Source organism: Armatimonadota bacterium (assembly GCA_016223145.1).
Taxonomy (GTDB): domain Bacteria; phylum Armatimonadota; class Fimbriimonadia; order Fimbriimonadales; family Fimbriimonadaceae; genus Nitrosymbiomonas.
Window position 1 is genome coordinate 230,406 of the sequence record JACRPN010000009.1, and the last position, 40,554, is coordinate 270,959.

The following is a 40,554-nucleotide window of genomic DNA, read 5'->3' on the forward strand; positions in this document are numbered from 1 at the left end:
GCTGGCTTGATCATACGGGTTTCTCCTTCAGCGGGCGACTTGGGCCGTCCGGAAGCTCAAGACGATTATGGCCCGGCGGCGAGAAGCTGTTAGGCCCCGAAGTCATCAAAGCCTCCATCCATATTGCGTTCGAATCGTGGCACGATCGGGCGTAAGATACGGAAATGCGCAAGGTTCGGTATTGTGTGGCGGCAAGCCTCGACGGGTTCATCGCCGACGCCCAGGGTGGACATGATTGGATCCTCATGGACCCTTCAATCGACTTCGTGGCGTTCATGCAGCAGTTCGACACGGTGCTGATGGGTCGCGGCACCTACGAGGCGTCCAAAGGGATGTCAGGGGGAGAAATGCCTGGAATGACGGCCATCGTGTGCTCAAGGACACTCGAAGAGGCCGCAGCGCAAGGCGTTCAGGTGGTTCGGGACGGGGTGCAGGCCGTAGCCGAATTGCGCCAGAAAGCGGGCAAGGACATCTGGCTTTTTGGCGGCGGCAACCTCTTTCGGTCGCTACTGGATGCGGGGGCCGTGGACCAGATCGAGTTGAGCTTGATTCCAGTGCTTTTGGGTTCGGGCATTCCGTTGCTACCGCCCGGGAAGCGCTCACCTACATTGAGACTGAACGAGCAAAGCTCGCTGCCGAATGGGACTGTAGTGCTGACCTACTCGACAAGGTAAGAGCACGTTTGCGGCGCATCTCAAAAGTCGCTATTCCGCCCTTACAGGGCTAGATCCCAAACGGCCACCAGCTTCAGGGGCTTCGCCCTTCGCTTGGACTTTTCGGCCCGCTGGGCCTTCGGACGCGACCCTGCGGGTGCCTTCTGTTCCGAACCCTCAGTTCACGGCAGCCTTCGCCGCTTCGTGAGAAGCCGCATCAAGCTCGTAGATGCACCCTTCAAGGTCGTCCGACGGCAACTCGCGAAAGCCCAGCCGCCCCAAGAGCCGACGTGCCCGGAGATTCTCTTTCCGAGTTCCGGTTAGGAAGCCCGGCGTCGCCAAACTGTCGAAAGCGTATCTGAGAAGCGCTTGACAGCTCTCATGAGCGAGCCCCTGGCCCCAGTAGGCCGAATCGAACACGAACCCCAGATTCCGAAAACCGGGCGAGGCATCGGTTCGAACGCCAAAGTGAAGGTGCCCAATGAGCGAGCCCGTTTCCTTTAGGCACACCGCGAGAAAGTCCTCGCTGCCCTCAAAGAACTTGGCCACGGCCTGAATTCCGACGTCATCGAGCGGATAGGGGGAGTCCAGCCGCGTGACCTCCGGTTTGGACAAGTAAGCCTGAAGGGACGGCCAGTCCGTGAACCGAAATGGCCGCAGCAGAGTTCGCTCGGTCAGGAGCTCTATCGGCACATGGCCATTATGGAGCCGGGGTCAGCTGGCCGTTCGCGCCAACACAAACCGCTCCATAAGCTCCAGGGTCGTCTTGCTCACGTGATGCTCGATGCCCTCCGCCTCAACTTCAGCCGCTTCACTGTCTAGCCCCAGCGCCACCAGAAAGCCGACGACCACCCGGTGGCGACGTCTGCACTCACGCGCCAGGGCGAGGCCCGCATCGGTTAGGCGCGTGGGACGGTAGGGACTCAGGACCACAAGGCCCTCCTTTTCGAGCCTTCGCATCGCCTTGGCGACGGTTGGGTGCGCCACGCCCATGCGTGTCGCGATGTCGGTCAGCCGCGCCTCTCCTTGCTCGTCGATCAGGTCCAGAACGGCCTCGACGTAGTCCTCGGCAAGTTCCACCCGATGGTCTTCGCGGGTTTGTTTGAACCTGGCCGCATGAAGATCGTGCGCGTTCATCCGAAAAATTGTAGCATGGGCTTGACTTCCCAAATGAAGCCTGGGCTACAATTGAATATGTAGCCACAGCTACAAAGCTTTGCGTATGGCGACAGTGGTCAAAGACAAGGTCACGAAGGCTGGGCCGGAATCCGCATTCCGGTCGTTGCCCGAGGCGCACCGGACGATCGGCATTCCGGCCGGACGCGCGGGTTGGCGTCGGTGGCTGGCCTTTGCCGGCCCCGGGTTCCTCGTGAGTGTCGGCTACATGGACCCCGGGAACTGGGGCACGGACCTCGCAGGCGGCTCCAAATTCGGCTATGCGCTTCTCTGGGTGATCTTCCTCTCCAATTTGATGGCGCAGTTCCTCCAGGTGCTCTGCGCGAGGATGGGGCTTGTTACCGGCAAAGACCTTGCAATGGCGTGTCGCGACTACTACAAGCGTCCAGCGGCCATCGCCATGTGGATCCTGTGCGAAATCGCGATCATCGCCTGCGATCTTGCCGAGGTGGTGGGCTCGGCGGTCGCGCTGAACCTGCTCTTTGGCATCCGGTTGGAGGTCGGTGTCGTGTTGACGGGCCTGGACGTCCTGCTCCTGCTGGGCTTCATGCGCTTTGGGTTCCGCAAGATCGAGGCGATCGTGTTCACGCTCGTCCTCACCGTATTTGGCTGTTTCGTGTACGAGATCCTCTTGGCGAGCCCCGATTGGAGCCTGATCGCGAAGGGAACCCTGGTTCCCTCGATGCCTAATATGGAAGCTCTCTTGATCTCCGTCGGCATTCTGGGTGCGACGGTGATGCCGCACAACCTCTATTTGCACTCCAGCATTGTGCAGACCCGCAAGGTCGAGGCTCAAGATGAGGGCATGAAGGAGGCTATTCGTTCGAATACCATCGACACGGTGGTCGCTCTCAGCCTGGCGTTCTTCGTCAACGCGGCAATCCTGATCCTGGCGGCCTCGGTGTTCTACGGCAAGGGCCACGCCGTCGAGGAGTTGGCCCAAGGGCACGTACTGCTGCAAACCACGCTTGGCGCGGGCTCGGCGATGGCCTTTGCCTTGGCATTGTTGGCTTCCGGCCAATCCTCGACGATCACAGGCACGCTCGCCGGGCAGATCGTGATGGAAGGCTTCATGAAGTGGCGCCTTGCCCCGTGGAAGCGCCGCCTCCTCACGCGGTCCTTGGCCATCGTGCCGGCGGTGATCATCATCCACTTGAGCGGCGGCAAGGACACGGTCAACCTGCTCATCTTCTCCCAGGTGGTGCTCTCGATGCAGCTTCCGTTCGCGATCTTCCCCCTGATCCACATCACGAGCGATCCCGAGAAGATGGGCAAGTACGTGAACCGGATCGAGGTTCGCGTGCTGGGGTACATGGTGGGCGTTCTCATTGCCGGGCTCAACGTGTTCCTGCTCTACCAGTCGATCGGCCCGCTTTGGTTGGGATTGGCCGTCGCACTGATGATCGCGTTTTCGGTGTATGTCAAGGCTTACAAGGCCCCTGCACCGGTCGAAGCCCAGGCCTGATCCCCCATTCGAACGAGACCGTACTCCCTCTGCCGCGTGTCGACGAGTCACTGCCTCGGAGGGGCCGGATACGTTCAGACTAGGACCACCGGGACCATCCAGAAACAAACCCTAACACGTCGCGTCCAACGACAAAGTTATGGGATTGACGAATCAATTTGCTCATAATGCGCCTAAGATGATCGCCAAGCTCATCGTTCCAGCCGCATTGCTCGTAACGGTTACCTTGTCTGGCTGCGGCCCCAAAAAACAGGGACCGATTGGCCCGGAGGATCCGCCCGCACCCAAAACCCGCGCACAGATCATCGAGCAGGGAACGCTCGCGGTGGCCAAGGTCATCTCGCTGGATGACAACGAGAAGCAGCTCGGGCATGGCTCGGGCACGATCATCGACAAGGCGGGCTATATCCTGACCAACTGGCACGTGGTGGGAATGACCGATGACGAAGTCCTCGATCGCACCGGGCAGGGACACTCCCCCGGCGAGATGCACAACAAGAACGGCCTAGTCCTGATCGCCATCCCGGAGGACACGAAGACGGCTCCGACTGCCAACTACGTGGGATTGGTCGTAGCGGGTGACTCCAAGAAGGACCTCGCCGTGGTCAAGATCGTCAGCCGGTATCCAACGACCGACTCACTGGAGGCCTCCTTGAAGACCGCACCTATCGAACTCGGTGATTCGGACCTGCTCAAGCGTGGCGACCCACTCTATATCCTGGGGTATCCGGGCGTTCGGCAGGACACCCCGAAATTCACTTCCAGCGAGGTCTCGGGTCCAACAGACCTCGATCGGGACGGCAAGGTGGACATCTGGGTGATCGAAGGAACGGTGAGTCCCGGCAATTCCGGTGGTATGGCCCTCGACGCCACAGGGAAGCTGGTGGGGGTTCCCACTTGGACTTATGATCCGGAAGCCGGTAGCTCGCTGGATGGCATGGTGGCCATCAACACCGCAAAGGCCCTCATTGACGAGGCCATTTCATTTGGTGGAACCAGGATTGGTCCGCCCGCGAAAGATTTGGCAAGCCGAAGGCTCCCAACGCCGAATCGAGCCCAGCTCATCGGAATGGGGACCATCGTCGAGGAGGGTACGGGAAACCCAGTGTCCGATGCCACCTTTGAGATTCTGCAGCCAGACCGGACAAGCTGGTCCCCGGTCCACGTTGAGACAGCCGAGGACATTGGGTCTCGTCCATGGGACCAAACCGAGCGGAGCATCATCGGCAGCACTCCTTCGGGGAGCCTTGTGGTCTGCGCAGCAGGTACAAGCGACCAGGCCGGGGGATTCCGTCTGAGAGTTGCGCCCGGAGCCTGGCGAATGGCGCCACTCTATCGGGGCTTGAGCTACGATTGCCGGGTAAGTGCTCGTGGCTATGCGGACTTCGTTGGAACCATTCGCATTCCTGAACAGGGCCCGCTCAACATCAGGGCCCAGCTGAAACGCAAGTAGGCTCGGTAAACGCGATGACGCCGCTTCAGTGGTTGGCCGTGACGCGTCCTGCCTCACAAAGCTGATGCCAGGCAGGATCGAACCTCTCCCGAAGACATCCGGCTCTGACGGGGATGGGGGCAGGTTTGCCCGCAAACCCCAAAGGTCCCAGCTCTCATGAGGGGTTCCCCTATACTGGACTCCATGAAGACGAACTGGTGGCAACTGACGGTCGGACTCACCCTTGGCCTCACGGCCGGCGTGACCCTTAAGGACAGCTTCGCTCAAGGCACTGCCGCACCGCAGGGCCAGAAGCCGCTGACCATTGGGGACTTTCCCGATCTTGGAAAAGGATTGATGGCGACACCCGGCTGTATGGGAATCAAGGTCTTCTCGCCGGATGGCGGCAAGCAGTTCGTGATCATGGCGTGGTTTGAGAACAAGAAGGCGGTCGAGTCCTGGTATTACGGCAAGATGCACACCGAGGCCATGGCGAAGTTCTTCCCGGGCATCTCGCCGAAGCCGCCGCTCTCCGGGTTCAAAGACGAAAAAGCGCCGATCTTGATGATCGCGTCGGTCACGCCGACGGATAAGGCGCTCCCCGGCCAGAAGCTCGCCGTCTCACAGATCGCCATCGAGGCCTACACGCCCGTTCCCGGAGGCGTGGCTTTGGGCAGCACTTTTGCACCGAGCGGGCTCAAAGTCCCAGGGCTGACCCGGATCGGCCCGTGAAGCCCTGCCCGCGAAGGTCTCCGGCCGGCGGCGAGCCAGGGACATCCGCGATAGGCGCCTGGAATGAAACGACCCCTGCTTGTCCTCGTCACGGGCAGACCCGGTTCAGGCAAGACGACGCTCGCCGCCTCCTTGGTTGAGGAGTTGCGCAGTCCGCTGGTCAGCCGCGACCGGCTGATGGAGGGCGCCTTGAGAACCCTGGGCCTCGACCTCGCGGAGGACCCGAAGCTGGCTCAGAGTATTTGTGACGCGTTCTTCGCAGAAATCGAGCTGCTCACTCGAAACCAGATCAGCGCGGTGGCGGAAGCCGCATTCCAGCACAAGGTTTGGGCGCCGAAGCTGGAGCCGATCCTCGGTCTCGCAGACCTGAGGGTGGTGATCTGCGAGCTTTCACCTGAAGCGGCTAGGGTGCGTTGCCAGGAACGCCTGCGGCAAGACCCGCTTTGGGTCCGCTACCATCCGTCCGCCGACGCGTTGGACCGACTGATCGCCACGTACGATCCACCGAAGTTGGACGCGCCGACGCTTCACATCGACACTTCGCGGAGTGTGGGCGCCCTCGTGCAGGATGTCGTGCACTTCCTTACCGGAACGGCCGTGCCTCCTCACCTCCAATAGGACCAAGGCGCGATGGCCCAAGTGCTTTGCTGTATGATGGCGGGATGAAAGTCGAGAACAAGCCGGATTACGCCATCGACGACGCGAGCTGCAAGGCGCAGACGGGCAAGACCCTCGGGCAGTGGTTTGCTGAACTCGACTCCATGGACGGCTTGGCGAAGGGCCGGCGCGAAGCGATCAACCACATGTTTGCCCAGACCAAAGACCCGTGGTGGCCCACCACGATCTACGTGGAGTATGAAAAGCACCATGGCGTGGTCAAAAAGGACGGGCTGCAAGAGGGCTATACGATCTGCTGCACGAAGTCGATCAATGCGCCGGTAGCCAAGGTTTACGGCGTTTGGACGGCCCCGGGCCAGTTTGGGCAGATGTTTGGCGACAACGGCAAGCAAGACTTGAAAGAAGGCGGATCGATCAGGTGTGACGCGGGGTGCAAAGGGACTTTCACCCGAATACGCCCGGAAAAGGACCTGCGCTTTACCTGGGAGCACCCCGGCTGCACCGCGCCCATCACCGTTGACGTTCAGTTCCAGGACAACAAGGGCAAAACGCTGATGAACGTGATGTCGTCGCGGATTCAAACTCGGAGCGAGGCGGATGGCCTCCGAAACGCCTGGGGAGAGGCGCTGATCAGGCTCAAGGCCATGGCCGAATCTTAGGTTGGGTGGCGGCTCATCGGCGTAACCTACTCATCATCGGCTACCGGGCAGCTCAGGCTCTTGTCAAACATCCCCGACCGGTCGAAACAGCATGGTCGGCGGTTGCCCTTCGACATTTTGTCCATGGCGACTGCGATCCGCTTCACGCGCGTCTCGGCCTTCTTGCCGGAGACGATCCAGTGGATCCAGTCCCTTCTGGCAAGAGCGGTGATGGCCTGCCAGGTCTCGCGCGCCTTCGGGATGGCCTCATCGAGCGCGGCCTGAAAGTCATCGGGAACCTCGGGCTCGGGCTCGATTTTTGCGGGGGCTATCTCAAAAGTGAGGGTGTCGCCGACCTTGGCTCCGAGCGCTTCCTGGAGCTTTGGCTTAACCCGCAGCCAATGTCCGCCCAAGCCGTCAGGTTCGAGGGTTGCGGCGAAGGGCCTCCCGTTGGCGGTCCCTTCGACCGAAACCATGCCCCGCGCCGGGAGCGGGTCGCTGGCTTCTTGCGGCAGCTTCAAGAAGGCCCAAGGCGCGCCTTTGTCCGCGCCTCCTGGATTGCGAAGGGTGGCTTGGAACTGGATGGTCTGGGTGGTTTCATCCATTGGTTAGGAGACACATTCTAGGCCGGAATCAGCACACACCAGCGAAATCCGGGATTGACAGCCTCAGCGCCTTCACGAACGCCGGGGCCTAATCCGCCATCGCGACGTTCTTGGCGAGGGTCTTGAATCGCTCGCCGTCCGATTGGACGACGGTGACTGTGACAGCACCCGTCTTGCTCGTGTGCATGTCGCGCACGATGCCGGATTTCCCTTTGTGCGTGCCGGCGATGACTTGGCACTTCGCGCCGTCTTGTATCGGTTTCGAATGGGGTTGCATGATTCGGTGGATTAAGTGTAGTCGAATCCGGCGTCGAGGCGAACGATTGCGTCGCCCTTAGGCGGCGATGATAGAATCTTCCAACGAGGACCCTCTTGGCCCTCGCCGCGATGCTGGCCAAGCAGACGGCCACAATGCTGTCCAGCCATGCCGGGCCGGTGAACTGTTTCGCAGTTTCTCCAGACGGCAAGTCCCTTGCGAGCGGGAGTCTGGATATGACGGTTCGCCTGTGGTCGGCGCCGTAGGATCCCCCGGCGCGTATTCTCAGCGCTGGAGAGGGTCATCCGGGCGAGCTATACTGATTCGCCAATCCGCGAATCGCGGCAGTAGGCGAGCTAGGCGAGGGGACGATGCCACTTTATCTGACCAGATTCAGCTATACGCCGGAGACTTGGGCCAGGCTGATAAGCAGCCCGGAGGACCGACGAAAAGCAGCTCAAGAGTACATAGAGTCTGTCGGCGGCAAGCTCCACGGTTTCTGGTACGCCTTCGGCTCGCACGACGGCTACAACCTCTGGGAGGCGCCCGACAACGTTTCGATGGCCGCGGTCGCCCTGGCGATAGGCAGCGGCGGCGCACTCAGCTCTTGCGAAACGACCGTGCTTCTCACGGTCGAAGAAACGATGGATGCGCTGCGGAAAGCGGAGGGTGTACGATACCGTCCGCCCGGCGTATAGCGGCGATCATTGTGCTTTCCTGGCCCGTCGATCGGTTCTGTGTCCCGCTAAGCTGCCTCAAGAGACCGCCGACCGGTCAGTTCTTCAAGATAAGGTCACGACGCCCTTGGAGCACTCCGTTCGAATCCTGAGAGAGTGCCACGCCGCCGTAGGGTTCGAGGTTGTTTGCGCGGACGCTTCGCCAATACCGGTCCGTCAGCAGCGGATCGCCGGCAAAGACGAAGTCAGCGAAATAGAACCCTGTGCGCGATCCTGGCAGGAGCCCATACACATGGATGTGAGCCGGATCGGTTCTTCCTGGATATGGGGCCGGGCGGGTTGTCTTGAGCACGTAATTGCCGCCAGAATCGGTCTTCAACCAGCCTCGCAGCGCGCCATGCCAATACCGAAAGTCGCTCGAGCGAGCGGCATCCGGGCGCGGATAGATGCCCCGCGCGTCGGTGTGGTGGAAATAGAGGATCACCCCCGCTACAGGCGTCCGCCCCTCTGCCCTCAGGACCTTCCCGCGCAGCTCCAGCTTCTGTCCTGGATGGGCCGGCGCTGGAATCGTCAGCTCGTGTGTAAGTCCCTTCGGAGCATCGAGAACGGGCAGCCAATCGGGCTCCGGGCGACCCTGGAACAAAGCCAACGCGGCGGCCAGCGGGATCATGCAGGGAGTTACGCCCGGCCCTTTTCCTAAGTTCCCAAGCGCTAATCCCATCCTTGGAGATACGAAGAGCCAATCGGCCAATCTGCCCATCTGTGAAGACAGGCGGAGGTAGTCTCAGAATCTCGGTGGCCACCGCCAAACGTTCCGATTGGACAACCAAGCCGATGCCGCGACTTCGGTCAAAGATCGCGTGCGACCGCCTCTATCGCTCTGAAGATATGAGGCGGATCATGCTGGGTGTGATCCCGGAGCGGATGGAGGACAAGTGGTTCATCTTCTGGGAGCGGAACACGCTCCACTTCCATCGGAGCTGGACCGGGTTCTGCTGTTTCCGCGCCAAGTTTCGGCAGCTCAAATCGGGGTGGAAGCTGGTTGAGATCGTGGCCAACCGCAACGAGGAGCAATACAGAGGCATAGATGAGGAAGACCTCATCAAGGTGCCCTTCCTGATTGACCTGCTGCTGCTGCACAAGCAGTTCATCTGGCCCGACGATGCGCCACCCCAAGCGGCGGTAGAGCTTTGGCACGACGTTGGCAGGGCCTTCATCGGGGGGCATCCTGGTGGCCAGCAAGAAGAGGCAATCGAATAGCCCCCTTTGCGGCTGCATCATAATGCACAAGCGCTCCGATCGTCCAAATTGCGGGCTCGACCTGCCGCATGTGGCAAGACACCTGGCTAGCCGATCGAGAGGTACGGGAGACGCGGGTTCGAATCCCACAAGGGGCGCAGACCGTTTCTTGGCGCAGACGCCCGGCCCCACTCCGCGCCGCCATCGGGCTCTGGGCCCGCGAGCGCTCTCGCGGACGGTAATCTGGCTTTCGTGTACCCGATGCCAGAGTTCAAGGAGACGGATCGCCAGGCCATTCTCGCCTTCATCCGCAAGTATCCCCTCGCCTTGGTTGCCGGAGCCGGCGCAGACGGGCGGATCGCCGCCACCCACATTCCCTTGCTGATCCATCAGGCGGAGCCCGAGTTGGTCCTGAGAGGCCACATCATGCGAAAAACCGACCACTGGCACGCCCTGAAGGAGAACCCGGAGGTCATCGCCGTCTTCACCGGGCCGGACGCTCCGGTGATGGAAAGCTGGCAATCCGGTGGGGCCTTTGGCGGCACATGGAACTACATGGCTGTGCATGCCCGTGGCACCGTGGCGTTCTTGCCGGAGTCGGACCTGCTGAAGCTGCTCCAGCAACTCAAGGACCAATTCGAGGAGAGCCCGGACCACAAATTCGAGAACCTCCCCGAGGAGTACATCTCTCGGCTCGTGCCCGCCATCGAGTGCCTGGAGTTTCGGGTTGCTGCACTCGATGCGGTCTTCAAGCTCAGCCAGAACCGTGGCGCAGTGAACTTCGACAGCACCGTCCGGCAACTGAAGGCGATTGGCGGGGAATCAGCCCTGGTCGCCGAGGAGATGCAGAGTCGCAGGGGGGGATATTTCCCAAGAGAAAAGTAGCGGCGAGGGTTGGCGTGATTTGTGGCCAAGCGCCCTCAATGGCAATTAGCAGAAGACTATTCGACCAGTTTGAACCCGAACGTAGACATAACCGCCTTGGTTTTGGGTGAGCTCATCGACATTAATCCACTGCGGAAGATGCTCCGTTTGAGGTCAAAGTTGGATTCCCAATGCAAAGCGATCTGCCCGCCCTGCGCGGACATCAGACCGTCGACGACGATCACGGCGGCCGCCCCATCCTCCGAGAGCTTCTCAAACTTACCGGTTAGCTCGGACGACCCAGCCCCTGGAATGCCTGTGACCTTGAAGGTCCCGCCGACGGCGATCGGCTGCTCCGGTAGCGCCATTGGCACCAGGAACATCGCCCCTTGGCCGCCTGGATCCGGCTGGACCATCCGGCCCTTGTCGGTGAAGATGCATGAGCCTGCCGCGATCGGCTGCATGGTGCCCTTGGCGGCGGCCATCTCGACCTGCGGCCACGAGACGGTGATCTTGGCACCGTCCTTCTTGGCGACGGTGAGCGGCATCCTCCCCTTGGCGTCCAGGCCCATCATAGGGCTCTTAGCTGAGATTTCATAAACCAGCTTGTCGCCGGGCTTGAAATTGAGTGTCATCGTCATCTGCGACGAGAACGGGCTCAAGACAGCGATCATCGCGAGCGAAGTCAGCATGTCATTGTCTACCTGGATCGAACAATTTGCGTTGCAATCTATGACGGCCCGCCTAATTCCCCCTTCAATCCCGGAGGAGATTGTTGAGGCACCCTTTCGGGACCGAGGTCAATCACACAGTCCGCTGTCCACTTTTGGGAGTGCGCGAGCTTGCTCGCGCCTTGCCCGGTGAACCTCGGAAAAGCGCGAGCAAGCTCGCGCACTCCCAAAGGAACGATCGCCGTGGTGCTCTGGTCCACCCAACCATTGGGATTGCGCGCTAAGAAGTCTGCTCACAACTCCAAGGACAGGCCGACTGTGGGAACGTTGTTTCTACCGTGCAGCCGGCCGTCGGCGAGGAACCTGGGTCGAGCGCTTGACAAGCTCAGCAAGCAGGATTGCCCGTTGGCCGGAGGCCGTCGGCACCGTTGGGACGGGTTTCGGCACATAGAGATTTACATTCAGTCCCGGCCCTCTTCCTTCGCCTGTCGTCACCGGCGCGACCCATCGGCCCTTTTCGAGGCTCAGCGCAATCTTCCCGCGTCCGCTGTGCCCGAGGAGGAAGAGCTGAACGCCTTCCTGCTTGCAGGCAGCTTGGGCTGCTCCAAGGTCCTGGCCCTCCATCGTTCGCCCTTTGGGCGGTCTCAGAGAATCCAGATAGAGGAGCACCGGTTCGCCCGGTTTGGCGGAACTGATGTCGCAGGTCCACGTGGGCTCGGCGACGAATGCGATAGGGCCCTCGACGCGACCCTTATGGACCGACCCGACCCGCACGAAGGCAATCTTGACGCCGCTTCTGAGCTCCACTCGCTTGACTTCGCCGACGAGGATGAGGTCGCTGTAGCGGGCGAGCTCTTGGAGGCTGATGGTCGCGACCTTTGCCTGGGCAACGGCGCAAAGAAGCAACATACCGATCGCCCAGCCCGCGCGCCTGGCATTGCCCGTAGCCATGCCGCCATTATGGCCCGAAGCTTTTTGGACCCGGCGCCTTCTCGCCAGCCCCGCCATACTTTGAAACAGCCGTGAAACCCGCAGTCAGAATTGTCTTTGGCTCGACCTTGCTTGCCTGCGCGCTCGGGGTCGCCATGGACCTCGTCACCGCGAACGTGGCGGTGGAGTATTTCACGGTGCACCACCCCAAAGTGGTTGAAAGCCAATCGCCCTGGGTCATGGCGATGGTCTGGGGGATCGGCGCGAGCTGGTGGGCCGGGCTGATCGGCGGTGTCATTCTTGCCGTCGTAAACTCGCGCCTCCGCCACCCGCTCGACTCCAGACGCGTCTTGCGGATGGTGGCGATCTCTTGCGGGGTGCTCTGGGTCCTAATGATGCTGGTCCTGGTTGGGGTTTACGGCATTGGGGGTTTGGTGCCCGAGGCTCAGCGAAGGCCGACTTTTGAGAGCGACCGGCGGCTGATGGCGGTTGCGCTCGCTCACCTGACAGAGTACGTGCTTGCGGCCTGCGCGACGCTTGTTGTGGCCATCCGGATGCTTGTGGTGAGCCGCCGAACCGCAACGCCGTGATCCCCTATTGGGCGCATGTGCCAAAGAAGCACTGAGACCGGCCATACTGCGCCAGAATCAAACCACCGATGAAGAGAGCCAACCGAAACCGGCTCCAGAAGGGTGCTCTGCTCTTTGCCGTGGGCATCCTCGCCTCGCTCGGCTTCATGCGGTTCTTTCGCGGACAGCCCGAACTCGAGGGCGGCGACTTCCTTACTGCCGCTCTCGTTGGCTTGCTCTTGGCGTGCACGCAGTTGGCCATCGAGGGCATGGTCCTGCCCCGTACGCGTCAGATGCGCCTCGTCCCTGCGGTGCTCATCCGGGCGACGGCATACACCGTGGGGGCGGTGGGATCGGTGCTCTTCGGGATCTCCCTGGCGAACTTCCTATATGGTGGCGTGGAAAGGGTGGGCTCGGACGTGTTCTTTCGGTCGGGATGGGAGAGCGTTCAGCAAGAGTGGCAAGAGAACCTGCCTACCGGGCTGTTTCTGAACGCGTCCGTCTATGCCCTCCTCATCGTGCTCGTGCTGGTGTTCCTCGGCAGCGTCGCGCAGAAGCTCGGGCCGGGCGTGCTGTGGAACTGGCTCATCGGCCGCTACCACGAGCCGCGCGAGGAGCGATGCGTGTTCCTGTTCCTCGATCTTCGAGGCTCCACCGCACTCGCCGAGCGGCTCGGCGACCGCCGGTTCAGCGCGCTGATCCGCGATGCCTTTTTCGACATCACCCCCGCGCTGCTCGAACACGGGGCGCGCGTCTCGCACTTCATCGGAGACGAGGTGGTGCTGTATTGGACCCTCCGAAAGGGCGTTCAGCCCGGTCCCGAGTTTGCCCGGTGCTTCTTCGCAATTCAAGACCTCTTGGCAGGGCTTTCACCGAGATATTTGCAGCGCTACGGGGTCGTTCCTGAGTTCAAAGCGGGAGCGCACTGGGGAACGGTGATCGCGACCGACGTGGGGCAAATCAAGAGCGAGATCGTGTTCCACGGGGACGTTTTGAACGTCGCCTCGCGGCTGGAGCGGCTTTGCGGCGAGGAGGGCGCAGCGTTGCTCGTCTCGGGCGAACTTGCCCCTGCCCTGGCCGGGGAGGAAGGCTTGGTTGTGGATGACCTGGGGGAGCGGAAACTCAAGGGCAAGGAGCAGGCGATGAAGGTGGCCTCGATCCGGCGGGCGTTTGAACCCGTCCCATAGCGAAATGGGGCGTCTGTGTCCACCTCGCCCCATGGGGGAGAGGTCGGTGAGCTTCGGCGAACCGGCTGAGGGGTTCTCCGGGCCGAGGTCGATCAGTCAGTCCGCCGTCTTGATCACGTCCAAGCGACCTTTGCGTACGCCGCCATGGCACACCGTGCGGACTTCGACCGTATGGATGGCGACTTCTGGAGCGCGATCCCCTTAGCGCTCGCGGAGCTGAATCGTCGCGGCGGCGGTCCAGCCCTGGCTAGTCTTGAGAGGCGTGACGATAATGGCGGAATGCCTGCCTCGTTCCCGCGCAACTGGGGTCAGCCGGGGGTCATCGGAAAACCAGATCTCATCCCCGCCGGCCGCAACCGGAGCAACGCGAAAATGGACGTGCTGGGGAAGCTCCCCTCGGGGGTATCCCGCGGGCCGAATCGTATGCAGCGTCGCCGAACCGTCAGGACCCGTCTTCACATAGGCAAAGAGCCGAGCATATTTGTCGTCGCCGCTGTTCGCTTGAATGTGGACGCCGTTCTTTCCATAGGCGCCGCGAGCATCCGTGTGATAGGCGTAGATCGTTTGTCCCGCTTTGCCGAGCTTGAAGGTGAGCGACAGCCGCTCTCCCGGTTCTTGAGGCGTTACCATCGTTACTTCGCCGCTCGGAGCGTTCAGGCGGATCAGGTCTCGAAATCGCGGAAAGGGACGGACTTCGTCATAGTAAGAGTCCGAAAGGACGGAGGAGACGCCGGTTCCCGCGGCCATCGCCTTCGCGGCGCGATCGATCAAGGCGCGTTCCTGCGCGCTCTCCTCTCCGGGCGGGGGCTGCCACTTCGGAAGGTCGGACTGGAGAACCAACGCCACTATCAGGCTTGCGGTCAGCATGAAGAGAGGTACGGGCAGGGCATGATTTGGGGTTCCGCGCGTCCTCGAAGTGCAGCCGAGACTCTCGATCGCCGAGGGCCGTGGTGCCCCGGTCCACCAAGCGGCGCAGGGCCGCACCTGCCTCCCTTCGGGGGCAGCCTTCGGAGAGGCCGGCCCTCGCGCACTACTTCTTCGCGACCAGTTTTCCTGCGCCGCCGCAGTGCTTCGTCTTGTCACCGATTCGAGCGGCCGGCTTGCCGTCGATGAGCACCTGGCTGTCGCCCTCTTCGATCCTAAACGTGTTCGGGCCGCAGCACGCGGTATGGGTTCCCACATCGCCCACACGAGCTGCCGGCTGGCCGTTGATGCGAACGGTCGGACTTCCGCTGGTGACCGGGCCGATCACCGTATGAGGGCATGCCGGGCAGCCGTGGGCGCAGGCCGGGGCCATGGACTTTGTCCCGACCCTCGCGTAGCCGGCCGGGTCGACGGCCTCGATCGAGAAAGTCTTGGCGTATGTTTTCCCCTTATGGGTCACGCTGATCGTGATCGAGTTCTTACCCGCGCGCGAGAACGCAGGCATGGACCTCGCCCCGGTTGAGGGAGAGAAAGAGCCGCTGCCCTTCCACGATACTTTGGAACTCAGATCGAGTCCGGCGGGGCCCGTGGCCTTGGCGCCAAACGTCCAGCCGCGCGTAAACACCTTTGGGCTTCTGCCCACCGGATGCGTCAACTCAATCGTCACACCCTTGCCGTCTGCCGCCGGCTTGGAGAGTTCGTAGACATAGGTCAGAACGAACCCCGAGAGGGTCTGGACGACGCCCGTGTGGCCCTCCACCCTGAAACTCCGATAGTCCTTGCCGTTTTCGGTCCACCTGCGCACCATGCCATGCGCTCCGAACGACGTCTCGTAGGAGAGCTCAACCTGCATCGAGTGGCTCCCCGCCTCCAGCCACGGCCCCGGATCGCCCTTGCCTTGGCTTTTGGGAACGCCGGCCACGTTGAGCCCGAGGCTGATGTTCCAGGTCGTGCCCTTCAGGTTCCATGTGCCCTGGATACGCGCGCCCAACGTGAACTTCGCCTTGTCGTCCGCGACGCTGTCGGGAACGGTGATGGTCGCAGTGCCAAGGGAAGTGAACCCTGGCTGGGTGGTGGCGAGCTCGAGGGTCTTCGTGCCGCCTTGGACGACGGACGTCTGCGGCTGCTCGCCGGCAATGTGCTTGGTGACCTCGGTGCGCACAAGACGGTATCCGGATTGCGCGCAGGCATACGTGCCCACGAGTAGCGCGAGCATGGAAAGAACAACGCGACATAACATTTGCAGGGGATCATTACATATTTCTGGCTGGGAAGGCGGTGTTTGGACCCTTAGCCGAGCTCTGTTGGGTCCCGGCAAAAGGGATCGTTCAGGCGGCCCGCCGCGCGGATGGACGATCTCGAAGCGCAGCGGAGATCTCGAAGATCCCGACCATCGGGACCGACAATCGGGAAGCACGTCCAGGTTGTTGCAGCGAAGCGGGAATCCCGGCTTGTCGGGATGCTCGATGACAATCATGGTGTTGCCCTGGTCTCCCGATCATCGGGACAGGACGCCGAGTAGGTTCTTGACGTCCTCGAATTGCAGTCCGTCCGGGGGCATAGGACAACACGGGGTGGCAAACCGTACACCTCACCTTCTCACGTACTTGACCCATGAGAACTCGGGCATTTCGAATGAGGTCTTGTCGTCGGCCATTCGGTAGGTAACTGGTACGCGGCTCGTTTCTGGAGCCGATTGCCCGTTTTCGATGATAGTCGTCATCGTCAATTTGTCGCCCTTTAGCGTGTAGGTCCCGGTGGCTGTGGTTTGTGTGGGTACGCCCTGGGGCGAGGTGGTCTCAGACTTGACAGCAAATGTGCCGTCTTGTTGAAAGACAATCTCCTGTGACAGCATGCCGCCAGCTTCCTGCATTGCTTGAAGCGCGGAAGGGTCATTCACGTAGGTGCCTGAAAACTTCTCCGAGCCGCAGCCCGTTACCGCGATGAGCGTAGCAAGTGCGCAAGAAACCCAAGCTCGAGCTTTCATGATGGTTCTTTCTCAGAAGTCCTACCTATTACACCCAAGCCAGCACCCCTCAAATACCTCCCCGTCCAGCTTCCTTCGACCTCAGCCACCTCTTCCGGAGTTCCCATCGCCACGACCTTGCCGCCGCCGAGCCCCTCCGTTGTTTTTCGCTCCGGCGGAAATTGCTTCCGAGGCCCGGCTTGTCGGGAAGGGAGGGGTTGGGGAGGGAGATCCGGGGCCGAGGTCGATCACCAAGGCGGGCCCGGATGTCGTTTCATGCAAGAGAGCCGACGGGGTCGATCGCAAGTTCCTTGATCTTGCTTCCCTCAAGCTTGAATCGATAAGCGAACTCATACGGACTGCCGGGGAAGTCGCCCGAGATCACCACGCCGACTCTGTATCCGCTAGCGCTCTCTTCACAGGACCGCACTTCTGAGGTCAACTTGTACTCGTCCGCTGTGTGGCCGAGCCAGCTTCGTATTTGGTCGACGCCCGAAAACGTAAGGTCTTCTCCAATGTCGTAGACGACTGCGTCCGAAGTGAAGCAAGCGGCCGCATCGCCGGCATCGCCACCTTTGGCATCGAAGTATGTTCGGATGGTTTCAGGCAAAACAACGCTTGTCGGCATAGGTCCTCCGCTGATCCCCTTATACTACGCCAGCACCCCTCAAATACCTCCCCGTCTAACTGCCTTCGACCGCCGCCACCTCTTCCGGCGTGCCCATCGCCACGACCTTGCCGCCGCCGAGCCCCTCCGTTGTTTTTCGCTCCGGCGGAAATTGCTTCCGAGGCCCGGCTTGTCGGGAAGGGAGGGGTTGGGGAGGGAGATCCGGGGCCGAGGTCGATCACCCAGTCCGCCGTCTTGTCGTAGCGTAGCGGAGATCTCGAAGATCCCGACCATCGGGACCGACCATCGGGAAGCACGTTCAGGTTGTCGAAGCGAAGCAGAGATCCCGGTTTATCGGGATGCTCGATCACGATCATCGTGTTCCCCTGGGCAGCCAGGGGGCGCCTGTCGTTGAGGGGCGGCCGGTCCCTGATTACGGTCGGACTGCGACGCCGGCGGCAGCAATGTGGATCACCTGCCAAGCCTTCAGTTCGCCGGCCAGGACCCCGGATTGGATGCCCGGGTCGTTGTCAAGGACCGCCTGTGCCTCTTCGTCCGATCGCGCCCTAATCACAGCGAGCATGCCCGGCTCGTCTCGCCATGGGCCGTCGAACACCACGATCCGCTGCTTAGCAAGGGCTGACATGTAGCGCTCGTGATCAGACAAGCGCTGATTCCTTTCGGTTCCTTCTTGGCCCCAATTCGGCCCTGGGGAATACAGAATCGCGTGCGTGGGGATGGGCAAGCTCACCCCGGAGGCGGACGCGCCGTTCCTGCCGTTCGCCGAGGATCGAGAAGAGGCGCTCGCCGAAGCCGCGGAAGACCCCTGCTTTGAGGTCGAAGTCGACGAGCTTTGAGTCTGGGACCAGGCGAAGCCGCAAACGAGGAGCGCTGTCAGCGCCGCGACCGAAGAAAACCGACGAGAAAACATGGAACTACCTCCAGCTATTCCTTAGCTAGCGATGAGACGGGATACGCATAGGGAATTGTTCGTCCCGAGTGCCCTGTCTCCGGCTTCGGCGCGAACGCGTGGACCTAAGGGGGCAAGTCCCCCAGGCACCCAAGCCAGGGGTCACCGAAGAGCGGGCGGGAAGGGAGGATGGCCACCCGCCGGGGGGTTGATGCTCACGCGCTTGCCCTTCATGGCTTGCAGGGTTCGTTCGTTTTGGCGCTGAATCCTGTCAGGTGGTGATTCGCCCCAGACCTCGGGGACTCGGTGTGGGGCGCCACCCATCAAGGAGAAGATTCGGGTCGCCCAGAGTGAGGGCCACCCGCCGAGTTCCAGGGAAGACCCACCGAGCCCCTCCCTTGTTTTTCACTCCGGCGGAAAATGCTTCCGAGTCCCGGCTTGTCGGGAAGGGAGGGGTTGGGGAGGGAGATCCGGGGCCGAGATCGATCACCCAATCCGCCGTTTTGTCGAAGCGTAGCGAAGATCTCGAAGATCCCGACCATCGGTACCGGCCCATCGGGAATCACGTCCAGGTTGTCGAAGCGAAGCGGAGATCCCGGCTTGTCGGGATGCTCGATGACGATCATCGTGTTGCCCTGGTCTCCCGATCATCGGGACAGGACCCCGAGTAGGTTCTTTACGTCCTCGAAATGCGGGCCGGTCGTCGGGGGGTAGGGGAGGCAAGAAAACGGGCGCCGTTCAAAACGGCGCCCGTGGGAGGCCAGTCGAGAGTTGGGCTGGCTGGTTTACTTGGTGGCATTGTCGATCTGGGCCAGCTTCTGAGCGTCAGAGGTCATCGTGGAAACCGCCTTGTCGAGGTTGTCCCACGTTTCCCGCATTCGCTTAGCGAGCCGATCGACGTCCGCACCCGCCGAGGTGCGCAGAATGCTCGCGCTCTCTCGCATGCTGCTGGAGAGGGTCGCATTTAGTGCCGCTTGTTCGTACACGTCGGCGTTCGCGTCTGCCAGTTCGGCAAGGCGCTGAAGGTCAGCGTTGTACGACTTCAACTGGTCTTGGGCCGTAGAGTTGGAGCCCGCAAAGGCATCCCACAGGGCCGCCCGGTCGCCGGCAAGTTTAGCTGCCTTCAGCTTTCCTTCCTTTGCCTCGGGGCTTGTTTGGGCGCGCGCATCCTGTTCGAGTTTGGTTTGGACCTTCCTCGCATCGTCTGCGTCTCGCTCGATCTTGCCAGTCACCGACTCGATGGAGCTGATCCCTCCGCCCACGATGGCGCGGAGAGAGTCTTTGTCGTTGGCGAAGGCCCTGAACTCAGTGGCCAGTTGGTTGAGCTCGTCAACTTTCGCCTTTAGCTGGTCCGGGTTGGTCTGGGCCTCGACGAGTTCGTCGGCGAGCTGTTCGCCCCGATCCAACTTGGTAAGCACGTCTTCGATGCGAGTGACCACGGGGGCCTTCACATCGGTGACCGCTTTGGCCGTCTCGTTCGCGTACTCGACGGACGCGGCGGCCTGATGCGGCATGTTCATCAAGCCCAGGACTCCTCCCGCCAATAGGACGATGAGGACCGTCGCGAGCTTTGCGTAACCTCGATTGCTCTTGCGAGCCATAATAGTCTCCGTCGGATCGCGGGCTAGGGATTTCCGTCAAAGGGTTCCGCTGCCCGCACCGACGACTCCTTTATGACCCACTTTTCTCTTTAGTGAGAGAGAATCGCCCATTGTGGGGCTGAATACACCGTGCAGCCTGTGATCGGCGGGTGGAGACACTGCCAAAGCAGTGCTTTCCACCAAGGCGGCTTCAGGCGCGAGTAGGACCATCCCTTGCCTTCTGTTACAATGACGGCATGAAGTCACGCAGGATGCTTCCCGGGGATATCAGGACCTGCCTGGAGCTTTCGGATATTTGCGCTGTTGTGAAGGCGCGACAGATCTTCGAGCCGATGCGTCGATTCATTCTCGATCTCATGCTCGCTGACAAACTTTGGGGATGTGTCGTAGACAAAGATTCGACTAATGAGCCTATGTGCTTTGGCAGCTGCATCTTCATTTCCGATGACATCGCGTCCGAACTTCGAGCGGGAAAGCATCCTTTTCTGCTTACTGAACTTTGCCAGAGTCGGGCTTTGCAAACGCACATTCTGAGCCTCAGCGAGGTTAAGAAGGAAAGCAAGCGCAAGAATCTCAATTTCTATGGTGCGCTATTCTCTTTTGCTCGCACCCACAACCCAGCGTCCTTCATTGCTGCCATGAATCAACTGCAGCGCGGTCTGGTTGAGACGATGGCTGGGTTTGGGCTGAAGCAATACTTCAAGCAGACATACGAAGGTGGCTGGGCCTCTCGAACCTTCAAGAATTTTGCCATGCGGATGAAGTTTGGTGCTGAACTTGTCACCGCCTATGCAGGCGACACGTCGGATGAAGTTAAGACCCATCGTCCGTATCTGTTTGCTGCTACTAAGGAAGAGGCAGTAAACAAATTAGGGATGCCGATCTGCGAATTGATGTGGCCCGGCGATGCAGTCTTGGACCTTCCCCCAAGTGTTCGCATGATTCTGCGGCTGGAGATCGACGGGTGTTCGGGCAACCAAATGCAAGAAGCGCTACTAATAGGGCAAGGGACTGACGATAGCAACTGGGCCACAGCCATCAGGAAGGTCAGGAGCGACTCGCTCAAGAAGAACGCAATTGGCTTCGACGAGAATGCGTGCATTCGGGCTTGTGTTCGGAAATATGTCCAAGCGCATCCTCAGGAACTCGGCGTGTTGCCGCTCCTTGCGGAGGGCGAGAAGAATGAATGGAGACCTCAAAATAGCGTCGCTGGGGGGGCATGTGCGGCTATCAAGGGCGCAATGGGTCTGTTGTCTACGAGTGCCCAGCAATAGTCGGGGCTCATCCTCAGAAGCCGCGCCAAATGAATAGGTTCTGCTGGCCTGCCGCACGGATGCTAATTCCTACAACTCCGCCGACATCACATTGCTCGGCAACGCATCCTCTCGAATTCCTATGGCTGGGCGGTGGCGGAGACGATGTCGGACCAGATGCCGATGGGGCCGCCGGCGTCGAGGTAGCGGGCGCGGTATTGGCGGACTTCGGGCTGGCCGGCGACGACGGGGGCGCGGGAGTCCAGATACGGTTCGGAGGAGTCGAAGCCGATGGCGCCTAGGTCCGCGTCGCGCGTTCGCTTGCTCTGCATCTCATTCATCGTTCGTTTCTCCCTATGAGAGGATTCTAAGCGAACAATGCCACTTCCTGCAAGTTTCAGGCTGAAAAACTATCTTTCGCCCCTTGGAGCGGTTCGCCCGCTCCAAGGAACCGTTCATCCATTCCAGGGAGCGGTTGGTATAATCCACCCAGCCATTCAACCGCTCCACGGAGCGCGCGGCCCGCTCCAAGGAGCGAACCACAGCCGCCAAGGAGGGCACCGAGGGCGCCAAGGAGCGAACGGAGGAATCCAACATGGTAGAGAGGTTGGCGACCGACAGCCGGACGCCCTACACCGCGAACTTCGACGGAAGCGAGGCGAACCAGACCGCGCACTTTATCGGCAGATGGATGAGCACACGCAACGAGCCGGGACCCCTGAGCGAGAGGGTCAGCGCGACGGTTTCGAGGTAGGCGTGGGGAGCTTCGGGACCCCTTCAAAGGCCAAAGACCTGGGCGCATTGACGGCAGGCAGATCCTGGAGGAACTTCACGGAGCCCAGTCGTGTTTGCCAATGTTGCCCAGGGTTGCAACGGGACATGCCGTTGTGAAAGACTGCAGGAGCGGCCTTCTGAAGCCAGAATTAGGGCAGAAAGCAGATGATACAGCCAACAGTTGGAATTCCACCCAGTCAATGGCCAGCGGTGGCCTTGCTCCTCAAAACTCCGGTCTCGAGCCTGAAGACGCTTGCCGCGAAGCTTGAGAGCCTTCCTCCCAGCGGATCGCTGACCAAAGCGGTCAAAGCTGCAGGCAAGATCGCGGATCTGGACACTGCCTCCGTTGAGGCCATGATGAGTGTTCTGGCTTCGTTGGCCATGTTGCAGAGGAGGCGAGGCTGCTCCGCATCGGAAGTGCTGTCAGTGGCAGCTGAGTTCCTCTCCACTGCGAAAGGACTCAAAGAATGGAACGCTCAAGCCTGGAAAGAGCGTGTGCCCGTCTTGTCGGCGCTACTCTCGACAGGCTCGTTACTATCTTATTTCGCCAAGATTCACGACTTGTATCATGCTCACTCGCACCTATTGTTGCGGTCGCAGATTCTGACCGATGTTCGATGGGTGTTCGCCGAGAATGGGGAAAGCCTCGTCGGAGGCATTCCCACCCACACCCTCGTCCTTGAGTACATAGGCGCCGACTTTGAGTCCAAGACGATTGAGTTTACAATGGACGCCAGTGACATTGGCGCACTTCAGCGGCAGGTGGCTAGGGCGCAGCGAAAGCTGCGGACCGTCGCAGGTCATCTCAAGAATTCCAGTCTGACCGACTTCACTCCCCACTAGAAGGAACATGAGATATCTCGAACTAAAGAATCCTGGCATCATGACGCGTGGAGCATCGGACGTGATCGCAGGGAACGACCTGTCAAGCATGTTGGGCGCCTACGGATGCTATAAGGGCCCATACAATCGGCTTCTTCAGACGACACCTAGGATCGATCCCCACGCCAGGCGCGGGTTCTGGGCTAGCGAAGACTTCACCACACCGGTCACAGCGGACCCTGTGGACATAAGAGACTATCTGTGCAGCATAAGGCCGCTCATCTACGAGGACGTTGTATTTGCGAACTTAGCGGATTTCGAGTCGAACGCGAACACGGTTAGGGTCCCGCAGGAGATCGAAGAAGAGATTGAGCGTTCAAAATACATGCTTGATTTTGCCGAAAACTGGGATGCGGAAGGCAGCCCGGCCTACAAGAAGACCACTTGGGAACGGGCGGTCAAATTCCTTCGAAAGGAGGCGAGAGCGCTTTGGAAAGCTACCGGGCTAAACCTGCCGGCTCCGGAGATCAATCACGGCCCTCAGGGATCGGTGGACATCGACTGGACAGTCGGTGACCGTGCCCTATTGGTCAACATTCCTGAGGACTCAAAGAGCCCTTGCGTGTACTATGGAAGATCCAACTGTGGCGATGCCCGTGGCCGGATTTGCCTTGAGAAGAGCAACGCTTCACTTCTTCAGTGGCTTCTGCTTGACTGAGCCCGCTGCGTGGGACTTTTCCAATGGCTAACTGGAATGCTGAAGCTATCCCGAACGATGCTCGGCTATTCCTTCGCGTTCATCGAAACTGGCTACGAGAAGGGGCAGCGACATCAGGTGCGTTCAAGTATCAGACAAACCAGGATGATCCAAATGCATCACCTGGCCTATCGACAGATTGGGAGAAGTACAGTACGCCGGAAGAAACTCAGGGTAGGTTCGCTCCAGACAAACCTGCAGAGAATTATGCGGTCTACTCACTCGTTGCCGGGCTTGTACGAGAGGTGGAAAGTCAAGTAGTTAATCACACGCCAGATGAGAAGCGGAACAACCGTGCCCATACCGACGTTCAAGGAGCGATCAATGAGGCAGAGGCCAGAAAGCGGATGCGGGACATAGCTGTAACGGAGATCCCTTAGTGAAGAACCGCCGACCTTCGGCTGGGTAATTGGACTCAAGTCAGAAGACTGAATAAATCACGCCAACACCCCCCTCAAATACCTCCCCGTCCAGCTTCCTTCGACGTCCGCCACTTCTTCAGGCGTGCCCATCGCCACGACCTTGCCGCCGCCGGTGCCGCCTTCGGGGCCGAGGTCGATCACCCAGTCCATCGTTTTGATGACGTCGAGATTGTGCTCAATGACGATCATGGTGTTGCCTTGGTCTCCCGATCATCGGGACAGGACCCCGAGTTGGTCATTACTCCTTCTTTCTCCCGAAGAGAAACCAGTACCGCAGCTCCTGAATCCCGGTGACACCGAGAATCATCGGCGCACCCCAAAGCCCGCGAAGAAACCGCCCTTGGGTGAACTTGCCATCAGCCGCAAGTGCAAGTGCAAATCCAGCAATCCAGACGACCGACAGCACAAGCCCCATCTTCACCCGAGCCCACGGTCGGTATACGAAAGGTCTCTTCCTCATTGCTTCAAGTCCTTGAGAGCACCCCCTTCAAATACCTCCCCGTCCAACTGTCCCCATTGGCGGCGACTTCTTCGGGGGTTCCCATGGCGACAACCCGTCCGCCTCCAGTGCCCCCTTCTGGCCCTAAGTCAATGACCCAATCCGCAGTCTTGATGACATCGAGATTGTGTTCAATGACGATCATCGTGTTGCCCTGGTCCACCAAGCGGTGCAGGACCCCGAGCAGGTTCTTGACGTCCTCAAAGTGCAGCCCCGTCGTGGGCTCGTCGAGGATGTAGAGCGTCCTCCCGGTCGAGCGCTTCGAGAGCTCCTCCGCCAGCTTCACCCTTTGCGCCTCGCCGCCGGAGAGCGTGGTCGCCGGCTGGCCGAGTTTGATGTAGCCCAGCCCCACGTCCAGCAGCGTCGCCATCTTGCGGTGGATCTTGGGGATGGCGCTGAAGAACTCCTCCGCCTCCTCGACCGTCATCGCCAGCACGTCGGCGATGTTCTTGCCCTTATAGCGCACCTCCAGCGTCTCGCGGTTGTAGCGCCGGCCCTTGCAGACCTCGCACGGCACGTAGACGTCCGGCAGGAAGTGCATCTCGATCTTGATGATGCCGTCGCCCTTGCACGCCTCGCACCGCCCGCCCTTGACGTTGAAGCTGAAGCGGCCGTTCTTGTAGCCGCGGATCTTGGCGTCGGGGGTCATGGCAAACAGCTCGCGGACCATGTCGAAGGTGCCGGTGTAGGTGGCGGGGTTGCTGCGGGGGGTGCGCCCGATGGGGGATTGGTCGATGTCGATGACCTTGTCGATGCCCTCGTGGCCCTCGATGGCGTCGTGCGCGGCCCAGGTGGTGCGGGTGCCGTAGACCTCGTACATGAGGCGGGGGAAGAGGGTGTCCTGGACGAGGGTGGACTTGCCGGAGCCGGAGACGCCGGTGACGCAGGTGAAGAGGCCGCGCGGGATGGCGACGTCGATGGCGCGGAGGTTGTTGCCTGAGGCGCCGCGCAGGACGATCCAGCCGTTGTTGCTCAACGGGGCGCCTCCAACTTGGGAGGTGAGGTGCCCAGGCGAGACGCCTGTGCTACATCGTTCCAGCCGTTGGCGCTCAACGGGGCGCCTCCAACTTGGGAGGTGAGCTGCACAGGCGAGACGCCTGGGCTACATCGTTCCAGCCGTTGTTGCTCAACGGGGCGCCTCCCAGTGGAGTGGTGGGCCACCCAGGCAAGATGCCTGGGCTACGTCGTTCCAGCCGTTGTTGCTCATCGATTGAAAGCACCCCGATGATCGGGGCGCACTCCCAAAGACATGTGGACAGAAGTATAGCTGATCGACAAGCGGCACGGATGTCCAAAATCGCGACGGCCCGGTGTCAAGACTTGGCTTTGTCGTCTAGTCGAACCGAGAGGATCCTCACAGGTAGCGAACTGCCCTGGGCGGGGGCGTAGATGTGCTCTTCGGCGCTCCAGAAAGTCACCGATTCGCCTTCCCCGAGCTTCACCGGACGCCCGCCGACGGTGATGATCGCGTCGCCTTTCAGGACATAGGCGAACTCCTCGCCGGCGTGGCTTCGCACATCGCTTGGCGCGTAGAGTTCGACGACGGTAGGTAGGAGTTTTCCGGCGTCTAGGCGGCTCTTGAGTATGAGCAAGGGAACGCGTGCGCCTCTTCGGACCAGCTCGCGTCGCTCCTTCTCGGTAAGCGGACGATCAAGGCCGGCAAGCACGCCCGAACCGAAGTCCGAAAGCTCGTACCAGCGGTCGTCTTCGGCTCGGTGCACTGCGAATGTCTCGCTTTCCTTCTTCGAGGGCTTGGCAAGCGAAGCCACATGGATGCCCAGCGCCTCACAGAGCTTGAGAACGGTCATCGAGTTCGGCGTTCCGCCCTGCTCGATCCGAACGATCGAGTTCTTGCTGACGAGGGCCAAAGCGGCGAGGTCACGGATCGAGAGGCCTATGCTTCGCCTCGCGCGCCGAAGCCGTGCGCCAATCACGACGGGACTGGCGCTCGCAAGCAGTTCTCGCATCGCCTTCTGTTGATCGATGATCGGCTTTGCCTTAACGTCCTTCTGACTCACTTTCGCAGTATCCTACCCTTTGGGAACAAAGCCAGTCCACGTATTGGTATTGTATTATCGATGGTACAGTATCTATTCCTTGCAAGCGTTTGCCTGGGCTCTCTATCGGGCTCGCAAGAACGGGCACCGAACAACCCCTTCGAGCTGGGGAAGGCCGAGCGGCTTGCCGGCAACCCGCTGAAGCATTACACCGAGTTGCTCGAGAGGGAGTCTGAGATCCGCAAGATGGATGCTTCTCTCTACGACCAGCTTGTGGCCACCGCGCTGGCGACGATGGGAGATGTCCGCGGCGCTACGGAGGCATGGGGCCGAACCAAGCAACCCTTCAAGGCCAAAGGGCCCATTCTGGAATCTCATTTGATGGGGATGAAGCCGATCGATGCGGTCGTGGAGATCGTTCGGAAAGCCGAACATCATCAAGTCGTGATGCTGGGTGAGGAGCATGTCAAGCCCCAGAGCAGATGTTTGATGATCCCTTTGCTGAGGGCGCTGAGGAAGAAGGGGTTCACGTACTTCGCCGCCGAGACGTTCAACCTGGACCTTTCCGAGACAATCAGGTGTGGCTATCCGCTCCTCGACACGGGTACCTACACCCAGGATCCTGTCTTCGCCCAAGGTGTGCGCGAAGCGATGGCGCTCGGCTACAAGCTCGTGCCCTATGAAGCAACCGAACAAGCGCCAAGGAAGGAAGACCCGACTCTACAGTATTACCAGAACTTCCGGGAGCGCACCGAAGCTCAGAATCTGAAGGAGCGGATTCTCGATAAGGATCCCAAAGCGAAGATCATCGTCTGGGCCGGCAGGGCACACGTTTATGAAAGCACGGCGAAGGTGGCGGACGACGAGTGGACGCCGATGGCGTACTGCTTTAGGCAGATCACAGGAATCGATCCTCTCTCGGTATACCTCGCGAACATGCTCGAAGAGAGCTCGCCCGCTCTCGAATGGCCCGCTTACCGCTACGCCACGTCGATGGGCCTCGTTAAGACGCCGACCGTTTTCGTGGATCGAGCGGGTAACCCATACGGTGACGATTTCGACGTCATGGTGTTTTTTCCCAAGGTCACCTACATCCGCGGAAGGGCAGATTGGCTCTCGCGCACTTTAGGAAGAGTCCCTGTCGAGATACCGGAGAGCATCTTGGCGAGAGAGGGTATGCAACTTGTTCAGGCGTTCGTGTCAGGCGAGCCTCTGACCGCGGTGCCCATTGACCAAATCTTAATCCTGCCAGGTGATCCAGTGCCAGTCCTTATGCTGCCAAAAGGTGGTTCGTTCGACGTGCGCAGCATCAATCCTGCCGGCGACGTGCAGGGAGTCGCGAAGCTGAAATCGTAGCGCGATCCGTTTGCCGCGCTTTTCAGCAGTCGAAGCGGCTCGTGGAGCGAACAGATCCCTGGAAACCTGACTTGGGTGCCGGCCGTGTCATCCGGTTCCTAAGGACCAGGCTCAATGGTGACGCAGGTGAAGAGGCCCCGCGGGATGTCGACGTCGATGGCGCGGAGGTTGTTGCCTGAGGCGCCGCGGAGAATGAGCCGGGCGTTGGCTCTCATCCGCAATCCTCCCAAATGGGCGGTGAGCTGCACAGGCGAGACGCCTGTGCTACATCGTTCCAGCCGTTGTTGCTCATCGATTGAAAGCACCCCGATGATCGGGGCGCACTCCCAAAGACATGTGGACAGGAGTATCGCAGATTGAGTTTGTCAGCTTGCCATACCAAGCATTTGAATCCGCCCATCCGGGCGGATGGCCCGCACCCGCGGGCCGGAGTTGGAGTTTCTCTCCGTCTTCGATTCCAGCAGGAAGACCGTTTCGCCGAAAACCGCCACACCCGTCGCCGCCCAGCCGTTTTCGGAACGGGCCAGCACCGTCTGCTTGCCGCTCGGATCGATGAGCAGCACCTGGCCGTTCGAGGGCAAAGCCACCACGATCCGGCGCTTGGAATCCACGGCGATCCCCCAGGCCATAGGGCCGCCGCTGCTGTCCGCGTAGAGGCGGCTGGTTACCGAGCCCTGGAGCTTGGTGACAAGCCGAATCACGCCGTCCTGCCCAACCCGCCGAACATAGGGGCCATCCACCAGATACAGGTCATCCTCCGGCCCCCAGGCGAATGCCTGCACGGCCCCCAGCGGGGGACTCCCTTCGGCAACCCTTCCGGAGCCCCGAAACGGCCGGTCGGTCCCCCTTGCTCGCGCAAAGATCTTCTGTCCCGACCTGCGGATGATCTCGCCCGATCTTCCCACGGTGAACACTCCGAACGTCCCCTCAGGGCCATGGTCGATCTCTACCGGGTGGGCGCCCTGTGGGTCCAGGACATAGACCGTGTCGTCCCACTGCGCCGCGGGCTTGCTCAAGGTCTCGGCATAAAGCCTGCCGTAGAGACCCTTCGTCACCCAGTGGCAATGGAAGCGAAGGTTCCCGGTCAGCTTCTTGGGGGCCTTGCCCAGCTCGAAGCGCCAGAGGCCGTTGTGAATGGCGTCGCCGGTGAGGACGACGTTCGCGGAGAGGGCGACGATACCGTTTCCCGGGTGCGCCGATGCCAGCGAGGCCAGAGCGATCAGGATCGCCACGAGGCGGCCCTTCATCCTGTGAGCGCTTCGATTCATTTGCAGTGGAATACCGTCCAAACTGGGCCAGTGTTCCCGCATTCTGCTAAGAACGTGTAGTATTTGACTTGAAATCTGGTAAACGTGGAGTATGACGGGTGAGCAACACTTGGCCTCGATAGGGACATTTGGCGACGTCAGGTTCTGGGCCCTTGCGGTTCCGGCAGCGCTCTTGTGCCTTCTGAGCGCGGTCCTTCAGCGTTCGCCGAAGTCCGAGAAGAAAGAAGTGCTGATGGTCCTCTATGTGTTAAGCCTTATTTTCGGGATCGGACTTGTGATCGGGGCCTTTTTCTCGCTTGGAGTTGCCGGAGGCATCGGTGCGGCGGTGCTGTCCTTCTTCGTTTATGGGCTCGGCATGGGCTGGGCGCGATAGCTGGAGCGAAGAGAAGCGAAGACACCCAATCGGCCTTACGGGTTCGACGGCCACACTGCGCACCGATCCAGCACCAAAGCGAATTCAAGGCAATTTGAGCTTCTTCGTGGCCGCGATGCGAAAGCCTTGGGTGTCGATCCTGCCTTGTCCGTGCATAGAACCTCGCCCGGCAGGCTGCAGGAAGCGGAGGTCCCTGAGTTCTTCCTGGTAGCTTCCTCCGCGGCTCGGCCGCGCGGTGGGCGTGCCGCCCAGGAGCCACTGAAACACATTGCCGGACATGTCCAGACAGCCATAGGGGCTTGCGCCGGTGGGGTAGCTGCCGACGGGTGCTGCGCGCCGCCAACGGGTTCGCGTGTTGGGCCAAATATGCAGGCGGGTTGGGTCGGGATCGTTACCCCAGGGGTAGCGCCGGCCGTCGGTCCCTCGCGCGGCCTTTTCCCATTGGTCCTCGGTGGGGAGGTCGCCTCCAGCCCAGAGACAGAAGGCACGGGCCTCGTCCCAGGTGACACAGGACATGGGTTGGTCGTCCCGAACGCCTCGATAAGGGCGGTTGTTCTCCCAGTCAAAGACGAAACCCGTGGCCTTGCAGAACGCGCGAAACTGCGCGACGGTGACGTCGGTCTTGCCGATCCAGAACTCCTCCAAGTGGACTTTTCGCTCCGGACCAGCGTCCTCGGCGCCCGGGGTCCCGCCGGCGATGAACTCCCCGGCTGGAATGCGGATCATTTCCTTTGATGCCTTGATAGAGGCTTGGCTGACAGGCTCCCATGGGATGCCCCAGGCTTCGAGCAGATCCTTGGCGGCCTCTCGTACTGGGCGGATCTTGACCTCCACGCCCTGCCGGATTCGCGTCCAGGCCTCCTCGTAGCGGTCGCTCAGCAGGTCCTTCGCGAGCTTGACATTCTCTGAGGACTTGAAGCGCTCCAGAGCATGAACCCCCAGCACCCGCCAGGGACCTTTCCGGGAGCGTATCCAGCTCTTCGCCAAGGTTTCTAGTCGCCCATCCACGGGGACGTCCAGCATTGCGCCCATGCCGGTGTGGCCGAACGGGGGCATTGCGACGCCGATTGGCACTTCCAGTCGCGTCATAGCGTCGGGTTTGGGAAGAGGGATTGCCTTTCGAACGCGCTTGAGGATGTCGCCGGGTTTGGAGAGCGGCTCCATGGCCATGGTGAGGATCTGGACGCCTGCGTTGGGGTCTAGTTCGATCATGCCGTGGTCGGACCAGCCGTCGAGGGGTGTTAGGGCATAGGGCTCCCCAGAGACGGCCGGGTTCAGTTGGGAGAGGCTCTGGGAAGTAACGAGAAAGACCAGCAGCTGCTTCTTCGCTTCCATCCACTTCTGCGCCACCCCATACGGCGCTCCCCGAAACCGAGCGGCGAAAGCCACCTCCTGCTGAGCTTCACCCTTCAGGGCTTCATCCACTCTGAACACGACCTCGTCGCCGCCATAGGGCGATTTGAGGCTCTTGACCGAGGCGATGTGTCCCCGAACGATCAGGGTGGAACTTGCCACCGCCCACTCCAGGCTGGAAAACCAAGCGCGGCCCGGTTGAGCCGAGGCAAGCGACAGCGCACAGGCCAGCGAAGGGAGGATGGAGGTCAGCACGCTAGATTGGACGCGGCACGGGAAAGGGTGTGTCACGATGCAGCCCGCCCGCCCATAATCGGGCCATGATCCTCGGTTTGATCGCTGCATCGCTGCTCGCCCCGGTCCCCATGCAAGGCTCTCAAGCCAAGCCCGAGGAGCGCCGTACCAGCCTCACCGGCGTCATCAAAGCCCACCCTGCGTTCGAGTCCAAGATTCTGGGCAACAAGCGAGACATCTGGGTCTATTTGCCCCCTAATTACGGCCAAGAGCCGAAGCGGCGTTACCCCGTGCTCTACATGCACGATGGGCAAAACGTCTTCGACGGGATGACCTCCTATATCCCCAACATGGAGTGGCGGGCCGACGAGGCGGCTGAGGCATTGATCCGGGCCAAGGCCATCGAGCCGATCCTCATCGTGGCGGTTTCCAATGCGACGGTCGAACGCGCCAACGAGTACTTGCCGACGCGGGTCACCCGCCCCAACGGGTCGGGCGATGGCGGAAAGGCGGACCTCTATGGCAGGTTCTTGACCGACGAAGTCATGCCCTTCGTGGACAAGACCTACCGCACCAAGAAGGGCCCCCAATCGACCGGGCTTTGCGGGTCATCCTTTGGCGGTGTGGCGACGCTTCACCTGGGCCTCACGCGGCCGGAGGCGTTTGGGCGGCTGGCGGTCGTGTCGCCGAGCATCTGGTGGGACGATCAAGTGCTTCTCAAGGAGACGAAGGCACTGAAGAGGAAGCTGCCGCTCAAGATCTGGCTGGACATGGGGACTCTGGAGGGGCTGGATTCTGTGGCGAACGCGGAGCTCCTAAAAGATGCGCTGGCGGAGAAGGGATGGAAGGAAGGCAACGACCTCCTCTACTACGTGGATGTTGGCGCCAAGCACAACGAGGCTGCTTGGGCGGGCCGGATGGATGCCATTCTCCTGTTCCTCTTTGGGATTCTGTAACGCGGCCGACACCTCTCGCCGAGTAGGGCAAGGGGTCCTTCGTCGGGAGGTACAGGGCCGAATGCCCAGGTCGGTTCACGTCAAGGCTGCTTTCAGAAACGCGTTCATCGGTCCCGCCGCGCGAACGTGTTCCATCACGAACTCAGGCAGGTCGTCGCGGAGCACGGTTTCCGGCGCAAGTTCAGCCCAGTAGTAGAACTGCTTGTTGTAGAGAAGCGGCTGCCTGGCTGCGGCCTCACGAAACTCAGGCGGCAGGATCTTGTTCTTTTCGCCCACGACTTTGCCGAAGTGCTTCTTGAAAGTGGGGTCGGCGAGAAGGCGCTCGAACTCGACCATGTTGGAGGCGATGTGCTTACGGACGGCGAGGATTTGCGGCGGCTCGAGGAAATAGCACCCGCTGGCGATCGCCATACAGCCCGGGTCGAGATGAACGTACACGCCCGGCGATCCCGGTTCCGTCTTGCCGCCCCGCGAGATCGCCATGCCCGCATTGGTTTTGTAGGGGGCCTTGTCCTTGCTGAAGCGCGTGTCGCGATGGATGCGGAACACGGCCTGGGACGGGAGCATCGAGATCTCAGGGTCGACCGCGCGCATGCGCTCGATCATCTCGGAAGCAAACGCGAGCATCGGGTTCTTCAAAGATTGTTCGTAGCGCTTCTTGTTCTTTGTGAACCAGTCGCGGTTGTTGTTCAGCGCGAGCTCGCCCAGGAAGTCGATCGCGTCGGCAGTAAACCAGGCCATGAAAGCGTTATGGCATATGGGCGGCGCCTGGACAAGGCAATCGATCAGAAGAAGTGGCCCAATGGCCCGACCAAGTTACGCCGGCTGTGCGTCCACGTCCTCAAGATCAGGCTGGTTTCCGTGGACGTACCTGTAGCCCAAGATGAGCATCATCAGCCCAAGCAGCAGCAAGGCGCCCAAGCGAAAGCCGGCGCTTGAGCCCGCGTCGACAGTGAGCACCTGGACCACGCTCGTCAGCATGATCACGAAGCTCCAGAGCCGCACCTGTCGGCAGTGCTTTCGGAACCCGAGGAGCAGCAAGAAGAGCGCGAGCAGCGACGTGCCTATCGTCAGCGACGAGACAGGGGTTTGGCCGGCCGAGGCGGCTGGAGTCAGCAGCCCGGCCAGCCTTGCGATGATCCCCCAAGCCCCCAAGATGGCCAAGCTGCGCCATTGGATGCTGACCCTCCGAACCGATAGCGCAGCAAAAGCGATACCCAGGGCGAGCGCGCCGAGAACCGCGCCAGGCGCTCCCTGAGCGCCTGGAGAGAAGGTGGCTACCAAGGCCGCCATTGCGGCCTCGGACACGGCGAAGCAGGCGGCCCAGACCTTCAGCCGGAAGGCCCCAAGAACCCACGCCGAGGTTGCCAGCGCGACAAAGACATAAACCTGTATCGAGGCCGGAAGGTACAGCGGCCCAAGCACCAGACCGATCGCCGCAGACCCGACCAGCAACGACTTGGCGGCCAGGTTGTCCCTGGGCGCAGCCTGCGAGAGGATGCCGCCCGCCGCGGCGAACACGAGAACCGGGAGCAGGCCGTCGGCGCTGGGCAGCACGCGCCAGCCGATGAAGCCCGTCAAGAAGATCGAGATTCCGGCGCCGGCGTTCCAGGGATCGAGGCTCCACTTGCTGTAGGAGTGCATCGCCGCATAGATGCAGGCAAGAGAGCCAAGGTACATCGCGAACACGACGGGCAGGCGAGGATGCGCCGAATCGATGACGGGAGCGAGGATGAGGAGGCCAAGAACCCAGCCGACGATTGAAAGCTGCAGCCACCGCCTGATGGCGCAGGCCACCGCCCCGCCGACCGTGACCACCGTGTAGGTCAGCAGCGCGGTTCCGTAGTCCTGAACTGCCAAAGGAAAGAGCATGGCCGCCAGGCCGCCCGACGCACCGATCACGAAGAACGTCCTGGAATTGCGCAGCGCCGAATAGGCGTGATTGAGGAGCGTCAGGACCGCAAAGCCGGTCGCCATGGTCGCGGCGCTCAGCTCGCCATAGGCGAAATGTCCACCCGCGGCCGTCATGTAGAGGCCGAGGGAGCCGATGGCGGCGAGGGTCTGCCCAAACCCCTCGAGCTCATTGCGTTTCCACTCGCCAAAGCCGACGAAGGCGAGGCAGAACACGGCTTCGATGGCGAGTAGCATGCCTTTGTTGAGGGCGGGGTTCTTCGAGGTCTCCACGATGGCGATGAACGCGATGGCTAGCACGATCAGCGACGCGCCAAGCCTGGGAAGGAGCTTGGCGCCGATGACGTACTCGGCGCTCGAATGATGGGCCGTCGGTTCAAAGGTGGGGGTTTCAATCTCCGATGAAACGGGGACACTCACGGACTCCAATCGATCGAGGCGCGCCTCGATGCGGGCCAAACGGCTTTCCAGTGACGAGAAGTCGGGACCGACTCGTTCCTTTCGGAATCCTGTTGCGGGATCATTGCGCCTCATTGCAGCTATCCCAGGCTCCGCTTGAGCTTAGCCAAGCGGTTCTATTGGTCCCATTCTATAGGGAGAGGTCAGGATTGCCTACCGATCTGGCCAAAACAATCTATCCATTTTTTTCCCGATTGAGTCACGTTTATCGGCCAGCCATCGCCGATCGGGCCATGGAGTCTCCGGCGTTGGGCATGGTGTTAGCGAACTCTGTATTTGGGGTTGCAAACGGCGAGCAGCCCTGCGAAGAATGCTTCGCAGGGCCACACGAGGTTTCGGGAAGTGCTCCCTACTTCTTTGCCGAACGGCGGCGCGCAAACGCGGCGACACCGAGACCGAGCGCGAGGATTGAGCCAGGCTCGGGGACAGGGCCGAATTCCATGCCATCCCACAGCATGCCGTCGCCCCCGCTGCCCGGGGTTACCTGGTAGAACTCCACGCGCAGGATGCTGCCCGTGACCCAGAGGTCGTAGTACTCGCCAATCCCGAGTCCGGTACCGAAGGCCGCGTCGCTGTCCACCAAGTTTCCGCCAGTGGTGGCATCCCATGCCGTGATCTTGTAGCCGGCCTGGCCAACGTCAATGCCACGGAGCATAACAAAGGACGTTGCGCCACTGAATGTGGCGACGATCGGGCTCGAGGGACCGGGAGTGAAGCCGGAGCTGATCGAGGCGATCCCTTGTGCGCCGGAACTGCCTGCCAGTCCAAAGTTATCCGTCCAGGCGGCGTCGCTAAACGTAACGCCACTTCCGGCATAGTAGCCGCCAACGGCGTTACCGTTCGGCTGGCCGTCGTCGAAGTTCAGAAACGTCGCCTGGGACGTGGCGCCGAGGCAAAGCAGCCCGGACAGCACGGCAAAGCGATTCGTGAGGAATCTATTCATTTTTGGTTCTCCTTAAGAAGACAAGCCCATTTGTGGTGGACCGTCTACAGCCGACAACACGAGTCGGAACTGCTTCTATCTTGACACACATGTATGGATTGCAAGGCACTTTCTGCGCCATATTTTTGCGGCAACCCGGCATCGTGGAGACTGGAGCGGGGCAACGCAACCAGATCCCGAGCGCTTTGGCACATGCGGTCACCTCCAAAGCGCGTTCCCAAACAGGATGCTCCTCCCCCCAAGGGCCAGCACTTACAGGGCAAAATGGGGTCATGGTCGGCCCAATGATCGCGCTCGCCACTTTGGCTTTTGCTCCCGTTCAGCGAGAAGCATTGCCCATCCGAGGGCTGCATTTGATGGGTCCCTCGCGAGAGGACATTCCCCGCCTTGCGGCTTTCATCCGCAGCGCCCTCCCCAAGGAGGGCGTGAACGTCCTGGTGCTTGAGTTCGACTTCAATTTCCAATTCATGAAGAGGCCCGAGATGGCGGAGTCGGGGGCGCTCTCGCTGGACCTGATCAAGCAGATTGTGGCGGCGTGCAAGGAGGCCAAGGTCCGCCTGATCCCGCAAATCAACCTCTTGGGGCACCAATCTTGGGCGGCGAACAACGGCCAGCTTCTGAAGGCGCACCCAGAGTTCGACGAAACACCGGGCAAGCACCCCAAGAACGAGGGCATCTACTGCCGGAGCTATTGCCCAAGGCACCCTGAGGTCCACAAGGTGCTCTTCGACTGCATCGATGAGCTTGCCGCCGCCTGCGAAAGCGATGCGTTCCACGTCGGGATGGACGAGGTGTTCATCTTGGGCGACAAGGATTGCGCCCGGTGCAAGGGGACCCCCACGGCCACCCTCTTTGCAGAGGAGGTCGCCCGGCTGCACGACCATCTGGCCTTAAAGAAGATCGAAATGTGGATGTGGGGCGACCGGTACCTCGACGGCGCTGCGTCTGGGCTTGGCGAATGGGAGGCTGCGACGAACGGCACTCACGGAGCGCTCGCCTCGCTGCCGAAGGACGTCGTGATCTGCGATTGGCACTATGAGAGGGCCGAGCCGAGCGCCGCGATCTTCGCAATGAACGGGAATCGCGTGGTGTCGAGCCCTTGGCGGCAAACCGAAGTGGCCCTGAGGCAGATCGACCTGCTTCGCGCTTTTCGGAAGGGCGCTAATCCTGGGCTTGCGAGCCGATTTGCCGGGGTTTTGGCGACGACCTGGAGCGGATGCGGGGCGTTCATGGATGCCTATGATGGCAAGACCGGGGCGGGCAAGGAGGCTCTTGAAGCCGTGAAGTGCTTCCAAGCGGCAATGAAGGCGGCGGGAGGAGGCTAGGCTGTCGCCAGCTTCCAACTGGCCAAGAGCATCACCGCGCACAGCACGATCCTCAGGCCTTGGGGAGCCAGCCTCTTTGATCCCAGCTCGGTGCCCAGGAGTCCACCGACGAAGGCCGCAAGCGCAAGCCACGGCAAGCTGGATGGCAGGGCTTTGAGGCTCGCGGCGTTGCCCGCGAGCCCCGCGATGGAGTTCACCAAGATGAACAGCGCCGAAATGCCAGAAGCCGAGCGCGTTCTGACCCATCCCGACAAGATTAGGATCGGGCTCAGAAAGATGCCGCCGCCGACACCGATGAGCCCGGAGACGTAGCCGATGGCCGCGCCGATGGTGACTCCGGCGAGGGGTGGAAAAGGCTTGGGATCGCGGTCCTCCGGTCTGGGCAGGAGCAGTGCGATGGCTGCCAGGATCAGGAACCCCGCAAGAAGGCGCTTGTAGAGCTGGTCGGGGGTCGCATGGCTTCCGCCGAGAAACGCAAAGGGGATCGAGCCCACCGCGCAGGGCCAGAAAACCCTCCATTCGAACTGACCGGCGCGAAGGTACCGTATTGAGCCGAGCCCGGCGACCAGAATATTGAGCGCGAGCGCGGTCGGCTTCATCTCGGCCGGGGCCATACCCGCGAGCGCCATCGCGGCCAGATAGCCCGACGCCCCGCCGTGGCCAACGGTCGAATAGAGCACCGCAACGATCAGCGCCAGGATGCAGAGCACGTAGAGCGGCAAGGCTAGGCTCCCTCCGGCCGCCGCAGCAGCGCCAGCAGGAACGGCGCGCCCAGGATCGCGGTCACAACCCCGACCTGAATCTCAGCTCCACCGAGCGCGCGCTGGGCCACGACGTCGCTGGTGAGGAGGAGCAGCGAACCGATCAGCGCAGAGCCCATCAGGGACTGCCGCCAGTCCACTCCGACCAGCCTCCTGGCGATATGCGGCGCAACGAGCCCCAAGAAGCCGATGATGCCCATCGCGCCCACCGTGACGGAAACCATCGCCGCACCGACGAGGAGAATTGTCGGCTGCAGGCGCTTGACGTCTACGCCGAGGCGCTTGGCGGTGTCCTCGCCCATTGCGAGCGCATTCATGCGTTTAGTCTGCGCCATGAGCAGCGGGATCCCGATCAGGGTTGCCGCCGCCATGAGGGCCAGGCGGTCCCAATACATCGGGGTCGCGCTTCCCAGCAGCCAGCGCAGGAACTGATTTGCGTCGAGCCCCATGGCGGTGACGATCAGGTAGAGCAGGGCGCTCAGCATCGAGCCGACGACAACTCCCGCCAACAGAAGCCGCGAGACGTCGAGCACGCCGCGGGTGCGGCCGAGCGCCATCACGAGCGACAGGGCGGCGAAACCTCCGGCGAAGGCGAACCCCATCAGCCCGAGGCTCCCGCCAAGGCCCGCGACACCCAGTGCCATCGATAGAGCACCGCCAACCGCTGCGCCTGAGGAGACCCCGACGATATAGGGATCTGCAAGTGGGTTGCGAAACAGCGCCTGAAAGGCTGAGCCCACGCTGCCGAGCAGGGCGCCGCCCAGAAGGCAGGCAAGGGCGCGCTCAAGCCGAATCTGCCAGACGATGACGTTCTCGGAGGAAGGATTGCCGTTCGGACCGGCGAGGATCTCCTCAAGCACCCTGAAGGGTGACATCCTAAACCCGAAAGGAGACCCGGCGTCGGCTCCCCCTGCGGCGACGTGAACCAGGGAGGCCGCGAGGCACGCGACGCCAAGGGCGATCAAGATGGTGCGGGCCCCCTGCTTTGGCACGGTTGATTATGGCAAGAGCTGTGGAGGGAGGTTTCAGGAAGACGTGGCTCTGCGCTCCGACTCGCGCCGGCGAGCCTTGCCTAGCTCAACATCTCGCGCAGACGTCTGCGCTGGGCCAGGACGCGCAGCTTCTTGATGGCCTGAACCTCGATTTGCCGGATGCGCTCGCGCGAGAGCTTCATTTCTTTAGCGATGTCTTCCTGCATCTGGGCTTCGGTGTCGCCCTCAAGTCGGAACCGCATCCGCATGACCTTCTGCTCACGGTCGTTAAGCTCCAGAAGGATGCGCGCGAGCTCGCTCAGGGTTTCGCCGTCGAGCACCGCCTCCTCGGGGTCTATTTGCCGGCTGTCGCGGATGAGGCCGCCCAGCGTGGTTCCTTGATTGTCGCCGACCGACATGTCGAGGCTCAAAAGCTCCTGTGAGGACTGAACCAGGGTCATCAGTTTCTTGGAGCTGATGCCGATCGCCGAAGCAAGCTGCTCGTTGGTGGGTTCCTTGCCAAGCTCACGAGCGAGTTTCAGGCGCTCACGCTCAATACGCCTTAACGACTGGGAAACATGGGCAGGCAGCCGGATGGCTTTGCTCTTGTTGTCGATGGCGCGGCCGATCGCCTGGCGGATCCAATGCGTGGCATAGGTCGAGAAACGGAAGCCCTTTTCAGGGTCGAAGCGCTCCGCCGCCTGCATCAGCCCGATCGCGCCTTCCTGAATCAGGTCTTCAAGCGGCACGGCGCGGCTGCGATAGGTCTTGGCGATGTTGATCACCAAGCGCATGTTGGATTCGATGAGACGCTGGCGAGCCCGAACGTCGCCGGTCTGCACGGCGCGCGTGAGCTCCTCTTCCTGACTTTGCGTCAAGAGAGGCGCCTTGGTCAACCGGCTCAAATAGCTCGGTATGCCTTCTTCGTGCTCCATCGATCTCCAGGTACGCGAGGGCGTGGGCATGGTTCCCCTAATGGGAATAGACCCATGAGCGCCCATTTGTGACCGAATTCGGCCACATCTAGTGCCAATAACGTGCAAGAATTGTGCCGGGCCGGGAATGTCCCCGGTCAAAACCCCGAAGCTGCTTTTTCAGACGCTCGCCCTGGCATCCGTGTTCTCAGTGGTTACCCACCGGGCGAAAATAGCTCCACCTTGGAGGCTAAGATTCTACCCACACGGTCTCGCGCGTAAGTCAATTGCACCCGTTGCCTGGGGGCGATGTCCCTCGGTTTGCAGCCTTTGCCGTCCAGACTGAACAGCGTTTTTGAGTTGTAGGAGATGTGAAGCACCCTCGGGCCGCATTAGATATCGAACATCTTGAGAGTCGTCAGGTGGGACAGCACGTTGCCGAGGAGGGTCCCTGCGGGTGGGAGCGGATCGACCTTCTCCGACTTCGCGGGTTTTGACTTGTCGGGCGCGGGGCGCGGGGCCTCGTCCCGAATCTCGGCGAGCCACGTATCGAGGTTGGAAAGAAGGCGCCCCTTCACCCAAACGGCGTCGCCCTTCGTGAGGTCAGAGAGCGACGGGCTTGTCTTGCCTTTGAGCTTGATCACGGTCTTCTCCGTGGCCCGGTAATCGAAGCTTGTTCCGTCGTCGAAGTGGATCAAGGCACGTTTGGAATCCACCTTGTCGATCGTGCCTTTCAAGAACTCCTTGCGTATCTTGTCGAGCCAGGTCTGGCTCTCGACGTCGGCGATTTCTTTGAGGACAGGAGGATCGTTGTCCGTCTTGACGCGCACCCAGACGTCGTCGCCGGCCGCGAACGCCTCGCGTTTTGCAGGCGCTTTCGACTTCCAGTAGTGGGTTTCGGGCCCGTCGTCCACCGAGAGAGGTTCGGTGCCCACGGAAACAGCGAACGACCTCGGGCCCACTTCCAGCACCTTCGCCCTTGTCAGCAGCGTCCCAGGTGGGATAGGCCGGACTGCTTTGAGCACACCGGACATTCGCAGCGTCTCGGGCGGCGGGCTGAACCAGCCGGTCGTGAGCGCAACAGACAACAGGATGGAGGCGTGCATCGTGTAGGTTGCTCCCTTCGGGGGTTCTGCTGATATTCGCCGTGCCGTGAAAACCTCCTGCACGGCTAATGCAGGTGGCCCCGGCGCATGGCCTCAGCCCCTGGGGCTCAGGCGTCCCGCCTGCATGGCTCAACCGAAGCCCCGGAATTCCCCTACTTTGCGATCCTGGCGCGCAGGATCCGATCGCCCTGCTGGATGCGCCCCATCACGTCCATGCCTGACGTCACCTTTCCGACCACGGCGTAGGAGTGATAGAGCCGAAACGCGTCCTTCTTGAGCACAAAAAGCTGCGAGTCGCCCGGGAGCTGTAGACCCTCGGAAGCCACCCCAACGACGCCGCGCTTGTAGTCCACCTCGCACATTTCGAATTTTTCGATGTT

Annotated in this window: 47 protein-coding genes and 2 pseudogenes (1 of these 49 cut by a window edge); 20 read left to right on the forward strand and 29 right to left on the reverse strand. The window is 61.2% G+C overall.

Annotated elements, in window-relative coordinates:
• Positions 1–14: the 5' portion of a hypothetical protein gene (locus HZC36_08095; GenBank protein MBI5706936.1), read on the reverse strand. 1,087 nt of this gene lie to the left of the window's left edge; the window shows 14 of its 1,101 coding nt (coding positions 1–14); it begins with the start codon at positions 12–14; the stop codon falls past the left edge of the window.
• A 150-nt stretch (positions 15–164) separates the two neighbouring features.
• On the opposite strand from HZC36_08095, the gene HZC36_08100 reads away from it, so the two are divergent.
• Positions 165–674 carry a dihydrofolate reductase gene (locus HZC36_08100; GenBank protein MBI5706937.1) on the forward strand — a complete coding sequence of 170 codons (510 nt, stop codon included), beginning with the start codon at positions 165–167 and terminating at the stop codon, positions 672–674.
• 156 nt (positions 675–830) lie between these two features.
• Here HZC36_08100 and HZC36_08105 read toward each other — a convergent pair whose 3' ends face one another.
• Together HZC36_08105 and mntR are read right to left on the reverse strand one after the other, a co-directional pair.
• The gene (locus HZC36_08105) at positions 831–1,346 is read right to left on the reverse strand and encodes a GNAT family N-acetyltransferase (GenBank protein ID MBI5706938.1); all 516 of its coding nucleotides are present in this window, start codon (positions 1,344–1,346) and stop codon (positions 831–833) included.
• 21 nt (positions 1,347–1,367) lie between these two features.
• Complete coding sequence (gene mntR / locus HZC36_08110) at positions 1,368–1,790, reverse strand: manganese-binding transcriptional regulator MntR (GenBank protein MBI5706939.1); 423 nt, start codon at positions 1,788–1,790, stop codon at positions 1,368–1,370.
• A gap of 85 nt (positions 1,791–1,875) precedes the next feature.
• Here mntR and HZC36_08115 point away from each other — a divergent pair, with 85 nt between their 5' ends.
• The 5 genes from HZC36_08115 to HZC36_08135 all read left to right on the forward strand — a co-directional run bounded on the left by HZC36_08115 (position 1,876) and on the right by HZC36_08135 (position 6,735).
• A complete protein-coding gene (locus tag HZC36_08115) occupies positions 1,876–3,294 on the forward strand; it encodes an Nramp family divalent metal transporter (protein ID MBI5706940.1) in 1,419 nt (472 codons plus the stop codon).
• Positions 3,295–3,472: 178 nt separating this feature from the next.
• Positions 3,473–4,747, forward strand: a complete 1,275-nt coding sequence (locus HZC36_08120) for a trypsin-like peptidase domain-containing protein (GenBank protein ID MBI5706941.1) — start codon at positions 3,473–3,475, stop codon at positions 4,745–4,747.
• A gap of 183 nt (positions 4,748–4,930) precedes the next feature.
• A complete protein-coding gene (locus HZC36_08125; GenBank protein MBI5706942.1) occupies positions 4,931–5,458 on the forward strand; it encodes a hypothetical protein in 528 nt (175 codons plus the stop codon).
• Between the two features lie 63 nt (positions 5,459–5,521).
• Positions 5,522–6,076: an AAA family ATPase gene (locus HZC36_08130; protein MBI5706943.1), complete on the forward strand. Its 555-nt coding sequence runs from the start codon at positions 5,522–5,524 to the stop codon at positions 6,074–6,076.
• 44 nt (positions 6,077–6,120) lie between these two features.
• Positions 6,121–6,735 carry an SRPBCC domain-containing protein gene (locus tag HZC36_08135; protein MBI5706944.1) on the forward strand — a complete coding sequence of 205 codons (615 nt, stop codon included), beginning with the start codon at positions 6,121–6,123 and terminating at the stop codon, positions 6,733–6,735.
• Positions 6,736–6,761: 26 nt separating this feature from the next.
• On the opposite strand, the gene HZC36_08140 is transcribed toward HZC36_08135, so the two are convergent.
• Positions 6,762–7,319 carry a DUF1905 domain-containing protein gene (locus HZC36_08140; protein ID MBI5706945.1) on the reverse strand — a complete coding sequence of 186 codons (558 nt, stop codon included), beginning with the start codon at positions 7,317–7,319 and terminating at the stop codon, positions 6,762–6,764.
• Positions 7,320–7,407: 88 nt separating this feature from the next.
• Complete coding sequence (locus HZC36_08145) at positions 7,408–7,596, reverse strand: RNA-binding protein (GenBank protein ID MBI5706946.1); 189 nt, start codon at positions 7,594–7,596, stop codon at positions 7,408–7,410.
• 110 nt (positions 7,597–7,706) lie between these two features.
• Here HZC36_08145 and HZC36_08150 point away from each other — a divergent pair, with 110 nt between their 5' ends.
• Positions 7,707–7,841 (forward strand): hypothetical protein, encoded by a 135-nt coding sequence (locus HZC36_08150; GenBank protein ID MBI5706947.1) that lies wholly within the window; start codon positions 7,707–7,709, stop codon positions 7,839–7,841.
• A 105-nt stretch (positions 7,842–7,946) separates the two neighbouring features.
• Positions 7,947–8,273, forward strand: coding sequence for a GYD domain-containing protein (locus HZC36_08155; protein ID MBI5706948.1), 327 nt, complete (start codon positions 7,947–7,949; stop codon positions 8,271–8,273).
• A gap of 76 nt (positions 8,274–8,349) precedes the next feature.
• On the opposite strand, the gene HZC36_08160 is transcribed toward HZC36_08155, so the two are convergent.
• Positions 8,350–8,922: a hypothetical protein gene (locus HZC36_08160; GenBank protein MBI5706949.1), complete on the reverse strand. Its 573-nt coding sequence runs from the start codon at positions 8,920–8,922 to the stop codon at positions 8,350–8,352.
• Positions 8,923–9,086: 164 nt separating this feature from the next.
• On the opposite strand from HZC36_08160, the gene HZC36_08165 reads away from it, so the two are divergent.
• Positions 9,087–9,512: a hypothetical protein gene (locus HZC36_08165; GenBank protein MBI5706950.1), complete on the forward strand. Its 426-nt coding sequence runs from the start codon at positions 9,087–9,089 to the stop codon at positions 9,510–9,512.
• Positions 9,513–9,743: 231 nt separating this feature from the next.
• A complete protein-coding gene (locus tag HZC36_08170) occupies positions 9,744–10,376 on the forward strand; it encodes an FMN-binding negative transcriptional regulator (protein MBI5706951.1) in 633 nt (210 codons plus the stop codon).
• Between the two features lie 56 nt (positions 10,377–10,432).
• Here HZC36_08170 and HZC36_08175 read toward each other — a convergent pair whose 3' ends face one another.
• Both HZC36_08175 and HZC36_08180 read right to left on the reverse strand, forming a co-directional pair.
• A complete protein-coding gene (locus HZC36_08175) occupies positions 10,433–11,047 on the reverse strand; it encodes a hypothetical protein (GenBank protein ID MBI5706952.1) in 615 nt (204 codons plus the stop codon).
• Between the two features lie 312 nt (positions 11,048–11,359).
• Positions 11,360–11,977, reverse strand: a complete 618-nt coding sequence (locus HZC36_08180; GenBank protein MBI5706953.1) for a hypothetical protein — start codon at positions 11,975–11,977, stop codon at positions 11,360–11,362.
• Between the two features lie 71 nt (positions 11,978–12,048).
• On the opposite strand from HZC36_08180, the gene HZC36_08185 reads away from it, so the two are divergent.
• Positions 12,049–12,546 (forward strand): hypothetical protein, encoded by a 498-nt coding sequence (locus HZC36_08185; protein ID MBI5706954.1) that lies wholly within the window; start codon positions 12,049–12,051, stop codon positions 12,544–12,546.
• Between the two features lie 68 nt (positions 12,547–12,614).
• Positions 12,615–13,712 (forward strand): adenylate/guanylate cyclase domain-containing protein, encoded by a 1,098-nt coding sequence (locus tag HZC36_08190; GenBank protein ID MBI5706955.1) that lies wholly within the window; start codon positions 12,615–12,617, stop codon positions 13,710–13,712.
• 201 nt (positions 13,713–13,913) lie between these two features.
• On the opposite strand, the gene HZC36_08195 is transcribed toward HZC36_08190, so the two are convergent.
• The 6 genes from HZC36_08195 to HZC36_08220 form a co-directional block, all read right to left on the reverse strand.
• On the reverse strand, positions 13,914–14,483 hold the full coding sequence (locus HZC36_08195; GenBank protein ID MBI5706956.1) for a hypothetical protein: 570 nt from the start codon (positions 14,481–14,483) through the stop codon (positions 13,914–13,916).
• 259 nt (positions 14,484–14,742) lie between these two features.
• Complete coding sequence (locus HZC36_08200; protein ID MBI5706957.1) at positions 14,743–15,009, reverse strand: PAAR domain-containing protein; 267 nt, start codon at positions 15,007–15,009, stop codon at positions 14,743–14,745.
• A gap of 1,218 nt (positions 15,010–16,227) precedes the next feature.
• Complete coding sequence (locus HZC36_08205) at positions 16,228–16,623, reverse strand: lipocalin family protein (GenBank protein MBI5706958.1); 396 nt, start codon at positions 16,621–16,623, stop codon at positions 16,228–16,230.
• A gap of 253 nt (positions 16,624–16,876) precedes the next feature.
• Positions 16,877–17,230, reverse strand: a complete 354-nt coding sequence (locus tag HZC36_08210; GenBank protein MBI5706959.1) for a nuclear transport factor 2 family protein — start codon at positions 17,228–17,230, stop codon at positions 16,877–16,879.
• 412 nt (positions 17,231–17,642) lie between these two features.
• A complete protein-coding gene (locus HZC36_08215; GenBank protein ID MBI5706960.1) occupies positions 17,643–17,876 on the reverse strand; it encodes a hypothetical protein in 234 nt (77 codons plus the stop codon).
• A 1,028-nt stretch (positions 17,877–18,904) separates the two neighbouring features.
• Positions 18,905–19,720: a hypothetical protein gene (locus tag HZC36_08220; GenBank protein MBI5706961.1), complete on the reverse strand. Its 816-nt coding sequence runs from the start codon at positions 19,718–19,720 to the stop codon at positions 18,905–18,907.
• A 236-nt stretch (positions 19,721–19,956) separates the two neighbouring features.
• Between HZC36_08220 and HZC36_08225 the strand changes: the two genes are divergently transcribed.
• A complete protein-coding gene (locus HZC36_08225) occupies positions 19,957–20,994 on the forward strand; it encodes a hypothetical protein (protein ID MBI5706962.1) in 1,038 nt (345 codons plus the stop codon).
• 119 nt (positions 20,995–21,113) lie between these two features.
• Here the strand turns inward: HZC36_08225 and HZC36_08230 are convergent, their stop codons facing one another.
• Entirely contained in the window at positions 21,114–21,314 is a 201-nt protein-coding gene (locus HZC36_08230; protein MBI5706963.1) for a hypothetical protein, read from the reverse strand.
• Between the two features lie 254 nt (positions 21,315–21,568).
• On the opposite strand from HZC36_08230, the gene HZC36_08235 reads away from it, so the two are divergent.
• The 3 genes from HZC36_08235 to HZC36_08245 all read left to right on the forward strand — a co-directional run bounded on the left by HZC36_08235 (position 21,569) and on the right by HZC36_08245 (position 23,287).
• Complete coding sequence (locus HZC36_08235) at positions 21,569–21,727, forward strand: hypothetical protein (GenBank protein ID MBI5706964.1); 159 nt, start codon at positions 21,569–21,571, stop codon at positions 21,725–21,727.
• 236 nt (positions 21,728–21,963) lie between these two features.
• On the forward strand, positions 21,964–22,590 hold the full coding sequence (locus tag HZC36_08240; GenBank protein ID MBI5706965.1) for a hypothetical protein: 627 nt from the start codon (positions 21,964–21,966) through the stop codon (positions 22,588–22,590).
• Positions 22,591–22,597: 7 nt separating this feature from the next.
• On the forward strand, positions 22,598–23,287 hold the full coding sequence (locus HZC36_08245; protein ID MBI5706966.1) for a hypothetical protein: 690 nt from the start codon (positions 22,598–22,600) through the stop codon (positions 23,285–23,287).
• 476 nt (positions 23,288–23,763) lie between these two features.
• Here the strand turns inward: HZC36_08245 and HZC36_08250 are convergent.
• The 4 genes and pseudogenes from HZC36_08250 to HZC36_08265 form a co-directional block, all read right to left on the reverse strand.
• Positions 23,764–23,952: pseudogene (locus HZC36_08250) on the reverse strand (hypothetical protein).
• Positions 23,953–23,986: 34 nt separating this feature from the next.
• A complete protein-coding gene (locus HZC36_08255) occupies positions 23,987–24,169 on the reverse strand; it encodes a hypothetical protein (protein MBI5706967.1) in 183 nt (60 codons plus the stop codon).
• A gap of 43 nt (positions 24,170–24,212) precedes the next feature.
• Positions 24,213–25,205 (reverse strand): annotated as a pseudogene (locus HZC36_08260) (excinuclease ABC subunit UvrA).
• Positions 25,206–25,560: 355 nt separating this feature from the next.
• A complete protein-coding gene (locus HZC36_08265) occupies positions 25,561–26,265 on the reverse strand; it encodes a helix-turn-helix transcriptional regulator (GenBank protein MBI5706968.1) in 705 nt (234 codons plus the stop codon).
• 60 nt (positions 26,266–26,325) lie between these two features.
• On the opposite strand from HZC36_08265, the gene HZC36_08270 reads away from it, so the two are divergent.
• Complete coding sequence (locus HZC36_08270; GenBank protein ID MBI5706969.1) at positions 26,326–27,600, forward strand: hypothetical protein; 1,275 nt, start codon at positions 26,326–26,328, stop codon at positions 27,598–27,600.
• A gap of 365 nt (positions 27,601–27,965) precedes the next feature.
• Here the strand turns inward: HZC36_08270 and HZC36_08275 are convergent, their stop codons facing one another.
• Positions 27,966–28,868 (reverse strand): hypothetical protein, encoded by a 903-nt coding sequence (locus HZC36_08275; protein ID MBI5706970.1) that lies wholly within the window; start codon positions 28,866–28,868, stop codon positions 27,966–27,968.
• Between the two features lie 91 nt (positions 28,869–28,959).
• Here HZC36_08275 and HZC36_08280 point away from each other — a divergent pair, with 91 nt between their 5' ends.
• A complete protein-coding gene (locus tag HZC36_08280; GenBank protein MBI5706971.1) occupies positions 28,960–29,241 on the forward strand; it encodes a hypothetical protein in 282 nt (93 codons plus the stop codon).
• Between the two features lie 84 nt (positions 29,242–29,325).
• Here the strand turns inward: HZC36_08280 and HZC36_08285 are convergent, their stop codons facing one another.
• Positions 29,326–30,849, reverse strand: a complete 1,524-nt coding sequence (locus tag HZC36_08285) for an SUMF1/EgtB/PvdO family nonheme iron enzyme (protein MBI5706972.1) — start codon at positions 30,847–30,849, stop codon at positions 29,326–29,328.
• 65 nt (positions 30,850–30,914) lie between these two features.
• On the opposite strand from HZC36_08285, the gene HZC36_08290 reads away from it, so the two are divergent.
• A complete protein-coding gene (locus tag HZC36_08290) occupies positions 30,915–31,784 on the forward strand; it encodes an alpha/beta hydrolase (protein ID MBI5706973.1) in 870 nt (289 codons plus the stop codon).
• Positions 31,785–31,859: 75 nt separating this feature from the next.
• Here the strand turns inward: HZC36_08290 and HZC36_08295 are convergent, their stop codons facing one another.
• The 3 genes from HZC36_08295 to HZC36_08305 form a co-directional block, all read right to left on the reverse strand.
• Entirely contained in the window at positions 31,860–32,525 is a 666-nt protein-coding gene (locus HZC36_08295) for a DUF2461 domain-containing protein (protein MBI5706974.1), read from the reverse strand.
• A gap of 75 nt (positions 32,526–32,600) precedes the next feature.
• Positions 32,601–34,229, reverse strand: a complete 1,629-nt coding sequence (locus HZC36_08300) for a DUF2339 domain-containing protein (GenBank protein ID MBI5706975.1) — start codon at positions 34,227–34,229, stop codon at positions 32,601–32,603.
• A gap of 274 nt (positions 34,230–34,503) precedes the next feature.
• Positions 34,504–35,097 carry a PEP-CTERM sorting domain-containing protein gene (locus tag HZC36_08305; GenBank protein ID MBI5706976.1) on the reverse strand — a complete coding sequence of 198 codons (594 nt, stop codon included), beginning with the start codon at positions 35,095–35,097 and terminating at the stop codon, positions 34,504–34,506.
• Between the two features lie 272 nt (positions 35,098–35,369).
• On the opposite strand from HZC36_08305, the gene HZC36_08310 reads away from it, so the two are divergent.
• Complete coding sequence (locus HZC36_08310; GenBank protein ID MBI5706977.1) at positions 35,370–36,422, forward strand: family 20 glycosylhydrolase; 1,053 nt, start codon at positions 35,370–35,372, stop codon at positions 36,420–36,422.
• Here HZC36_08310 and HZC36_08315 read toward each other — a convergent pair.
• The 5 genes from HZC36_08315 to HZC36_08335 all read right to left on the reverse strand — a co-directional run.
• Entirely contained in the window at positions 36,419–37,144 is a 726-nt protein-coding gene (locus tag HZC36_08315; protein ID MBI5706978.1) for a sulfite exporter TauE/SafE family protein, read from the reverse strand. The genes HZC36_08310 and HZC36_08315 overlap by 4 nt on opposite strands.
• A gap of 2 nt (positions 37,145–37,146) precedes the next feature.
• Positions 37,147–38,175: an iron ABC transporter permease gene (locus HZC36_08320; protein ID MBI5706979.1), complete on the reverse strand. Its 1,029-nt coding sequence runs from the start codon at positions 38,173–38,175 to the stop codon at positions 37,147–37,149.
• Positions 38,176–38,255: 80 nt separating this feature from the next.
• Positions 38,256–39,089, reverse strand: coding sequence for an RNA polymerase sigma factor RpoD/SigA (locus tag HZC36_08325; protein MBI5706980.1), 834 nt, complete (start codon positions 39,087–39,089; stop codon positions 38,256–38,258).
• Positions 39,090–39,460: 371 nt separating this feature from the next.
• Positions 39,461–40,174 carry a hypothetical protein gene (locus tag HZC36_08330; GenBank protein MBI5706981.1) on the reverse strand — a complete coding sequence of 238 codons (714 nt, stop codon included), beginning with the start codon at positions 40,172–40,174 and terminating at the stop codon, positions 39,461–39,463.
• Positions 40,175–40,326: 152 nt separating this feature from the next.
• Positions 40,327–40,554: peptidylprolyl isomerase (locus tag HZC36_08335; protein MBI5706982.1), on the reverse strand; the 228-nt coding region annotated here is incomplete at its 5' end.

Bases quoted from the DNA above. Each gene is read 5' to 3' on its own strand.
- HZC36_08175 (MBI5706952.1), bottom strand. From the start codon at position 11,047: ATGCTGACTTCGCTCGCGATGATCGCTGTCTTGAGCCCGTTCTCGTCG.
- HZC36_08140 (MBI5706945.1), bottom strand. From the start codon at position 7,319: ATGGATGAAACCACCCAGACCATCCAGTTCCAAGCCACCCTTCGCAAT.
- HZC36_08205 (MBI5706958.1), bottom strand. From the start codon at position 16,623: ATGAAAGCTCGAGCTTGGGTTTCTTGCGCACTTGCTACGCTCATCGCG.
- HZC36_08115 (MBI5706940.1), top strand. From the start codon at position 1,876: ATGGCGACAGTGGTCAAAGACAAGGTCACGAAGGCTGGGCCGGAATCC.
- HZC36_08135 (MBI5706944.1), top strand. From the start codon at position 6,121: ATGAAAGTCGAGAACAAGCCGGATTACGCCATCGACGACGCGAGCTGC.
- HZC36_08280 (MBI5706971.1), top strand. From the start codon at position 28,960: ATGACGGGTGAGCAACACTTGGCCTCGATAGGGACATTTGGCGACGTC.
- HZC36_08290 (MBI5706973.1), top strand. From the start codon at position 30,915: ATGATCCTCGGTTTGATCGCTGCATCGCTGCTCGCCCCGGTCCCCATG.
- HZC36_08155 (MBI5706948.1), top strand. From the start codon at position 7,947: ATGCCACTTTATCTGACCAGATTCAGCTATACGCCGGAGACTTGGGCC.
- HZC36_08165 (MBI5706950.1), top strand. From the start codon at position 9,087: ATGCCGCGACTTCGGTCAAAGATCGCGTGCGACCGCCTCTATCGCTCT.
- HZC36_08130 (MBI5706943.1), top strand. From the start codon at position 5,522: ATGAAACGACCCCTGCTTGTCCTCGTCACGGGCAGACCCGGTTCAGGC.
- HZC36_08230 (MBI5706963.1), bottom strand. From the start codon at position 21,314: ATGAATGAGATGCAGAGCAAGCGAACGCGCGACGCGGACCTAGGCGCC.
- HZC36_08220 (MBI5706961.1), bottom strand. From the start codon at position 19,720: ATGGCTCGCAAGAGCAATCGAGGTTACGCAAAGCTCGCGACGGTCCTC.
- HZC36_08300 (MBI5706975.1), bottom strand. From the start codon at position 34,229: ATGAGGCGCAATGATCCCGCAACAGGATTCCGAAAGGAACGAGTCGGT.
- HZC36_08145 (MBI5706946.1), bottom strand. From the start codon at position 7,596: ATGCAACCCCATTCGAAACCGATACAAGACGGCGCGAAGTGCCAAGTC.
- HZC36_08210 (MBI5706959.1), bottom strand. From the start codon at position 17,230: ATGCCGACAAGCGTTGTTTTGCCTGAAACCATCCGAACATACTTCGAT.
- HZC36_08150 (MBI5706947.1), top strand. From the start codon at position 7,707: ATGCTGGCCAAGCAGACGGCCACAATGCTGTCCAGCCATGCCGGGCCG.
- HZC36_08235 (MBI5706964.1), top strand. From the start codon at position 21,569: ATGGTAGAGAGGTTGGCGACCGACAGCCGGACGCCCTACACCGCGAAC.
- HZC36_08200 (MBI5706957.1), bottom strand. From the start codon at position 15,009: ATGGCCCCGGCCTGCGCCCACGGCTGCCCGGCATGCCCTCATACGGTG.
- HZC36_08245 (MBI5706966.1), top strand. From the start codon at position 22,598: ATGAGATATCTCGAACTAAAGAATCCTGGCATCATGACGCGTGGAGCA.
- HZC36_08160 (MBI5706949.1), bottom strand. From the start codon at position 8,922: ATGATCCCGCTGGCCGCCGCGTTGGCTTTGTTCCAGGGTCGCCCGGAG.
- HZC36_08295 (MBI5706974.1), bottom strand. From the start codon at position 32,525: ATGGCCTGGTTTACTGCCGACGCGATCGACTTCCTGGGCGAGCTCGCG.
- HZC36_08325 (MBI5706980.1), bottom strand. From the start codon at position 39,089: ATGGAGCACGAAGAAGGCATACCGAGCTATTTGAGCCGGTTGACCAAG.
- HZC36_08190 (MBI5706955.1), top strand. From the start codon at position 12,615: ATGAAGAGAGCCAACCGAAACCGGCTCCAGAAGGGTGCTCTGCTCTTT.
- HZC36_08270 (MBI5706969.1), top strand. From the start codon at position 26,326: ATGGTACAGTATCTATTCCTTGCAAGCGTTTGCCTGGGCTCTCTATCG.
- HZC36_08275 (MBI5706970.1), bottom strand. From the start codon at position 28,868: ATGAATCGAAGCGCTCACAGGATGAAGGGCCGCCTCGTGGCGATCCTG.
- HZC36_08310 (MBI5706977.1), top strand. From the start codon at position 35,370: ATGGTCGGCCCAATGATCGCGCTCGCCACTTTGGCTTTTGCTCCCGTT.
- HZC36_08305 (MBI5706976.1), bottom strand. From the start codon at position 35,097: ATGAATAGATTCCTCACGAATCGCTTTGCCGTGCTGTCCGGGCTGCTT.
- mntR (MBI5706939.1), bottom strand. From the start codon at position 1,790: ATGAACGCGCACGATCTTCATGCGGCCAGGTTCAAACAAACCCGCGAA.
- HZC36_08100 (MBI5706937.1), top strand. From the start codon at position 165: ATGCGCAAGGTTCGGTATTGTGTGGCGGCAAGCCTCGACGGGTTCATC.
- HZC36_08330 (MBI5706981.1), bottom strand. From the start codon at position 40,174: ATGCACGCCTCCATCCTGTTGTCTGTTGCGCTCACGACCGGCTGGTTC.
- HZC36_08120 (MBI5706941.1), top strand. From the start codon at position 3,473: ATGATCGCCAAGCTCATCGTTCCAGCCGCATTGCTCGTAACGGTTACC.
- HZC36_08125 (MBI5706942.1), top strand. From the start codon at position 4,931: ATGAAGACGAACTGGTGGCAACTGACGGTCGGACTCACCCTTGGCCTC.
- HZC36_08180 (MBI5706953.1), bottom strand. From the start codon at position 11,977: ATGGCTACGGGCAATGCCAGGCGCGCGGGCTGGGCGATCGGTATGTTG.
- HZC36_08225 (MBI5706962.1), top strand. From the start codon at position 19,957: ATGAAGTCACGCAGGATGCTTCCCGGGGATATCAGGACCTGCCTGGAG.